At 72.2% G+C, this 57671-nt stretch carries 52 protein-coding genes (1 of these 52 running past the window's edge); 23 read left to right on the top strand and 29 right to left on the bottom strand.

Annotated elements, in window-relative coordinates:
• Both Pen02_RS10550 and Pen02_RS10545 read right to left on the bottom strand, forming a co-directional pair.
• Positions 1–341, bottom strand: partial view of a non-ribosomal peptide synthetase gene (locus Pen02_RS10550; RefSeq protein WP_203865762.1) — the beginning only. 17359 nt of this gene lie to the left of the window's left edge; only the first 341 of its 17700 coding nucleotides appear in the window; the start codon lies at positions 339–341; the stop codon falls past the left edge of the window.
• A gap of 70 nt (positions 342–411) precedes the next feature.
• Positions 412–1437, bottom strand: a complete 1026-nt coding sequence (locus tag Pen02_RS10545) for an iron-siderophore ABC transporter substrate-binding protein (protein ID WP_203865761.1) — start codon at positions 1435–1437, stop codon at positions 412–414.
• Positions 1438–1759: 322 nt separating this feature from the next.
• Between Pen02_RS10545 and Pen02_RS10540 the strand changes: the two genes are divergently transcribed.
• The 3 genes from Pen02_RS10540 to Pen02_RS10530 are packed head-to-tail and all read left to right on the top strand — an operon-like array spanning position 1760 to position 4786.
• Positions 1760–2830, top strand: a complete 1071-nt coding sequence (locus tag Pen02_RS10540) for a FecCD family ABC transporter permease (protein WP_239140425.1) — start codon at positions 1760–1762, stop codon at positions 2828–2830.
• 5 nt (positions 2831–2835) lie between these two features.
• A complete protein-coding gene (locus Pen02_RS10535) occupies positions 2836–3903 on the top strand; it encodes a FecCD family ABC transporter permease (protein ID WP_203865760.1) in 1068 nt (355 codons plus the stop codon).
• A 1-nt stretch (position 3904) separates the two neighbouring features.
• A complete protein-coding gene (locus Pen02_RS10530) occupies positions 3905–4786 on the top strand; it encodes an ABC transporter ATP-binding protein (RefSeq protein ID WP_203865759.1) in 882 nt (293 codons plus the stop codon).
• Positions 4787–4908: 122 nt separating this feature from the next.
• Here Pen02_RS10530 and Pen02_RS10525 read toward each other — a convergent pair whose 3' ends face one another.
• The 4 genes from Pen02_RS10525 to Pen02_RS10510 form a co-directional block, all read right to left on the bottom strand.
• On the bottom strand, positions 4909–7107 hold the full coding sequence (locus tag Pen02_RS10525; protein WP_203865758.1) for a hypothetical protein: 2199 nt from the start codon (positions 7105–7107) through the stop codon (positions 4909–4911).
• Positions 7104–8396 (bottom strand): ABC transporter substrate-binding protein, encoded by a 1293-nt coding sequence (locus tag Pen02_RS10520; RefSeq protein ID WP_203865757.1) that lies wholly within the window; start codon positions 8394–8396, stop codon positions 7104–7106. The genes Pen02_RS10525 and Pen02_RS10520 overlap by 4 nt, the downstream gene beginning before the upstream one ends.
• Before the next feature lie 155 nt (positions 8397–8551).
• Complete coding sequence (locus Pen02_RS10515) at positions 8552–9427, bottom strand: carbohydrate ABC transporter permease (protein ID WP_239140418.1); 876 nt, start codon at positions 9425–9427, stop codon at positions 8552–8554.
• 20 nt (positions 9428–9447) lie between these two features.
• Positions 9448–10362 carry a carbohydrate ABC transporter permease gene (locus Pen02_RS10510; protein WP_203865756.1) on the bottom strand — a complete coding sequence of 305 codons (915 nt, stop codon included), beginning with the start codon at positions 10360–10362 and terminating at the stop codon, positions 9448–9450.
• 340 nt (positions 10363–10702) lie between these two features.
• Here Pen02_RS10510 and Pen02_RS10505 point away from each other — a divergent pair, with 340 nt between their 5' ends.
• Entirely contained in the window at positions 10703–11818 is a 1116-nt protein-coding gene (locus tag Pen02_RS10505) for a LacI family DNA-binding transcriptional regulator (protein WP_203865755.1), read from the top strand.
• Between the two features lie 95 nt (positions 11819–11913).
• Here the strand turns inward: Pen02_RS10505 and Pen02_RS10500 are convergent, their stop codons facing one another.
• A complete protein-coding gene (locus Pen02_RS10500; RefSeq protein ID WP_203865754.1) occupies positions 11914–12882 on the bottom strand; it encodes an NADP-dependent oxidoreductase in 969 nt (322 codons plus the stop codon).
• A gap of 109 nt (positions 12883–12991) precedes the next feature.
• Between Pen02_RS10500 and Pen02_RS10495 the strand changes: the two genes are divergently transcribed.
• Positions 12992–13591: a TetR/AcrR family transcriptional regulator gene (locus Pen02_RS10495; protein ID WP_203865753.1), complete on the top strand. Its 600-nt coding sequence runs from the start codon at positions 12992–12994 to the stop codon at positions 13589–13591.
• 58 nt (positions 13592–13649) lie between these two features.
• Here Pen02_RS10495 and Pen02_RS10490 read toward each other — a convergent pair whose 3' ends face one another.
• The 3 genes from Pen02_RS10490 to Pen02_RS10480 form a co-directional block, all read right to left on the bottom strand.
• Complete coding sequence (locus tag Pen02_RS10490) at positions 13650–14495, bottom strand: alpha/beta hydrolase (protein WP_203865752.1); 846 nt, start codon at positions 14493–14495, stop codon at positions 13650–13652.
• 140 nt (positions 14496–14635) lie between these two features.
• Entirely contained in the window at positions 14636–15355 is a 720-nt protein-coding gene (locus Pen02_RS10485) for a restriction endonuclease (protein ID WP_203865751.1), read from the bottom strand.
• A 49-nt stretch (positions 15356–15404) separates the two neighbouring features.
• Positions 15405–15740, bottom strand: coding sequence for a DivIVA domain-containing protein (locus tag Pen02_RS10480; protein ID WP_203865750.1), 336 nt, complete (start codon positions 15738–15740; stop codon positions 15405–15407).
• 208 nt (positions 15741–15948) lie between these two features.
• Between Pen02_RS10480 and Pen02_RS10475 the strand changes: the two genes are divergently transcribed.
• A complete protein-coding gene (locus tag Pen02_RS10475; RefSeq protein ID WP_203865749.1) occupies positions 15949–16380 on the top strand; it encodes a CU044_2847 family protein in 432 nt (143 codons plus the stop codon).
• Positions 16381–16456: 76 nt separating this feature from the next.
• Here the strand turns inward: Pen02_RS10475 and Pen02_RS10470 are convergent, their stop codons facing one another.
• The 3 genes from Pen02_RS10470 to Pen02_RS10460 all read right to left on the bottom strand — a co-directional run bounded on the left by Pen02_RS10470 (position 16457) and on the right by Pen02_RS10460 (position 20182).
• Complete coding sequence (locus tag Pen02_RS10470; protein ID WP_239140417.1) at positions 16457–17140, bottom strand: CPBP family intramembrane glutamic endopeptidase; 684 nt, start codon at positions 17138–17140, stop codon at positions 16457–16459.
• A gap of 41 nt (positions 17141–17181) precedes the next feature.
• On the bottom strand, positions 17182–18720 hold the full coding sequence (gene mptB / locus Pen02_RS10465) for a polyprenol phosphomannose-dependent alpha 1,6 mannosyltransferase MptB (RefSeq protein ID WP_203865748.1): 1539 nt from the start codon (positions 18718–18720) through the stop codon (positions 17182–17184).
• Between the two features lie 94 nt (positions 18721–18814).
• Positions 18815–20182, bottom strand: a complete 1368-nt coding sequence (locus Pen02_RS10460; RefSeq protein ID WP_203865747.1) for a lysine N(6)-hydroxylase/L-ornithine N(5)-oxygenase family protein — start codon at positions 20180–20182, stop codon at positions 18815–18817.
• A gap of 225 nt (positions 20183–20407) precedes the next feature.
• Here Pen02_RS10460 and Pen02_RS10455 point away from each other — a divergent pair, with 225 nt between their 5' ends.
• A complete protein-coding gene (locus Pen02_RS10455) occupies positions 20408–21367 on the top strand; it encodes a methionyl-tRNA formyltransferase (RefSeq protein WP_203865746.1) in 960 nt (319 codons plus the stop codon).
• Between the two features lie 112 nt (positions 21368–21479).
• Here the strand turns inward: Pen02_RS10455 and Pen02_RS10450 are convergent, their stop codons facing one another.
• Entirely contained in the window at positions 21480–22559 is a 1080-nt protein-coding gene (locus Pen02_RS10450) for a S66 peptidase family protein (protein WP_239140416.1), read from the bottom strand.
• A gap of 133 nt (positions 22560–22692) precedes the next feature.
• Positions 22693–23136 carry a PPC domain-containing DNA-binding protein gene (locus tag Pen02_RS10445; RefSeq protein WP_203865745.1) on the bottom strand — a complete coding sequence of 148 codons (444 nt, stop codon included), beginning with the start codon at positions 23134–23136 and terminating at the stop codon, positions 22693–22695.
• A 405-nt stretch (positions 23137–23541) separates the two neighbouring features.
• On the opposite strand from Pen02_RS10445, the gene Pen02_RS10440 reads away from it, so the two are divergent.
• Together Pen02_RS10440 and Pen02_RS10435 are read left to right on the top strand one after the other, a co-directional pair.
• A complete protein-coding gene (locus tag Pen02_RS10440) occupies positions 23542–25704 on the top strand; it encodes an amylo-alpha-1,6-glucosidase (protein WP_203865744.1) in 2163 nt (720 codons plus the stop codon).
• Between the two features lie 112 nt (positions 25705–25816).
• A complete protein-coding gene (locus Pen02_RS10435) occupies positions 25817–26605 on the top strand; it encodes an SDR family NAD(P)-dependent oxidoreductase (protein ID WP_203865743.1) in 789 nt (262 codons plus the stop codon).
• A gap of 22 nt (positions 26606–26627) precedes the next feature.
• Here Pen02_RS10435 and Pen02_RS10430 read toward each other — a convergent pair whose 3' ends face one another.
• The gene (locus Pen02_RS10430) at positions 26628–27107 is read right to left on the bottom strand and encodes a hypothetical protein (protein ID WP_203865742.1); all 480 of its coding nucleotides are present in this window, start codon (positions 27105–27107) and stop codon (positions 26628–26630) included.
• Positions 27108–27414: 307 nt separating this feature from the next.
• On the opposite strand from Pen02_RS10430, the gene Pen02_RS10425 reads away from it, so the two are divergent.
• From Pen02_RS10425 to Pen02_RS10410, 4 genes are all read left to right on the top strand, one after another.
• Entirely contained in the window at positions 27415–29082 is a 1668-nt protein-coding gene (locus Pen02_RS10425; RefSeq protein ID WP_203865741.1) for a purple acid phosphatase family protein, read from the top strand.
• A gap of 74 nt (positions 29083–29156) precedes the next feature.
• Positions 29157–29831, top strand: coding sequence for a hypothetical protein (locus tag Pen02_RS10420; protein ID WP_203865740.1), 675 nt, complete (start codon positions 29157–29159; stop codon positions 29829–29831).
• On the top strand, positions 29828–30817 hold the full coding sequence (locus Pen02_RS10415; protein WP_203865739.1) for a nickel/cobalt transporter: 990 nt from the start codon (positions 29828–29830) through the stop codon (positions 30815–30817). The genes Pen02_RS10420 and Pen02_RS10415 overlap by 4 nt, the downstream gene beginning before the upstream one ends.
• A gap of 51 nt (positions 30818–30868) precedes the next feature.
• Positions 30869–31867 carry an NAD(P)-dependent oxidoreductase gene (locus Pen02_RS10410; protein WP_307837707.1) on the top strand — a complete coding sequence of 333 codons (999 nt, stop codon included), beginning with the start codon at positions 30869–30871 and terminating at the stop codon, positions 31865–31867.
• A gap of 81 nt (positions 31868–31948) precedes the next feature.
• Here Pen02_RS10410 and Pen02_RS10405 read toward each other — a convergent pair whose 3' ends face one another.
• The 4 genes from Pen02_RS10405 to Pen02_RS10390 all read right to left on the bottom strand — a co-directional run bounded on the left by Pen02_RS10405 (position 31949) and on the right by Pen02_RS10390 (position 34914).
• Entirely contained in the window at positions 31949–33085 is a 1137-nt protein-coding gene (locus Pen02_RS10405; protein ID WP_203865737.1) for a hypothetical protein, read from the bottom strand.
• Between the two features lie 30 nt (positions 33086–33115).
• The gene (locus Pen02_RS10400) at positions 33116–33388 is read right to left on the bottom strand and encodes a hypothetical protein (protein ID WP_203865736.1); all 273 of its coding nucleotides are present in this window, start codon (positions 33386–33388) and stop codon (positions 33116–33118) included.
• 3 nt (positions 33389–33391) lie between these two features.
• The gene (locus tag Pen02_RS10395; RefSeq protein WP_203865735.1) at positions 33392–33667 is read right to left on the bottom strand and encodes an SAV_915 family protein; all 276 of its coding nucleotides are present in this window, start codon (positions 33665–33667) and stop codon (positions 33392–33394) included.
• 401 nt (positions 33668–34068) lie between these two features.
• Positions 34069–34914 (bottom strand): patatin-like phospholipase family protein, encoded by an 846-nt coding sequence (locus tag Pen02_RS10390; protein WP_203865734.1) that lies wholly within the window; start codon positions 34912–34914, stop codon positions 34069–34071.
• Between the two features lies 1 nt (position 34915).
• Between Pen02_RS10390 and Pen02_RS10385 the strand changes: the two genes are divergently transcribed.
• The 4 genes from Pen02_RS10385 (at position 34916) to Pen02_RS10370 (ending at position 39177) form a co-directional block, all read left to right on the top strand.
• Entirely contained in the window at positions 34916–35530 is a 615-nt protein-coding gene (locus Pen02_RS10385) for a VanZ family protein (protein WP_239140415.1), read from the top strand.
• Positions 35531–35662: 132 nt separating this feature from the next.
• Positions 35663–36571, top strand: coding sequence for an ABC transporter permease (locus Pen02_RS10380; RefSeq protein ID WP_239140414.1), 909 nt, complete (start codon positions 35663–35665; stop codon positions 36569–36571).
• The gene (locus Pen02_RS10375; protein ID WP_203865732.1) at positions 36568–37464 is read left to right on the top strand and encodes a carbohydrate ABC transporter permease; all 897 of its coding nucleotides are present in this window, start codon (positions 36568–36570) and stop codon (positions 37462–37464) included. The genes Pen02_RS10380 and Pen02_RS10375 overlap by 4 nt, the downstream gene beginning before the upstream one ends.
• A gap of 51 nt (positions 37465–37515) precedes the next feature.
• On the top strand, positions 37516–39177 hold the full coding sequence (locus Pen02_RS10370) for an extracellular solute-binding protein (RefSeq protein ID WP_203865731.1): 1662 nt from the start codon (positions 37516–37518) through the stop codon (positions 39175–39177).
• Positions 39178–39207: 30 nt separating this feature from the next.
• On the opposite strand, the gene Pen02_RS10365 is transcribed toward Pen02_RS10370, so the two are convergent.
• Positions 39208–40452, bottom strand: a complete 1245-nt coding sequence (locus tag Pen02_RS10365; protein ID WP_203865730.1) for an MFS transporter — start codon at positions 40450–40452, stop codon at positions 39208–39210.
• A 136-nt stretch (positions 40453–40588) separates the two neighbouring features.
• Here Pen02_RS10365 and Pen02_RS10360 point away from each other — a divergent pair, with 136 nt between their 5' ends.
• The gene (locus Pen02_RS10360) at positions 40589–41356 is read left to right on the top strand and encodes an ArsR/SmtB family transcription factor (RefSeq protein WP_203865729.1); all 768 of its coding nucleotides are present in this window, start codon (positions 40589–40591) and stop codon (positions 41354–41356) included.
• Between the two features lie 212 nt (positions 41357–41568).
• Here the strand turns inward: Pen02_RS10360 and Pen02_RS10355 are convergent, their stop codons facing one another.
• Genes Pen02_RS10355 through Pen02_RS10345 form a run of 3 tightly spaced genes read right to left on the bottom strand, consistent with a single transcriptional unit; the run spans position 41569 to position 44973 of the window.
• Positions 41569–42351 carry an ABC transporter permease gene (locus tag Pen02_RS10355; protein WP_203865728.1) on the bottom strand — a complete coding sequence of 261 codons (783 nt, stop codon included), beginning with the start codon at positions 42349–42351 and terminating at the stop codon, positions 41569–41571.
• 23 nt (positions 42352–42374) lie between these two features.
• The gene (locus tag Pen02_RS10350) at positions 42375–43991 is read right to left on the bottom strand and encodes a DUF1349 domain-containing protein (protein ID WP_203865727.1); all 1617 of its coding nucleotides are present in this window, start codon (positions 43989–43991) and stop codon (positions 42375–42377) included.
• A gap of 1 nt (position 43992) precedes the next feature.
• On the bottom strand, positions 43993–44973 hold the full coding sequence (locus tag Pen02_RS10345) for an ABC transporter ATP-binding protein (RefSeq protein WP_203865726.1): 981 nt from the start codon (positions 44971–44973) through the stop codon (positions 43993–43995).
• Between the two features lie 168 nt (positions 44974–45141).
• Here Pen02_RS10345 and Pen02_RS10340 point away from each other — a divergent pair, with 168 nt between their 5' ends.
• The 5 genes from Pen02_RS10340 to Pen02_RS10320 all read left to right on the top strand — a co-directional run bounded on the left by Pen02_RS10340 (position 45142) and on the right by Pen02_RS10320 (position 51251).
• A complete protein-coding gene (locus tag Pen02_RS10340) occupies positions 45142–46389 on the top strand; it encodes a sensor histidine kinase (protein ID WP_239140413.1) in 1248 nt (415 codons plus the stop codon).
• A complete protein-coding gene (locus tag Pen02_RS10335) occupies positions 46386–47135 on the top strand; it encodes a response regulator (protein WP_239140411.1) in 750 nt (249 codons plus the stop codon). The genes Pen02_RS10340 and Pen02_RS10335 overlap by 4 nt, the downstream gene beginning before the upstream one ends.
• Positions 47136–47371: 236 nt before the next feature.
• Complete coding sequence (locus Pen02_RS10330) at positions 47372–48787, top strand: aminopeptidase P family protein (protein WP_203865724.1); 1416 nt, start codon at positions 47372–47374, stop codon at positions 48785–48787.
• A gap of 86 nt (positions 48788–48873) precedes the next feature.
• On the top strand, positions 48874–50094 hold the full coding sequence (locus Pen02_RS10325; protein WP_203865723.1) for a low temperature requirement protein A: 1221 nt from the start codon (positions 48874–48876) through the stop codon (positions 50092–50094).
• Between the two features lie 122 nt (positions 50095–50216).
• Positions 50217–51251 (top strand): DUF4331 family protein, encoded by a 1035-nt coding sequence (locus Pen02_RS10320; RefSeq protein WP_203865722.1) that lies wholly within the window; start codon positions 50217–50219, stop codon positions 51249–51251.
• Between the two features lie 95 nt (positions 51252–51346).
• On the opposite strand, the gene Pen02_RS10315 is transcribed toward Pen02_RS10320, so the two are convergent.
• The 5 genes from Pen02_RS10315 to Pen02_RS10295 all read right to left on the bottom strand — a co-directional run bounded on the left by Pen02_RS10315 (position 51347) and on the right by Pen02_RS10295 (position 57540).
• Entirely contained in the window at positions 51347–53545 is a 2199-nt protein-coding gene (locus tag Pen02_RS10315) for an AMP-binding protein (RefSeq protein WP_203865721.1), read from the bottom strand.
• Positions 53467–54603 carry a beta-ketoacyl synthase N-terminal-like domain-containing protein gene (locus Pen02_RS10310; RefSeq protein WP_203865720.1) on the bottom strand — a complete coding sequence of 379 codons (1137 nt, stop codon included), beginning with the start codon at positions 54601–54603 and terminating at the stop codon, positions 53467–53469. Before Pen02_RS10310 ends, Pen02_RS10315 begins: the two co-directional genes overlap by 79 nt.
• Before the next feature lie 38 nt (positions 54604–54641).
• On the bottom strand, positions 54642–55865 hold the full coding sequence (locus Pen02_RS10305; RefSeq protein WP_203865719.1) for a beta-ketoacyl synthase N-terminal-like domain-containing protein: 1224 nt from the start codon (positions 55863–55865) through the stop codon (positions 54642–54644).
• A complete protein-coding gene (locus Pen02_RS10300; protein ID WP_203865718.1) occupies positions 55855–56115 on the bottom strand; it encodes an acyl carrier protein in 261 nt (86 codons plus the stop codon). Before Pen02_RS10300 ends, Pen02_RS10305 begins: the two co-directional genes overlap by 11 nt.
• 318 nt (positions 56116–56433) lie before the next feature.
• The gene (locus tag Pen02_RS10295) at positions 56434–57540 is read right to left on the bottom strand and encodes an L-dopachrome tautomerase-related protein (protein WP_203865717.1); all 1107 of its coding nucleotides are present in this window, start codon (positions 57538–57540) and stop codon (positions 56434–56436) included.
• Positions 57541–57671 lie beyond the last annotated feature (131 nt).

The raw sequence follows: 57671 nt of genomic DNA, 5'->3' as shown, positions 1-57671 counted from the left end.
ACCGGCAGGTAGGCGCCGCCGGCCTTGAGCACCGCCACCTCGGCCACGATCATGTCCACCGAGCGGGGCAGGCAGAGCGCCACCACCCGCTCCGGCCCGACTCCCCGGGCCAGCAGCGCGTGAGCCAGCCGGTTCGCCCGGGCGTCGAGTTGCGCGTACGTCAGCTCGACGTCCTCGCAGACCACCGCCACCGCCCCCGGCGCACGGCGGACCTGCGCCGCGAAGAGGTCCGGCCAGGTCGCCGGGGGTGCGGGACGGACCGTTTCGTTCCACTCGACGAGGATCCGGTGCCGGTCCGTGGTCGGCCCGTGGCCGGCACGGTTCAGGTCACTTGTGGGCACGACGAAGTACCGCCTCTCGCCAGCGGGTGGAAACGTTGTGGGTTGCGGGTGCCGGGGCGCTGCCGGCGGGTCAGCCGTCGCCGAGCAGCGGCAGGATCTGGTCCAGCGCGTACGGGACGCTCAGCACGGTGCTGAACGAGAGCGCACCGCCCAGCGGCGGGTTCTCGTACGGCAGGAAGACCGCCCGGTTCTGCTTGGCCACCTCGAGGGTGGCGTAGACCTTGTCCGCCTTCACCCGGGGCTCGGCGCTGGCGTCGGAGGTGAGGAAGAGCAGCTTGTCGACGTCGACCAGGTCGAGCCGCTCGGAGCCGATCTCGGCGGCGTACTCCTTGCCGGCCGCCTGCACGATGGTCTGCGGCACCGTGAAGCCGAGCTGGGTCATGAAGACCACCTTCGGGTCGCTCGGCGCGAAGACCGCGTACTTGCCGGCCTCGTACGGGTCGACGACCGCGACGGTCCTGCCGGCGAAGCCGGGGTGTTCCTGCCGGGCCTTGGCGAACCGGGCGTCGACGTCGGCGATCAGCTTGTCGGCCTGCTCCGGCTTGCCCAGCGCGCGGCCGGCCGATCGGGTCATCTCCTGCCAGGGTGCGGCGTAGTCGGCGTAGCCCTTCGGCTGGGCGACGGTCGGGGCGAGCTGGGAGAGCTTCTGGTACTGCTCCTGCGTCATCCCGGAGTAGAGCCCGATGATCAGATCCGGACGCAGTGCGGCGATCTTTTCGAGGTTGTAGTCGTCCCGCTCACCGACGATCTCCGGCGGGGTGCTGCCCCACAGCGGCTGCGCCCACGGCCACTTGCCGTACGGCCGCTCCAGGAACCAGTCGATCGCGCCGACCGGTACGACACCGAGGGCGAGCACCGGGTCCTGGTCGCTGAGGCCGAGCGTGACGACCCGGGTCGGCGCCTTGGTGATCTCGGTGCTGCCGTACTTGTGCTCGACCGTCACCGGAAAGCTGCCGCCGCTGCTCGCGGACGGTGCCGGGTCGGCGCCGTCGTCGCCGCCACCGCAGCCGGCGAGGCCGAGGGCGAGGACGGCGAGGGCCGCCGTGAGTCGGGCGAGTCGCCCGGCGCGGATCGGGCGGGCAGGTGTCGTGGACATCGGCTCCTCTTCGGCTTCTCGGTCGTCCCGTCAGGTGGCGGGCGGAGGGAATCGGTCTCGGCAGGCCCCGGCGCGGCACGCCGGGGCGGAATGCGGTCGCGTGACGCCGGGCGACGGTTTCGCCGGGCGTCGGCACGGCAACCGGCGTCCGGTTCCGATGCGGGAATAGTAAGGTAATCCTTACCTAACCTCAACCGCTTCGCGGAACAGACCTCCCAACCATCGAAGCCTTGAACTAAGGTATACCTACCCTAAGAAGCGAAAACCCTGCACGTACGTCGGCAGAAGAGACGCCCAGCGACGAAGGAAACACGAGGAGCGCGTGACAACAGACCAGGCAGCACCGGTGAGCCCGACCGGGCCAACCCGGGCGACGGGCCACCGACCCACCCGTCCGGTCGGGCTCTTCCTGGTCGCCACGACCGTCCTGATCGTCCTGTCCCTGCTCTCCGTCGCGGTGGGCAGCCGGCAGATCCCGCTCGACCAGGTGGTGCAGACCCTGCTGGACCGGGCCGCAGCCCGGGCCGCCGACCCGCAGGTCGAAGCCATCGTCTGGGGCGTACGCCTGCCGCGTACCGTGCTCGGCCTGCTGGTCGGCATCGCGCTCGGACTCTCCGGCGCCCTGATGCAGGGGCTGACCCGCAACCCGCTCGCCGACCCGGGGCTGCTCGGGGTGAGCGCCGGTGCCGCACTCGGCATCGTCGTCGCGATCGCCTGGTTCGGCATCGCCACCCTCTACGGCTACATCTGGTTCGCCTTCGTCGGCGCGCTGCTCGCCAGCGTCGTCGTCTACCTGCTCGGCGGGCTCGGCCGGGGCGGCTCCACCCCGGTCAAGGTGGCGCTGGCCGGAGTGGCGATCACCTTCCTGCTCAACTCGCTGACCAGCGCCATCGTGCTGCGCGACCCGGACGCGTTGAACCGCTACCGGTTCTGGGCGGCCGGTTCGCTGTCCGGCCCGGACTTCGGCACCATCGGCCAACTTCTGCCGTTCCTGGCCGTCGGCACCGTACTGGCGCTGGCCGCCGCACCGGCGCTGAACAGTCTCGCCCTCGGCGACGACGTGGCGACCGCGCTGGGCCGCCGGGTCGGACTGGTACGCCTCCAGGGCACCCTGGCGGTGACGCTGCTCGCCGGGTCGGCGGTCGCGGTGGCCGGCCCGGTCGTCTTCGTCGGCCTGGTGGTGCCGCACCTGGCCCGGCTGATCACCGGCCCCAACCACCGCTGGCTGCTGCCGTTCACCATGGTGCTCGCGCCGAGCCTGCTGCTACTGGCCGACATCGTCGGTCGGGTCGTCGCCCGGCCGAGCGAGGTCGGCGTCGGCATCATCGCCGCGTTCATCGGCGGTCCGTTCTTCATCATGCTGGTCCGGCGCCGCCGGCTCGCGGAGCTCTGAGCCCGGTGACCCTGCTCGAACTGCGCCGCTCCGGCGGACGTACCGCGTTCCGGCTCGGCCGGCCGCCGGTCTCCGGCGTACTTCGCGGCCGGGTGCTGCTCTGCTGTCTCGGGCTCGCCGCGCTGACCTTCGTGGTCTTCTGCGTCGGAATCGCGACCGGCGACTACCCGGTCAGTCCACTGCGGGTGGTGCCCGCGCTCTGGGGTTCCGGCGACCCGGGCCAGGTCTTCATCGTCCGGGAACTGCGACTGCCCCGGGCGCTGACCGCCGTACTCGCCGGTGCCGCGTTCGCGGTCTCCGGGGCGATCTTCCAGACCGTCACCCGCAACCCGCTGGCCAGTCCCGACATGATCGGCATCAACGCCGGGGCCACCACCGCCGTGGTCGCCGGCATCGTGCTCGCCAGCGGCGCCGGACTGAGCCTGCCGGCGCTGGGCCTGGCCGGCGGGTTGGCCACCGCCGCACTGATCTACCTGCTGGCCTGGCGGGGCGGTGCCACCGGGTACCGGATCGTGCTGGTCGGCATCGCGGTCTCCTGGATGTGCGCCAGCGCCACCGACTACCTGCTGACCCGGGCCCAGTTGACCGAGGCACAGGCGGCGCTCGGCTGGTTGGTCGGCAACCTCAACGGGCGCGGCTGGGAGACGGTCGGACCGCTCTCCGCCGCCGTACTGGTGCTGCTGCCCGCCGGGATGCTGCTCGGGCGCTGGACCCGTACCCTGCACCTCGGCGACGAGGTGGCCCGTGGGCTCGGTACTCCGGTGCAACTGGCCCGGCTCTGCCTGGTGGTGGTCGGTGTGGCACTTGTCGCGTTCGCCACCGCCGCCACCGGCCCGGTGCTGTTCGTGGCCCTGGCGGCACCGCAGGTCGCCCAGCGGCTGGTCGGGCTCTCCGCGCCGCCGATGCTGGCGTCCGCGCTGACCGGGGCGCTGATGGTCTCGGCCAGCGACCTGGTGGCCCGCTGGCTCATCCCGGACGTCGACCTCCCGGTGGGTGTGGTCACCGGGGCGCTCGGCGCCGCGTTCCTGCTCTGGCTACTCGTCCGAGCCAACCGTGCCGGTTCTGGAGGTTGAGATGACAGTGGATCTGACCGTCGCCGACATCGTGGCCGACGCCCCGGCGCCGGCTACCGCCGGCCATCCCGAGCTGCGGGCCGACGGGCTGCGGCTGGCGTACGGCGACCGGGTCGTCGTGGACGGGCTCGACCTGGTGGTGCCGGCGGGCCGGATCAGTGTGATCGTCGGCGCCAACGCCTGCGGCAAGTCCACCCTGCTGCGGGCGCTGGCCCGGCTGCTCAACCCGACGGCCGGCAGTGTCCGGCTCGACGGGCGGGCGATCCACTCGCTGCCCACCCGACAGGTGGCCCGGCAGGTGGGCATCCTGCCGCAGGCTCCGGTGGCGCCGGAAGGGCTGACCGTGCTCGACCTGGTCAGCCGGGGCCGGTCGCCGCACCAGACGTGGTGGCGGCAGTGGTCGCCGGAGGACGAGCGGGCGGTGGCCGAGGCGCTCGCCGCGACCGGGGTCACCGAGCTGGCCGACCGCCCGGTGGACGAACTCTCCGGCGGTCAGCGACAGCGGGCCTGGATCGCCATGGCGGTGGCCCAGCAGACCCCGGTACTGCTGCTGGACGAGCCGACCACGTTCCTCGACCTGTCGCACCAGATCGACGTACTCGACCTGGTGGTGGACCTGAACCGGCGGGACCGCCGGACGGTGGTGATGGTGCTGCACGACCTCAACCAGGCGTGCCGGTACGCCGACCACGTGATCGCGATGAAGGGTGGCCGGATCGTCGCCCAGGGCGCACCGGCGAACGTCATCACCGCCGAGCTGGTCGGCGAGGTCTTCGACGTCCGGTGCGAGGTGAGCGTCGACCCGCTGACCGGTACCCCGATGGTGATCCCGACCAGCCGGCACCACCCCCGACCGCTGCTGCCGGTGGCCGCCCGCGCCTGACCGGTCGCCGGCACGTCCACCCGCCGGCACGCCGGGTCGTCGGCACGCCGGGTCGTCGGCACGCCGGGTCGTCGGCACGCCGGGTCGTCGGCACGCCGACCTCGGAGCGGCTGCCGATCCGGTCAGGGCATCGGGTGCAGTCCCTCGTGTCGGACGGTCCAGCTTCCGTCGTCAGGAAAGCCCGGTGTCGGGCGGCCGTGGTCCGCGTCCGCGCCCCGGGCCATCAGCGCGACGGCGGCCAGCAGCCCGCCGTTGCCGGGCAGGTAGACCGGCAGCGCGGCGGTCTGCCGGTTGTGCCCGTTCGGCAGGTAGCCGTTCTTCGGCACCGGCCGCAGCAGCGCGTCGACGGCGGTCTGCGGCTCGCCGAGCCGGGTCGCGGTCATCGCGATCGCCGGATAGTCCCAACCCCAGGTCGACGGCCAGTCCCAGTCGGCGAGCACGTGGTGCAGGGTGGCCCGCATGACCTCCGGGTCGACCAGGTCGGTGGGCGGGACGAGGCCGAGCGCGTACAGCATCGACGGATGGTCGTCGCGCAGCGTGTACGGCGGTACGTCGACGGCGGCGTACACCCCGTCCCGGACGTGTGGCCGGACCAGGTTCGTGGCGACCTTCTCCCAGGACGGCTCCGGGGCCAGGCCGAGCCGGGTACGCCAGTCCTGTGCGATCCGCAGCCCCCACGACCAGTACGCCAGCTCGAAGGTCGGGTTGGTGAGGGTCTCCCGGAGGTCGGCGTACGACTCCTGGGCCGGCACCAGCGGTGGGCCGAGTTGGTAGCCGTGTTCGCCCCGGACGGGGTAATCGGCCATGAACGCGGCCGATTCGAGGACGACGTCCGCGTAGCGCCGCAGTGCGGCGTCCGGGTCGGTGGTCCGGCGGACCAGCTCGGCGAGGAAGATCGGGTGCGGCTGCTGCCAGAGCAGGAACGGGCCGATCGGGCTGGGACTCTCCCGACCGTCCGGGCCGACCTGCTTCGGCCAGCGGGCACCGGCACAGCCCTGCCGGCGCGCGGTCTCCCGGGCCCGGGGCAGGATGCCGGCGTACCAGCCGAGGCTGCGTTCCAGCAGGTGGGGACGGCCCCAGAGCGGGAAGTGCGCGCCGTGCCACCAGTGCATCTCCAGGTGGAACCGGCCACGCCAACTGTTGCCGATCAGGCCGGTCTCCTGCGGCGGCAGCGAGCCGGCGCAGTGCACCGCGGTCAGGTACTGCGAGAGCACCACCCGCCGTTCCAGTTCGTCCGCCCGGTCGTCCCGGCTCTCGGCCAGCTCGACCGCGCCGCCGTCGGTCCAGAACGCCGGCCAGTGCCGGGCGGACGCGGCGGCCACCTCGGCGAAGGTCGGCAGCGCGGTGCCGGCCGCCGAGCCGGCACCGGGCGCGAACGCGACGACCAGCTCGACGGCGCCCAGCCCGGCGCCGACCAGGAACTCGTGCCGGCCGACGTGCAGGATCCGGGCGCCGTCCGGAAGTCCGATCCCGACCGTGTACGCCGTGTCGTCGAGTACCCGCCGCAGCAGCGCCCCGTCCGGCGTGGGGCGGAGCGTCGACGAGTGTGCCTGCGGGCGGGACCAGTCGGCGGCGTTGCTCCACGCCTCCGACCCGTACGGGAAGGCGAGCCGGATCGCCAGGCCCTCGGCGAGCAGCGCCGACTCGACGCGTACGGCGAGCACGTCGCGGTCCGGATGGCAGACGGTGTCGACGGCGACCGGGGTACCGCCGAGCCGGAATTGGCTGCTGATCGTGCCGGTCCACAGGTCGAGTCGCTGGTGCGGGTCGGTCAGCTCGGCGGGCTCGGGTGACCGGGGGGTGATCCCGGAGCCGGTGGAGCGGGCCGACCAGACCAGCCCGATCCGGCCCAGGTCGAGCCGGTGCGGATTGTTGCGCAGCCAGGACTCGGCCGGCGACTCCGGCGCCTCGGACGTGCCGGAGAGGTTGCCGCGCATGTCGACGTACTCGATCGGGCCGCGCGGCGTCGGATAGGCCCGGCGGGTCTGCGCCAGGTCGAACGGTTGCCCGCCCGGCACGCTGTGCCAGGCCCACTGCGCCTGGGTGCCGAGCAGCGTGCCGACCGGGCCGGTGCCGCCGGCATCGGGCACCGGGTAGTGCTCCGGGAAGGTCTGCAACCCGGTGACGTCGACGGTGTGGCAGAACTCGCCGTTGCCGACCGAGAGCGGGGACTCCGGCAGGATGCCGGTCACCTCGACCGCGTGCCGGTCGACCAGGGCCCGCCGGTCGATCCCCGGCCCGCCCCGGGCCGCGTGCGGTGCCGACCGGGCCGCGTGCGGTGCCGGAGTTCGGCCGTCGTCCCCGCTCCGGTCGGAGGTCACTTGCCGATCGCCGCCTCGACCTGCTTGACGAACTCGTCGGCGGCGTCGGCCGGGGACTTCCGGTCGAACAGCACCTCGGCGTTGAGCCGTTGCAGGATCAGCCGGGTGTCGGTGGAGCCGGTCGGCCCGATCACCAGCGGCGGCCCGACCTGCGGGGTGACCTTCTCGATGAACGTGGCCTGGGCGGACTGGTCCGGGTTGAGCGCCGGTACCACCGACGTCAGCACCTCGGAGTTCGCCGGGATGCCCCGGTCGGTCAGGATGATCTTGCCGGCCTCCGGGCTGTTGACCAGGAAGTCGACGAACGTCGCCGCCTCCTTGGGATGCTCCGTCCGGGCGTTGATGGTGTAGATCTGGGACGCCTGCAACCACATCCCGGGCTTCTGACCGCTCTCCCCCGGTGCCCGCAGCAGTTCGAGGGGCTGCCCGGACGCCTTGCGCAGCGCGCCGAGCTGGTTGCTCCAGTCGAACTGCATCCCGGCCAGGCCCCGGCCCATCAGCGTCTGCTCCGGGGCCGGCTGGCCCTCCAGTTCGGTGGTGACCGAGGCCGGCGGGGTGGCGCCGGAGTTCCGCAGCCCGACGGTCATCGTCCACCACTCGGTGATGGTGTTCCGGCTGATCGCGACCTTGCCGTCGGGCGTGTAGAGGCCCTCGCCGCGCTGCCGGGAGTACAGGTCGAACATGTCGGCGCTGCTCGGGTCGGCCACCCCGTAGGTGCCCTTCGGCGACTTCGCGGAGATGTCCCGGGCGATCCGGGCGAAGTCGTCCCAGGTCCACGTGCTGTCGTCGGGCAGCGGCACGCCGGCCTTGGCGAACACCGCCGGGTTGACCACCAGCGCGAAGGTGTTCACGCCGGTCGGCACGCCGTACTGCTTGTTCTCGAAGTTGCCGTTGCCGAGCGCGGCGGCGTCGATTTTGTCGGTCTTCAGTTCGTTCCTGACCCGGGCCAGGTCGAGCAGCGCGCCCCGGTCGCCGTACTCCCGGGGGTAGGCGCCGCCGAGGGTGATGACGTCCGGCGCGTCGCCGGCCGCGACCTCGGTGGCGAGCTTGTCGAAGTACGCGTTGAAGTCGGCCGACGAGCCGCTGACCTTGATGTCGGGGTGCTGCGCCTGGAAGGCGTCGATGACCTTCTGGGTGGCCTGGGCCCGGTCGTTATTCCCCCACCAGGAGAAACGCAACTCTACGGGCCCGCCGTCACCGCCGGAGTCGCCGCAGGCGGCGACCGAGAGCAGCAGGGTGGCGGAGACGGCGACGGTGGTCAGGCGGGTCCGGATGGATCTGACTCTCATCGGAACTCCTTCGCGGAACGGTGGGTGTGGCGCGACAGGTGCTTCGGTTGCCGGCGGAGGCGTCGGGGGCGGGTCGACGTCGGCGTCGGCGGGTCGGAGCGGGTTGGAACGGGGGTGGAGCGGGTTGGAACGGGGGTGGAGCGGGTTGGAACGGTTCACTTGAGGCCGGTCGTCGCCAGCCCCTGCGTCAGATAGCGCTGCCCGGCGAGGAAGAACCCGAAGATCGGTGCGAGTCCGACGATGGACATGGCGAAGAGCTGGCCCCAGGCGGTCTCGCCCTGACCGTCCATGAAGGACCGCAGCGCGACCGGAACGGTGTAGAGGTCGGGGTTGGTCAGGAAGATGAGCTGGCTGAAGAAGTCGTTCCAGGTCCAGATGAAGGTGAACAGCGCCGAGGTGGCCAGCGCCGGCACCGACAGCGGCATGATGATCCGCCAGTAGATGCGTACGTGTCCGCAGCCGTCCATCCGGGCGGCCTCGTCCAGTTCGCGCGGTAGGGACCGGATGAACTGGACCATCAGGAAGATGAAGAACGCGTCCGTGGCGAGGAACTTCGGCACGATCAGCGGCAGGCTGGTGTTGATCCAGTCGAGCTGCGAGAAGAGCACGTACTGCGGAACGATCAGCACGTGGATCGGCAGCATCATCGTGGCGAGCATCGCGGCGAACAGGATCCGCCGACCCCGGAACTCCAGCCGCGCGAAGGCGTACGCCGCCAGCGAGCAGGAGAGCAGGTTGCCGACGATCGACGCGATCGCGATCACCGCCGAGTTCCACAGGTAGTGCTGGAACGGGTGCTCCAGCGCGGTCCAGCCGGCGGTGTAGTTGCCCAGGTCGAACTGGCTGGGCCAGATCGACGGGTCCCGGAAGATGACCTCGGTCGGCTTCACCGAACTGGAGACCATCCAGAGCAGCGGATAGATCATCACCACGCCGAAGACGATCAGCAGGGTGTGTTTGGTGATCCGCCGGGCCGGCGGGTCGGCCCGGGTCGCCGGGCGCGCCGGGGCGCTGGTCGTCAGGTCAGTCACGGCGGAACACCGGTCGCAGGTCAGTCACCGTAGAACACCCATCGCTTGGCGAAGAGGAAGTTGACGCCGGTCAGCACGGCGATGATGACCAGCAGCGTCCAGGCCAGCGCGGACGCGTAGCCCATCTCGAACGAGCCGAAGCCGCGCTCGTAGAGGTAGAGCGTGTAGAGCAGGGTGGAGTCGGCCGGACCACCCGAGCCGCCGCTGACCACGAACGCCTGGGTGAAGCTCTGGAAGGCGCCGATCATCTGGAGGATCAGGTTGAAGAAGATGATCGGGGTGAGCAGCGGGATGGTGATCCGGAAGAACTGGGACACCGCTCCGGCGCCGTCGACCGAGGCCGCCTCGTAGTACATGCTCGGGATCTGGCGCAGGCCGGCGAGGAAGATGACCATCGGGGCGCCGAACGTCCAGGCGTTCAGCACGACCAGCGTGCCGAGCGCGAAGTCCGGGTGCGACACCCAACTCACGCCCTCGACGCCGACCTTGGCCAGCAACTGGTTGACCAGCCCCTCGCTGCCGAAGATCTGCCGCCAGAGGATCGCGATGGAGACGCTGCCGGCCAGCAGCGACGGCAGGTAGTAGACCGAGCGGTAGATGGGCAGCCCGCGTACACCCCGGTTGAGCAGCATGGCCAGGCCGAGGGCCAGGGCGAGCTGCACCGGTACGGAGACGAAGACGTACTGGAAGGTGACCAGCAGCGACTTGTGCAGCCGGGAGTCCGCCAGCATCCGCTGGTAGTTCTCCAGCCCTCGCCACTCGGGTGGGCTCAGCAGGGTGTAGTCGGTGAAGGAGAGGTAGAGCGAGGCCAGGATCGGTCCGATGGTGAAGACGACCATCCCGACGATCCACGGCGCCAGGAAGCCGTACGCCACCCGGCTTTCCCGGCGGCGCAACCCGGACCGGATGGTACGGCTGCCCGTGCGATCGCTCATCGGAGCACCCTTCGGGGGGAGATACGTCGCGGGTGGAGCCTCGCTGCGTGCCCGTCACGCCCGTCAATGCCCGCCATGCCCGCTGGGCCCACATCCGGGCTGAGTAACCAGTTTCTAACAAAGCCAACATCAACTGTCAACGCATCGAACGCCGGCTAACTAGCTGTGGAAACGTGCTGGCGCAGGTCGGCGACGAAGATCGAGGAAACCGGTTGCTTCCAAGATCGGGTAACCGGTATCTTCGGTGCCCACGAGGTGGCCACCAGGGCGTCGACGGACGACCACACCGCGCTGTCCACGCTGGACGGTCGGTGCGGCGGCCACACTTGGGAGATTCGAGATGAGCCTGACCGGAGACCGTCGCGCCGCCCAGCCGGCCGACGAGCCGACCGGCGGACCGCGTTCCGGCCGTCGTCGCAGATCCGGCCGGCCGGAGCAACCCGCCGCCACCATCGGCCGGGTCGCCGAGGCCGCCGGAGTCTCCCGGGCGACCGTCTCCCGGGTGATGAACGGCAGCCCGACCGTTGCCGCCGAACTCGCCGCCCGGGTACGCGCCGCCGCCGAGGCGCTGAACTACGAACCGAGCCTGGTCGCGCGCAGCCTCGCGCTGGGGCGTACCAGCACGGTGTCGCTGATCGTGCCGGACCTGTCCAACCCGATGTTCCAGGACGTGTTGCGCGGGCTCAGCCACGCCGCCGCCGGTCAGGGGTACCGGCTGCTGGTCGCCGAGTCCAACGAGAACGTCGCCGAGGAGGCGATCCTGGCGGTGGAGGCCCGGCGCCGCTCAGACGGGCTCGTCCTCGCCTCGCCCCGGGTACCGGAGGCCGAACTGCGCGCCATCAGCGACCGGCTCGCCCCGCTAGTACTGCTCAACCGGGACCTGCCGGGCAGCAGCGTCCCGTCGCTCTCGGTCGACTACGCGGCCGGGATCGCCGCGATCGTGGCGCACCTGCGGTCGCTCGGCCACCGCCGGATCGTCTACCTCGCCGGGCCGGCGGCCAGCACCTCGAACCGGGAGCGCCAGGCCGCGCTGCGCGCCAACTGCGCCGCCGAGCCGGTCTGCGTACTCACCGAACTGGCCTGCGGCGCCACCTTCGACGACGGGCACGCGGCAGCGAAGGCGATCCTGCGCAGCGGCGCCACTGCGGTGGTCGCGTTCAATGACATGGTGGCGTTCGGTGCGCTGAGCGGACTGCACGAGCTGGGCATCGGAGTGCCGAGGGACCTGTCGGTGGCCGGCTTCGACGACATCCCGTTCGCCCGCTACACCACCCCGCCGCTGACCACCGCCTCGATCCCGCGCAACGAACTCGGCCGGCAGGCCTGGGACCGGTTGTGGGCGCTGCTCGGCGGCGGGCCGGCCGGGCACGACGTGCACTTCCAACCCCGGCTGCTGGTCCGGGACAGCACCGGTCCGGTACCGGCCGGTCGAGCCGAGGCGGTGGGCGAACGATGACCGGAGCGAGCTGGATCAGCGTACGCCGGGAGTCGCTGGCCGAGACGCTGCGTGGGCATCCGGCCAGGGATGGCTGATCCGGCCGGACGGCGCTGTCACATCGTGACGACGAGCTTGCCGGTGGTGTGCCGGCGGACGAAGTCGACGCAGGCTCGCGGGCCCTCGTCCAGGATGTAGCGGCGGCCGATGGTGGCCGTCAGCCCGCCCCGGGCCGCGAGCTCGCCGACCTCGCGCATGCCGCCGAAGGTGCCTTCCATGTCCAGCACGAAGTGCAGGGCGACGTCGTCGCGGCCGAGCCACTCCTGACGGGGCACCGGGTAGGTGATGGTGAGCAGGCGCCCGCCGGGGCGTACGGTGCCGGCGACTCCGCTGAGCTGGTCGCTGGGCAGGGTCAGGTTGACCGCGACATCGACGTCGGCGGGGTAGGTGGACTCGGCGTACCCGATGATCTCGTCGGCGCCGAGCGTGCGCAGCAGGTCGGCGTCGGCGTCGGTCGCGGTGGCGACCACCCGCGCGCCCGCTCGGGCGAGCAGCGGGAGAACGGCGGTACCGACCCCGCCGGTGGCGCCGACGACCAGGACGGTTTCGCCGGGCTGCACCTGGGCGGTGGCCAGCAGGGCCCGTGCGGTCAGGCCGACGGTGGGCAGCGCGGCCGCCGCGTCGACGTCGAGGTCGGCGGGGCGGTGCGCCAGGAACGGGGTGTCGGCCTCGAAGACCGCGTACTCGGCGAGCGAGCCGGTGCTCAGGGACGGTCGGCCGGCACCGGCCATCGCCCGCAGCGCCCGGGGTACCGCCATGCCGAAGATATTGTCGCCGACCTGGTAGTCGGTCACCCCGGCACCGATCTCGCTGACCGTGCCGGCGAAGTCGTTTCCGGGTACGTGCGGGAACTCCAGCGGTACGGCGTCCCGGAAGTCGCCGCTGGGCAGTCGGACGTCCGCCGGGTTGATCGAGGCGGCGGCGATCCGGACCTGGATCTGCCCCGGCCCCGGCCGGGGAGCCGGCAATTCGGCCACCGTGTAGTCCTCGGGTGGTCCGTAGCCGGTCGCGACAACTGCCTTCATGCGTGTCCTCCACGAGTGAACCCGCCGGATAAACGGACCGGGCGGTCATGTTCTCGCGGCCAAGCTAGCAATAAGCGGACCGGGCGGTCAACTTGTTAGGGTGGGTGCCGTGACCACGACCCGCCCGCTGCGTGCCGACGCCGCCCGCAACCGACGGTCACTGTTGGCGGCGGCAGCGGACGAGTTCGCCGAGCGGGGTCTGGACGCCTCGGTCGCCGACATCGCCCGACGGGCCGGGGTCGGCAAGGGCACCGTGTTCCGGCACTTCGCCACCAAGGACGACCTGATCGCCGCGATCGTCCTCGACCGGATCGACGAACTCAACACGGCCGGGCAGCGGCTGCTCGAAGCGGCCGACGCCGGCACGGCGCTGCTGGAGTTCCTCACCGTCGCCGCGCACCAACGGCAGCAACGCGACCTGTCGTTCCTGCACGAGGCCGGCGGGGTGAACGCGGAGGTCGCCCGGGTCCGCGAGGAGATGTACCGGACCGTGCACCGGCTGGTCGACCGCGCCCGGGAACAGGACGCCGTACGGGCCGACATCACCGGGACGGACATCATCCTGCTGATGTGTGCACCGAACTACGTCGCGAGTTACGTACCCGACGCCCCGCCCGACCTGTGGCGGCGATACCTAGCCATCATCTTCGACGGACTACGCCCGGAGGGCGCCCACCCGCTGCCCCATCCGCCGCCGACGAGCGCGTGACCGGGTCGGCCCGCCGATCACGTGGGTCAGGGTGCTTCGCATCCAGTGGTAAGCACGATCATTCCTGGACCAGTGACGAGAGCAGGGCCGCCGCCTCGCCCGGGCGGACCAGTACGCCGGCGTGGCTGACGTCGAGCGACCGCACGTCGAACGGGTTGTCGGGGGTCAGCGCGTCAGCCTCGGCGATGAACCGGTCCTGGAGCGCGACCGGAATCGACCGGTCGGCGGTCAGCCGCACGTACGTGCGCGGAATGCGGCCCCAGGTCTCGGCGTCGACCCGCTCCTCGCCGGCGTCCAGACTCTCGTCGGGCTCCAGGGTGTTCAGATAGCCATGGAACTCGTCGTCGCTGCCGTCGGCCAGCATCGCCTCGCGGAGCCGGGCGAGGAGTTCGCGGTCGCCGGTACGCCAGTTGAAACGCAACGCGCCGAGTTCCGCCGGATTCGCGGCGACCAGACCACCGACGCCGGACAACGCGCTCGAAGCGTTCTCCGCCGAGGTCTGATATCCCGCCGGAGTGTCATCTACACAGCACCACGCCGAGATGTAGACCAACCGGTCCACCAGTTCCGGCGCGGCGTTGCCGACCCCGGTCAGGGTGAGCCCACCCCGGCTGTGACCGACCAGGATCACCGGCCCGTGCTCGCGTACCCGCTTCACCACGTCCAGGGCATGAGCCACGTTGTCGGCGTGCCTGACCCCGGCCATCGCGCTCGGCGCGGTCGCCAGGCCGGCCAGATCCTGCGGCGCCTGGTACGCCACCGGAAACGTCGCGCCGAACCCGTGCCCGGGCAGGTCGACGGCAAGCGAACGGTGTCCCCGTAGGGCCAACTCCCGCTGCATCGGTGCCCAGGTGAACGAGTTGCTGGCGGCGCCGTGGACGAGAACGAAGGTCGGAGCGGTCATCCGGGCATCATGCCACCGTGGCCACCCTGCCCCGCGCCGCAGGCGATCAAGTTCACAAAATGCGGACGGACCGCGCAGGGTGACTCTTGAACAGGCAAGCTTGCTCGCCCTGTTCTCCTCGTCCACAGAAGTTCCGTCCTTTACTGCCCCAGCGACGCGGGCGGCGTACCGGTGTACGCCCACTCCCCCAGTGCCGACCGGTCCACCAGGCCGATTCCCAGCTCACGGGCCAGCCGCAGCCCGTCACCGGCCGCGAAGAACCCGTTGGTGACGATCACGCAGATCTCGCCCCGGTGGATGCTCCGGCAGGTGCCGGCGAAGCGCTGGATCGCCGCACTGCCCACCCGGTTCGTCGTGCTGTGCCGCTTGCACTGCACGACCACCCGACGACCGTCCTGCGCGACGGCGGTGATGTCCGCGCCCCGGTCGGCCGCACCACCGCAGACCGTCACCCGGGAGTAGCCCGAGCGTTTCAGCAGGGCGGCGACCCAGTGCTCGAACTCCGCCCCCGTCATCGTGTCGGTCGCCTCGACGTGCCGGGCGCGTACCGCCGTCTCGGTCTCCTCGCGCAGCCGCGCCCGGACCAGCAGGGTCAGCACTCCGACCCCGGCCACGACCAGGCTCACCGCGATGACGACCGCCCAGACCGGGTGTCGCTGCACGAAGTCGACGACCAGCCAGACCAGCACCAGCGCGCCGACCACTCCGGCGAACCACCAGCCCGAACGGTCCGGCGTCGACCTGCCGCCGCGACCTCGGCGGGGGTACGAGCGGCGGGAGCGCGGGCGCCGCGTACGGGAGCGGTAGTGGCCCCTGACCCGGGTGCCGTCCCGGCGGGTGTACGAGTGCACTCGCGGCATCAGGACTCCTGGCGAGGGCTGGACGAGTGCCGATGCACCACTCGCGGGGTCAACTTCGGAACATCGGGTCGCCGAACGGCGACCTCGGGCCACCGCCCGAGACCGCAGCCTCGATCCGGGTGAGCCGGGCCTTGATCTCTTCGAGCTGGGCGAGGATCGCGACCTGTGGCTCGACCCCGACTCCGGCCGGGGCCACGACCGGCGCGACGGTGGCGGTCGATGCCGGTTGCCCACGCAGCGCCGTCAACTCCTCCGTCAGCGCGGAGATGGTGCTCTCGACCTCGTCCAGGAACTCGTCGACGTCCTGCTCGTCGTATCCACGCCGGCCGAACGCAGGCTTCCGGAAGGCGACGTTGCGGATATCCGACGGAGTGAGGTGGGGCATCGACCGGCCTCCCGTTGGCGAACTGACCACTGTCGAACTGGACCGCTGCCGAACTGGATCGTTCTGAACTGGACCTCCGAGGGTATCGACGTCGGACAAGTTGGCCGGGTCGGCGAGGTCTGACCGGGGGCGTCGCCGACGGTCCGGAATGGTGGTGATGCGCCACTAGACTGGGCCGGCCGCAGTTCGTCGACGGGTGAGGACGGCAATGACCTTCTACGTGGAGATCCCGGTCGACGACGACAGCACGGTGCTGGTCGAGGTGACCCATCAGGTCACCGGAGTCGCCCCGGCGGGTCGTCCCCGGGAGGTGGTCGCCCGGCTGTCGGAGACCTTCGGCGAGGCGTTCGACCGGTTCCACCGGCTGGCCCAGAGTGCCGCCGCCCGGGCCCACGACGCTGGCGGGGCCGACCGGGTGGCAATCGAATTCGGTCTCAAGGTCGCCGCGAAGGGTGGTTTCGTGGTCGCCGAGACCACCGGCGAGGCGCACATGAAGGTCATCTTCGAGTGGAACCGCCGCACCGAACCGACTCCCGGCCCGACCGAACCGGACCAGGGCACCCCGGAGGACCGGCCTGCGGACCCGGACCACGCACCGGAGACCTCGGCGGACACGGGTTCGCCCACCGCCGCCGGCTGACCGGCGCGGCCTGGCGGGACGACCCACGCCGCGCCGGAGCAGAAGCCGAGTGCGGCAGAGCGGTGGCAGAAGGCGGCTACGCCGCGCCGTGGTAGAAGAAGTCGCCGAGCCCGACGGTGAAGACCAGCAACCCGTACAGGGCGTGTTCGACGGAGGCGACCAGCAGTGAACCGCGGCGCTGATACCGGCGGGCGAAGAGCCAGCCGCCGGCCAGGGTGAGCACGACCGACAGCAGATTGCCGAAGATCAGGTGTACGAAGCCGAACGCCAGCGCGCTGGCCGCCACCAGCCAGTGACCGGAGCCGAAGACCGGGGCGTACCGGTGCATCAGGAAGGCTCGGAAGATCACTTCCTGGGGGTAGACGGAGAAGAGCGGGTAGAAGACCACGATCGCGGCCCAGAGCAGCGGCGCCTGTCGGGGCAGTTCGAAGAGCCGATCCGGCGCGAGTACGGCCAGCGCCGCCACCGCCACCCCGGCGGCGACCGCCCACAGCCGGAGCATCGGTAGCCACTCCCGGCGCAGTGCCGCCCGCCCCCACCAGCTTCGCCGGTCGAAGTCGACGCGTCGCCGCAGGTAGATCGTGGCGAGCCCGGCCAGCAGCAGCAACGGCGGGATCGGACTACCCGGACTGCCGACCAGTACGTAGCCGAGCACCGCGCCGAAGAACAGCAACGCGTACTCGACGGCGAGGTAGCCGCGCCGGCCCACGCTCGGCGGTGCGGCGGGCGGAGCAGCCGCGGATGTCGCGTCGGCGATCACCCGACGAGGGTGCCCGGTCGAGGTGAACGGCAGGCGACCGACTACACCGGGGAGCGTCGCTGCCGGACGACGGCACGGTAGCGGCGCCGTCGCCACGCGTCGGCCCGACCGAGCAGCACCCGCGTACGCCCGACGAGCCGCCGTGACCGGCCGACCAGCCCGAGCGAGCGGCCGACGAGCAGCCGTGGACGGCCGGTCTGCCCCAACGGCCCGCGCCCCGCCCGGCGGGTCAGCAGCCAACCCACCAGCGCCACGTCGAGCAGGGCACCCGGGACCTTGGTCTTGGTCACCAGGCCGAGGCTGTCCGGCAGGGTGAGGAAGACCAGCCCGGCGGAGCCGGCGTCGAGCACGGTGGTCAGCCGGCCCCGGGGTGCGGTGGCGGCCAGCACGGCGACTCCGGCGAGGGCGTACCAGGCGTAGAAGACCGGGCCGAGCAGCGCGGTGGCGAGCAGCGCCACCCCGGCGGCCGAGACGGCGGTGCCGGTGCCGCCGCGCAGCGCCCGGCGCCAGGCGACCAGCAGGACGACGCCGAGCGCCACCAGCCCGGCCAGCCGGGCCAACTCGACCGCGCTGCCGAACGCCTCGGGCCGGCCCACCGCCCGTAACCCGTAGCCGACCGCCATGCCGACGCCGGTCGGGATGGACGACCACTGGACGTTGCCGGCGGTCGCCGGCCAGCTCCGGACGAAGCCGAAACCGTGTCCGGTGACACCGGCCAGCAGCAGGATGGTGCCGAGGGTCGCGCCGGCCAGCACCGCGCCGGCAGCGATCCGGCGGCGGCCGGTCCGCGCCCAGGGCACGACCGCGAGCGCGAAGGGTACGACCACCAGCGCGGTGGCCTTGACCGAGGCGGCGGCCCCGAACGCGACGCCGGCCACGGCCAGCCGGCCGAGCACGGTACGCAGCTCGACCGCAGCCAGCAGCCCGAGGACGACCAGCCCGGCGAGCAGCGCGTCGTTGTGCGCCCCGGAGACGACGTGTACCAGCGGCAGCGGGCCGATCGCGCCGAGCCAGACCACCCGGGCCGGGTTCCCGCCGCAGTGCCGGGCCAGCCGGGCACCGGCGGCGGTGGCCAGCAGCGTGCCGGCGATCGCCACCAGCCGCAGCACCGTCACCGCGAGCGGCAGACTGCCCAGCGACACAACCGCCGCGAACTGCTCGACGACCAGCCAGAGCGCCCCGTACGGTGCGGGTGTCTCCCGCCAGCTCGGTGCGACCGACTCCAGCCACCGGCAGGGCAGCGCGTCCGGCCCGACGGCGTACGGGTCGAGCCCGGCGCCGACAATCTCCCCCTGGCAGGCGTACGCGTAGACGTCCGAACTGCCCAGCGGCGGCGCCAGCAGCAGCGGCAGCGCCCAGAGTGCCCCGGTGGACAGCAGCCAACCCGGTGCGGCGACGTCCCGCAGTCGCCACCAGACGGCGGCTAGCCCGCCGGCACCGACCAGCCACAGCCCGACCCCGAGCAGCCAGCCCGGCCCCCGGTCGGTGGCCGAGCCGGCGAGGTGGGCGCTGGCGGCCATCAGCGCACTGCCGAGCAGGCCCAGCCAGCGCAGTCGGCCCGGTGAGAGGCGGTCCCGCATCCGCGCAGGTTGACCGGGGCAGGTGAATGGCCGCCCCGTTCCCGGCTACCTGGCGGCGAACATCGGTCGACCGTCCGCATCCGTCGGTCGGTCGCTAGGCGGTGCCGGGCGCTCCCGCGTACTCGGGCTGGCGGTCGGCGGCCGGGTCGGCGGCGTCGACGGTGTCAGCGGAGCGGGCGCAGATCGAGTCGAGGATCTCGGCGGCCCGGACGGCGGTGTTGGAGAGCAGCGAGGAGGAGATGCCGTGGGTGTGTTCGGTGCCGCCTTGGAGGTAGATGCCGGCCCGCACCTCCGGTCGGGTACGCAGTCGGTAGTCGCGGTCGACCAGCGCCCGACCGGCGTCGTCCCGCAGGCACCCCTCGGCCGCCTCGCCGAGCAGCTCGAACGGGTCGACCGGCCGATACCCGGTGGCGAAGACCACCACGTCGGCGTCGAGCACCGTCTTCTCGTTGCTGACCAGCGACTCGACCACCATCCGCACGCCCTCCGGGGTACGGACGGTCTCCACCAGCCGGGACAGGTTGAGCATCCGGAGCCGTTCGACCCCGCGTACCTTCTCCTGGTAGACGCGGCGGTACAGCTCGTCGATGAGGTCCTGGTCGACCACGGAGTAGTTGGTGTTGCCGTGGTAGGCGATCATCATGTCCTTCACCTCGGCCGGTGCCGTGAAGTATTCCTGCACGGCCGCCGGGTCGAAGATCCGGTTGGCGAAGGAACTGTCGTCGGCCGGGCTGTAGCCGTACCGGGAGAAGACCGCGCAGACCTCGGCGGCGGGGAACTCGCGGTGCAGGTGGTCGACGGCCTCGGCGGCGCTCTGTCCGGCGCCGACCACGACGAACCGGGTCGGCGCCGACGGCACCAGGTCGCGCAGGTTGGGCAGCAGGTCCCGGCTGTGCCAGACCCGGGTGTCGGCGGTGATGCCGTCCGGCAGGTACGGCCGCAGCCCCACGCCGAGCACCAGGTTGCGGGCCCGGTAGCTGACCGGGGCGGCCGAGCAGGGCCCGGCCTGGGCCAGCACCTCGTAGTGGTCGAGTTCGCCGTCCCGCCACACCGGGCGTACGTCGACCACGTCGTGGCCGTACCGGACCAGGTCGTCGACCTGCGCCGCCGCCCACTCCAGGTAGTCGTGGAACTCGACCCGGGACGGGAACAGGTTCTTGTGGTTGATGAAGTCGATCAACCGCCCGCGACTCTGGAGGTAGCAGAGGAAGCTGAACTCGCTGGCCGGGTTGCGCAGCGTCACCAGGTCCTTCAGGAACGACACCTGCATGGTGGCGTCGTCGAGCAGCATGCCCCGGTGCCAGCCGAATCGGGGCTGCCGCTCCAGGAAGACCGCGCTGTCGACCCGGCCGGGGGCGGCGGCCTCGCGGATGGCGATGGCCAGGGCGAGGTTCGACGGACCGAAGCCGATGCCGAGGAGATCGTGGACCTGGGGATCGTCGCTGCGATTGCTTCGTGACATACCTGTCCCATCAGTCTGCCGGCCGGTCGGGCGGCTTGGTGGAGGACTGGATCCGTACGGACCCGGTGCGGCTGGGGCGCGCGGACGGTCGACCATCCGTGGCATTTAGGTTAGGCTAACCTACACCAAGGTCAAGGACAATATGGACCGCTTGACCAGTGCGATCACACCGAGAACCCGACCGGTTCCGGTCCGACACCTGGACGACTGAAGAGGAGACCGTCGATGCGGGTTGTGATGTTCGGCTACCAGACCTGGGGGCACCGCACCCTTGCGGCGCTGCTGGACTCCGAACACGAGGTGACCCTGGTCGTCACGCATCCGCGCAGCGAGCACGCGTACGAGAAGATCTGGGACGACTCGGTGGCCGAACTGGCGGAGAAGCACGACGTACCGGTGCTGCTGCGCAAGCGTCCCGACGATCCCGAGTTGATGGAGCGGCTCCGGGAGGCCGCGCCCGACGTGATCGTCGCGACCAACTGGCGTACCTGGATCCCGCCGGAGATCTTCGACCTGCCGCCGTACGGGACGCTGAACGTGCACGACTCGCTACTGCCCGCGTACGCCGGGTTCAGCCCGCTGATCTGGGCACTGCTCAACGACGAGCGCGAGGTCGGGGTCACCGCGCACCTGATGGACGAGACCCTCGACGCGGGCGACATCGTGCTGCAACGGGCGGTTCCGGTCGGCCCGACCGACACCGCCACCGACCTGTTCCACCGCACGCTGGAACTCTTCGGCCCGATCACCGTGGACGGGCTGGCCCTGATCGCCTCCGGCCGCACCGACTGGACCCCGCAGGACCGCAGCAAGGCGAGTTTCTTCCACAAGCGATCGACCGAGGACATCCGGATCGACTGGAACTGGCCGGCCGACGAGATCGAACGACTGGTCCGGGCGCAGTCCGACCCGTACCCGAACGCCTTCACCCACCACGACGGCGCGCGACTGCGGATCCTCGCCGCCCGGGTCTCCGAGGGCCGCTACGGTGGCACGCCCGGCCGGATCTTCTACCGGGAGGGCGACGGCGTGGTGATCGTGGCCGGCGCCGACGCGCGGCGCGGGCACCGGCACGGCCTGGCCATCACGCGGGTACGCACCGACGACGACCAGGACCTCCCGGCCACCGACTACTTCCGGACCATGGGCGGCTACCTGACCCGCTATCCGGACGGCCGGCTCTAGCCGACGACCGGTTCTGGCCGACGACCGACCCGGCCCCACCGCACCGCCGGCGGCGGTCGTCCTCGGGCACCTCCGCGCTTCCCGAGAACGACCACCGCCGGCCGCGGACCGGCTAGCGGACTCCGGCCTCCACGGTCAACGTCCCGGCCGCGGCGTCGATGGTGGCCCGCCCGCCGAGCGGAATGGTGAGCTGCCCGTTGCCGTGGCCGAGGCGGAGCCCGCCCAGCACCGGCACGCCGAGGTCGTAGAGGCGGTCCTTCAGTACCGCCGCCGCGTCCCACTCGCCCGGCTCGCCGACACTGTTGGTGATCTGGCCGATCACCACCCCGGCGACCCGACCCAGCACGCCGACCCGACGCAACTCGGTCAACATCATGTCGTAGCTGTACGGCGCCTCGTCCACGTCCTCGAAGAACAGGATGGCGTCGTCGAGGTCCGGGGAGTCCTTCGCCCCGAGCGAGGTGGAGAGCAGCGTCAGGCACCCACCGAGCAGCCGGCCGGTGGCCCGCCCCGGCACCATGACCGAGGCGGCGGTCTCGGCCGGATCCCGGGTGATGGTGACCGGTGCGGTGGTCATCACCGCCCGACGCAGCGCCTCGGCCGACTCCGGACCGGTGCGGCTCTCGGTCCAGTTGACCATCGGGCCGTAGAAGCTGAGCAGACCCGCCTCCCGCCACAACCGGCCGTGGATGCTGGTGATGTCGCTGAACCCGACCACCACCTTCGGGTCGCGGCGCAGGCCGGAGACGTCGATCCGGTCCACGATCCGCTGGGTGCCGTACCCGCCTCGGGCGGCGAAGACGGCCCGGACACCCGGGTCGGTCAGCGCGTCGTTCACGTCGGCCAGCCGCTGCGCGTCGGTGCCGGCGAGGTAGCCGTACTGGGCGTAGACGTGCTGGCCGAGCTCCACCTCCAGGCCCCAGCCGCGCAGGATCTCGATGCCCCGGGCCATCAGGGTCGGGTTCGGGGTGCTGCCGGGCGACACCACCCGGACCCGGTCGCCGGGCACCAGCGCCCGAGCCTTGACCGGCGTGAGCGTCCTGCGCTGTGCTGCCTGTGCCGTCTGGCCGGCGGTACCGACCAGCACCGTGCCGCCGGCCGCGACCGCTCCGGCCCGGAGCATGTTCCGCCGGGACAGGACGGCACCGCCCTGCCTCGGAATGCTCGCGGCGTCGATCTCGGAATCTCGCATCGGTGTCCTCTCGTCAGGACGGTGCCGGCGTTCGGTTGCCGGCAGCCGTCGGATGACACCGATGGTATTGATCGTCTACAAGAGATAGTTTCGCTCACGCGCGTTCGGAACAGTTCGGATCCGTTCGGAACCGTCAGCCCTGCGCCGTACCGGTCAGCAGCGCCACCCCGGTCTCCGGGTCGACCCGCTTGGCCAGCCCCGCCGCGACCTCGGTGACCACCACCTCCAGGGTGGGCCACACCTCGCCGCGCAGCAGGTGCCCGCCGACCGTGCTGCCGTCCCGGCGGCCGAGCACCGCGTGTACGTGCAGCGCCGGTTCGCCCTCCACCTCGGCGATGTCCCCGACCAGGGAGAGCACCTCGACCTGCTCGGCCACCGGTATCCGCAGGTAGTCCCGGGTCGGCCGGTCGAAGTAGCCGACCTCGGCGTCGGCGAATCCGCCCACCGCGGTGACCTGCGCAGCGTGGATCTGCCGCCGCCGGGCCACCTCGTTGACGGCGGCGACCGCCTCCTCGCCCTGCTCGACCGCGATCACCACCACCCGCCGGCCCTCGCCGGCCAGTTCGACGTCCCGCATCTCCCGCCTCCTCGTCTCTCGGCTCCACCACCGTCCTGTCCACCGGGACGGCTCTCGACTCCATCACCGTCCTGCCCGCCGGGACGGCTCTCGACTCCACCACCGTCCTGCCCGCCGGGACGGGTCGACATGCCACCAGAGGCGGTCGACATGCCGGCCGGAACGGTCTCGACGCCGGACGAGAGCGGCGGCCGCCGCCCGCCCGGGTCGGCGTCCGCCACGAGCAGTCGCTCGACGGGCCCGCCCGGCGGTACGCCCCGGGCCGAAGTCCCCCGTCCGGTACCGGACCGGACAGTCCGGCCGGTCCCGGACCCGTTCCCGCGTTCCACACCGGCGCCGGCCCCGGGCTGATTAGGCTGGCGGAGGACAGGATGGCCACGCTTCGCGTCCGGTGAGGGGGCTGCCGTGACAAACGTTGTCCGGCGTCCCACGCCGGCCGACCCGACACCGGGACTGGTGACGGGCGGCGGCGACATCCCGAGTTCGGTGGTCCGCACCCAGCCGCCCGAACTGGGCCCGGACTCGGTGGCGGTGGTGGAGGGCCGGTCGTTCATGGTGACCAACGCCGCCGGAGACGTTCCGGTCGGCACGATCGGCGGCCTGGTGCACGACGACACCCGACTGCTCAGCCAGTGGGAGCTGACCCTCGGCGGGGCGCCACTGCTGATCCTCAGCTCCGGGCTCATCGACGACGACTCGGCGGCCTTCTTCCTCACCAACTCGGACCTGCCGCACGTACCCACGAACAGCGTCGGGGTCCGCCGACAGCGGTTCATCAGCGACGCCATGCAGGAGCGGATCGAGCTGGAGTGCTTCGCCAACGCGGTGCAGTCGGTGCAGCTCCGGCTGCGGGTGGGTACCGACTTCGCGGACCTGTTCGAGATCAAGCAGCGGGTACGGGACCGCACCGCGAACATCACCCGGGACCACTCGACCGACGGCTCCCGGCTCTGCTTCACCTACCGCAACGCCGACTTCGTCGCGGTCACCGACATCCACGTCTCGCCACCGGCGGACCGGGTGGAGGAGAACGACCTGATCTGGGACCTGCGCCTCGAACCGGGTCTGAAGTGGCAGGCCGAGCTGACCGTGGCGCTGCCCCGCCGGCCGTCCGAGCTGCCCTCGCTGCACCGGCGGTTCGGTCACGGTTTCGACCTGGTCGGCGAGGATCCCACCAAGGACTGGCGGGAGAACTGCCCGATCCAGGAGTTCGACTCCGAGCTGCTGAACCGGGTGCTACAGAAGTCCAAGATGGACCTGGTGGCGCTGCGGATCGAGCAGACGCTCGGGAACGAGACGATCGCGCTGCCCGCCGCCGGCCTGCCCTGGTTCCTCACCATCTTCGGCCGCGACTCGCTGGTCACGGCGTACCAGACGGTCGCGTTCGGGCCACGGCTGGCCCGGGGCACCCTCCGGTCGCTGGCCAACTACCAAGGCGACAAGCTGGACGACTTCCGGGACGAGGAACCGGGGAAGATCCTGCACGAGGTACGCAGCGGCGAGCTGACCCGGACCGGCGAGAAGCCGCACAACCCCTACTACGGCACCTCCGACGCCACCCAGCTCTGGCTGATCGTGCTCTCCGAGTACTGGCGGTGGACGCTGGACGACGAGTTCGTCCGGGAGTTCCGGGACAACGTGTACGCCGCGCTGCGCTGGATCGACCACCACGGCGACCTGGACCAGGACGGGTACGTCGAGTACGCCACCCGCTCTCCGCAGGGACTGGGCAACCACTGCTGGCGGGACTCGGCCGACGGCATCGCCAACGCCGACGGCAGTATCCCGGTGCTGCCGATCGCCACCTGCGAGATCCAGGGCTACACCTACGACGCGAAGCTCCGGGTCGCCGAACTGGCCGACGGCCCGCTCGGCGACCCCGCCCTGGCCGAGCGGTTGCGCGCCGAGGCGCAGACGCTGCGGGAACGCTTCAACCGGGACTTCTGGCTGGAGGAGCGGGGCGGCTACTACGCGGTCGGGCTCGACGGCGACAAGCGCCCGATCGACTCGATGACCTCCAACATGGGGCAACTGCTCTGGAGCGGCATCGTGCCGCCGGAGCGGGCCGGGGTGGTCGCCGGGCAGCTCCTCTCCACGCACATGTTCTCCGGCTGGGGCGTCCGGACCACCTCCACCCTCAACCAGTGCTACAACCCGATCGGCTACCACAGCGGCACGGTCTGGCCGCACGACAACTCGCTGATCGCGCACGGTCTGGCCCGGTACGGGTTCCGGGACGAGGCGACCCGGATCATCGTGGCGATGCTGGAGGCGGCCGACTTCTCCGAGCACCGGCTGCCCGAGGCGTTCGCCGGCTACGACCGCTCGTACGGGCGCAAGCCGGTGCCGTACCCGACCGCCTGTACGCCGCAGGCGTGGGCCAGCGCGGCGCCGATGCTGTTCGTGCGCAGCCTGCTCGGGCTGGACGCCCTGAACGGCCGGGTGCGGATCGACCCGTGCCTGCCGCCGGACTTCGGCAGGATCCGGCTGAGCCGGTTGCACGCCTTCGGCAAGCGCTGGGACCTGGAGGCTACCGGCGGCCAGGGCCACGTACGGCTGACCGAGTGAGCCGGCGCGGCCCGAGCCGTGCATACCCGGACCCGTTCGGACCGGGACCCCGGAGCCAGGTAGATACGGAGCGCACCTGCGGATCACCGTTCAGTGATGAGAGAGTGACCTGATGACCGGAACGAACGCCCCGGGCAACGGAACCGGCCTGCTCGGCGACAAGGTCGCGTTCATCATGGGCGCGGGTCGTGGCATCGGCGCGACCGCGGCCCGGCTCTTCGCCCGCGAGGGTGCCGCCGTCGTGCTGGCCGCCCGAACCGAGTCCGAACTCGCCGAGGTGGCCGGAAAGATCCGCGACGCGGGCGGTACCGCCGACTACGTGGTCGCCGACCTGACCGACGGGGCCAGCATCCAGTCCGCCGTCGAGACGGTGGTCCGGCTGCACAACCGGCTCGACGTGGCGTTCAACAACGGCGGCGTCTCCATCCCGCACACCCCGATGGTGAACGCCAACGAGGAGAACTTCGACCTGGTCACCACGGTCAACTACCGGGGACTGTTCCTGTCGATGACCGCCGAGATCCGGGCCATCCGGGCGACCGCCGGCTCCGGGGCGATCGTGAACGTCAGCAGCGTGGGCAGTCTGCGCGGCGCACCGGGGCTGGGCCCGTACGCGGCGACGAAGCGGGCCGTCAACAGCCTCACCGAGACCGCCGCCGCGGAGTACGGGCCGGAGGGCATCCGGGTGAACGCCATCGCGCCGGGCGCCACGATGACCGGGGTGATCCGGCAGTGGGCCGACGACGAGCCCGCCGCCGTCGACCGGCTCAACTCGCTCACCCCGCTGCGCCGGGCCGCCGAGCCGGACGAGATCGCCGAGGCCGCCGCCTGGCTGCTCAGCGACCGCGCCTCCTTCGTCACCGGAGTCTGCCTGCCGGTCGACGGCGGCCTACGCGCCTGACCCCACTCCGGCGCCCCACCGCTCAGCGCAGCGGTAGCACCGAGTCGGTGAGCCGGCCGCGCGGCCGGTAGACGACGCACATCACCGTACGGTCGCCGTCCGCCCAGGTCTGCTCGGTCGGCAGGATCGGATAGAAGTCGAGGGTGCCGCCGTTGCGGTCCGGCCAGCGCCGGTCGAAGTAGCCCCGGCAGCCCTGCCAGGCGAAGTCGGCCAACGCGGGGCGGTCCCACGCCCCGTCGGCGGCCCGCAGGAAGCCGTACGACTGGTTGTCGGCGCCGGACTCGCACGGCTCGTACCGGACGACCACCTCGGCGGCCTCCCGGGAGTACACCGGGTCGGAGAAGCACTCGCCGCCCTCGATGTTCAGCATCCCGCCGGTCTGCGCGGTGATGAACGCGTCGCCCTTGGCGGGCGGCGGGCCGACCGTCGGCTCGATCGCGGCGACCGCGGCCAGGGTGCCGACGGTGGCGACCACCGCCCAGCGGCGGGACGGCAGTTTCATCGCACTCCGTACGGTCGGATCGGCTCGGGTCGGGGTCGCCGCGCGGCGGGGCGTTCGCGCGCCGCCGGAATGGTAGGTGGGCCGGGTTTAACCGGCGGTGCCCGGCGGATGGCCGGGCGGCCTCCCGTGGGTGAAGCCCGGGGCCGGACGGTACATGTTGATCATGAATTAACCCCCTGGCCAGGCCCGTTCACCCGGCGGCCAGTCGACGGCCGACCGCCGGTCGCCCGCCTCTGGATGAATGCGCTTGGCCACCGGCTGCGGGCCGGCGGCGGAAACCACTTTCACCCGAAAGGTGATCCCTGTAGTGAGTGACGTCAAGAGACCCTGGATTCCGGGCTCCCGGCGGGCCAGGCTTACCGCCATCGGTGCCGCCGCCATGCTCGTCGGCGGTTTCGCAGTCAGCCCGGTGGCGTTCGGCGACGCCGCCCCCGGCAAGTACCCGGCGGCCGAGATCCACCGGCCGTCCCCGATGCCCGACCGCATCATCCTCACCCCCACCACCACGCCGGCCAGCTCGCAGCGGGTGACCTGGCGGGCCGAGGCCACCCCGGAGTGGGCGCAGGCCGAGATCCTGGAGGCGCCCGCCGCGCTCGGCCAGGTGGTACCGGCCGCCGGCACCGTCTCGGTGGTCAAGGCGACGTCGACCAAGTCGGTCAACACCTCCCTCGGGTACGCCTCGACCTACCACACCGTGGAGTTCGTCGGCCTCAAGCCGGGCACCCGGTACACCTACCGGGTCGGCGACGGCACCAACTGGAGCGCCTGGACCGACTTCACCACGGCCACCGCCGACGCCCAGCCGTTCTCGTTCATCTACTACGGCGACGCGCAGAACTACCTCGACACCGCGCTGCCCCGGGTGTTCCGGCAGGCGTTCGCCGACCGGCCGCAGGCCAAGGTGATCGTCAACGCCGGTGACCTCATCGACTCCGCGAACAGCGAGGAGCAGTGGGGTCAGTGGTACCAGGCCGGCGGCTTCATCGACAGCCAGATCAACAACATCTCGATCCCCGGTAACCACGAGTACAGCGGCAGCGCGCTGTCGCAGTTCTGGACGCCGCAGTTCCCGTACCCGGACAACGGGCCGGCGGGCTGGCCGGCGGAGCTGGCGAAGACGGCCTACACGGTCGACTACCAGGGTGTCCGGTTCATCGGCCTGAACACCAACGTGCAGGGCATCCCGGACGTGATGGCCGCGCAGACCGCGTGGCTGGAGGGGCTGCTCAAGAACAACCCGAACAAGTGGACCGTGGTCACCTTCCACCACCCGGTCTACTCGACCGCCGAGGGCCGGGACAACCCGGTGATCCGGGCGCAGTGGGGCCCGCTCTTCGAGAAGTACGGCGTCGACCTGGTGCTCCAGGGCCACGACCACACGTACGGCCGGGGCAGCGTCACCTCGTCGCGCCAGTCGGTGACCGTGCACGACAGCACCGTCTACGCGGTCTCGGTCTCCGGCGGCAAGATGTACGACGTCGACGGCTCGGTCTGGACCGACAACGCCGCCGACATCATGAGCAAGGCCGAGGACAAGCAGCTCTACCAGCTCATCGACGTCACCGGTGACAGCATCCGGTACGAGGCCCGCTACGCCAACGGCCAGCACCACGACGGCGTCGTCATCCGGAAGAACGCGGCCGGCGAGCGCACCGTCAACGAGCTGCGTACCCCGGAGAACACCGTCGGCGAGCAGGTCAAGGTCAACAAGACCATCGTCGAGGCCAAGGGCAAGGTGAAGGTCGACGCCTTCGGCTACGACCCGGGCGAGGAGGTCACCGTCTACCTGCGCAACTCCAAGGACGGCGCGGGCAAGAAGGGTGTCTTCATCGGCTACCGGAAGGCCGACGAACTGGGCCGGATCGAGTACAGCTTCGCGCTGCCGCCGTCGGCGAAGAAGAACACCACCCACGTGGTCTACCTGGACAGCGAGAACCAGCAGATCACCTCGCCGGTCATCACGGTGACCAAGTAGTTTCCCCGCCGGCCCGGACCGCCGTCGTCGTGGCGGCGGTCCGGGCCCGCTCCGTACGTCAGGAGATCCCGCCCTTGATCGCCCGCATCCCGTCGCCGGTCGCCGCGCTCGGCCTGGCCGGTCTCGCCGTGCTGGCCACGCTCGCCACTCCGGCGCCACCGGCCGCCGCACACCCGTTCGGCCCACCGTCCACCGCGCGGATCAGCGTGCACGGCTCCCGGGTCGACATCGCCTGGCTCGCCGCCGAGGACGACTGGGTGGCCCTCGGCCAGTCCCTCGGCGCCTTCGAGGACCCGGCCGTCGGCGCGGTGGCGACCGATCTCACCGGGGAGCAGAAACTCCAGCGGTCGGCCAGGGTGCAGGACTACCTGCTGGACCGGATCACGGTGCGGCAGGACGGCGCCACCTGCCCGGGCCGGCTCGACACCCTGGACCGGCTGCTCCGCGAGGGCGCCCGGCTCCGCTTCGACTGCCCGGCCGACGTGGTGGACCTCGACGTCACCGTCGGCGCGCTGACCGACCTCAACGAGGCGTACCGGACGATGCTCACCAGCCAGACCCCGGCCACCCCGGAGCGGACCCTGTTCACCGCCGCCGAGCAGACCCATCGGATACGCTTCGCGCCCGGCGCGGGCGGCCTGCCCGACAGTACGGTCCGTACCCTGGTCGGGACCGGCGCGGCACTGCTCGTCGCGGTCGCCGCCCTGGTCGCGGTACGGCTGCGTCGCCGGACCCGGGGCCGGTCGTGACCGGCTTCGAGAGCCGGCTGGTCGCCCTCTTCGACGGCCGGGGCGTCTTCTGGCTCGCCCTGGTGGTGGCGCTCGGGGTCGGGGCCGCGCACGCGGTCGCCCCCGGCCACGGCAAGAGCGTGACGGCGGCGTACCTGCTCGGCACCCGGGGACGTTACCGGGACGCGATCCGGCTCGGTGTGATCGTGGCGGCGATGCACACCGTCTCCGTCCTGGTGCTGGCGCTCGCCTGGGTCGGGCTCAGTGGCGCCGCGAGTCTCGGCACCAAGACGGTGACGGCGTGGATGCAGGTGGCGGCGGGGCTGCTGGTGATCGGTGTCGGCGGACACCTGACCTGGCGGCACCTGCGCGGCCGGGGCTCCCACCAGCACGGTCACGACCACAGTCACAGCCACGGGCACGGGCATGCCCACAGCCACAGTCACGTGCTGGTTGGACAGGGCCATGGTCACGGCCACCGTCACGTACCGGTCGAGCAGGGCCGTGGGCACGACCACGGCGTCGGGCCCGGACACGGCCCCGGGCCGGACGGAACCCCCGAGCACCGCCACCGGAACCACCACACCCACGACCACGAGAGCGCCCACGACCACGAGCCCGTTCACGACCACGAGGGCGCGCACGGGCATCGGCACGAGGCGCCGGCGCCGACCGATCCGTGGTCCCGGCGCGGGCTGACCGTGCTGGCCCTCTCCGGCGGCCTGCTGCCCTCCCCGTCCGCGTTCCTGGTGCTGGTCAGCGGCCTGCTGACCGGGCGGGCCCTGGACGCGCTGGTACTGGTGCTCGCCTTCGGCATCGGCATGGCCGGCACCCTGACCGGGGTCGGTGTGATCACCATCCGCGGCTTCGCGTTGCTGGCCGGGACCGGCCGGCGCTGGCCGTTGGCCGCCACCGCGAGCGCCTGGACTCCGCTGGTCGCCGGAATCGCGGTGAGCATCGGCGGCTGCCTCTACCTGGTCGCCGCGATCTCGGTGCTGGTCGGCTGACCCGCCGTCCAGCCGGGCGCCGATCCCTGGCGGACCACCCCCAACGACTGCCTGTCGGTCGGCGCCCTGCCGGGCAGGCAGCCGGTCACCGGCCAGGCGACCGGGTCGGATTTCCGGCCGGCGACACCACCTACTCACCTACGCTGCGAGTGGGGGCAGCGCCGACGAGGGGAAGCGCCGATGGCGGAGAAACCGCGGGTCGCCATGCTCGGGCTGGGCGGCATGGGACAGCCGATGGCGACCAACCTCGTCCGCGCCGGCCTGCCGACCGCCGTCTGGAACCGCCGGCCAGGTCCGGCCCGGAAACTCGCCGAGCGGGGCGCCGAGGTCGCCGACAGCCCGGCCGACGCGGTACGCCGGGCCGACGTGGTGATCACGATGGTCACCAACGCGGACGCGGTCCGGTCCATCGCGATCGACCAGGGCATGCTGGCCGCGATGGCCGAGGGCGCGATCTGGGCGCAGATGAGCACGATCGGGGTCTCCGAGACCGAACGGATCGCCGGGCTGGTCCGCGAGCAGCGGCCGGACGTGGTACTGCTCGACGCCCCGGTGGCCGGCAGCCGGGGCCCGGCGGAGCAACGCCGGCTGGTCGTCCTCGCCTCCGGTCCGGAGCAGGTCCGGGACCGGATCGCCCCGGTCTTCGACGCGCTCGCGCAACGGACGGTCTGGGGCGGTCCGGCCGGTACCGGTTCGCGGCTCAAACTGGTCAACAACATGCTGCTCGCCTTCCTGGCGGAGGGCATCGCCGAGGCGATGGCGCTCGGTCACTCCCTCGGCCTGGACCGGACGGCGGTACTCGGCGCGTTGCAGGGCAGCCCGCTGGTCTCGCACTGGGCGGCGGAGAAGCTGGAGCGGATCGGCCGCGACGAGTACGCGGCGCAGTATCCGCTGTCCCTCGGGCTCAAGGACGTCAACCTGGCGCTGTACGAGGTCGACATCGACCGGTTCCCGGTGGCGAACAGTCTGGCCGCGCAGTGGCAGCGGGCCGTCGAGCACGGGCTCGGCGAGGACGACGTCACCGTACTGGCCCGGGCGCTGCAACACTGAGGTCAGCAGCGCCCGGCTCCCGCCCGTTCGGCGAGGTCACGGAATCCCCGCTCGACCGGCAGCACCGAACCCGTGATGCCGTCAGCCCGGCCAGACGGCGTCACCGAGCTTTCGTAACTTGCCGTCCATCGCATCTTGGGTCTCCTTCGGCATCCACTTCTCCCACGCCGCGTCGACGGCCGGACCCGAGAAGAGGCCGACCACGAACCCCGCGCCGCCGCCGGCAACCGCACCCGGCACACTGCCCCAGGCACCACCCGCGGCCGCGCCCACGACGATCGCCGCCGCCGTACCGGCGCCGGTACTCAGGAACCCGGAAACGATCGCCTGACTGGGTGACTTGCCGTCCTTGATGTCGTAGACGACGGTGCCGATGGCGATCGGGGTGCCGATCAGCGGGACCTTCGCGCCGACCGCCGAGGCGAGCCGGAGGTAGCGTGCCGCCTTGACCCCCTGCCTGCCCAGCGACCGGTTGGTTCGGTCGAACCGGTCGGCGTCACCCCCCGTTCCCCGGCGAGACTCCGGATACGGGTTGGTCCGGTTGTGTGCCCGGGTCTGGCCTCCGATCGACCTGCCGCGCTCGGCCCACTTCCTCGCCTGGTGTGCGGCGACTCCGGCCACGATGGTCGCGTCGGCGAACACGGCGGCGTGGAACGGCCACTTCTTCGCGAGATCGTCGACGAGGTTCTTGATATAGAGCTGCTTGACGCTGTAGTCCTTGCGGATCGCCTGGATGTCCCGCTCGGCCCGCCGGTACGCGGCAACCTTCTTCTGATGCTCCTGATGGGCCGCGTACGCGGCGGAGTACGCCTGTTCCTGTGGCTGGGGTGCGCGCGGCGGCAGTTCCGCCGGAGCGCCCGGCCCGGCGCCCGGGTCGACGATTCCCTTGGCCGTCAGGGTCAGTCCGGCGGCTTCCGCCCGGTCCCGCACCGCGTCCATCCGACGTTTGTGCACTTCGTATTCGTCAACCCACTTCTCGCCGATGGAGAACGCCGTCTCACCGTCCTTGGTCACCTCGTCGGCCTTCTTGCCACCGGTGGTCATCCGGTCGCGGAACTGCTCCCCGGCCGGTCCCTCCCAGTCGGTCTGGGTGTTGGACCTGGCTCGGTAGGCCTGGGTGACCGAGGCGTCCACCTCCGCCGACAAGGTGCCCTTGAACCACCGGGACAGGGCGTCCACGCTGCCCGGGTCGCCTTTGATCGTCGTGTCGAGAGCCATCAGTTGCTCCTCGTGGCGGAATCGGAGCGGTCAGTTCTTGAACCGCTGTCGGGCCTTCTCGTCCTGCGCGAGGTAGTCGGCGCGGGCCTTGGCAACCGTTTCGCCGGCCGCGACAAGGCCGATGGACACCTGCCCGGCATCCCGGGTGAGCTTGTCGGTGAGCCGTTGGAAGGCGGCGGTCAACTCGCCGGCGTCGAGACCGCTCGGCGCGGCTGCGGTGCCCGCCAACTCGTCACCCGCCTTACGCAGTGCGGTCGCCGTCTCGTCGAGCGTGTCCGGGTCGACCCGGAACTCGTGCCCCACTGCTCATCCCGCCCTTCTGCGGTGCACCTCGGGGATCTCCGCGTCGACCAGTACGACGTCGAACGGCGCGTACGCCTCGATGGCGTCGAACGCCGAGGTGCTGACGACGACCCAGGGCTGCTCCGGCCCGCAGCACTCGATCAGGCGGTCGAGGGCGGTGTAGACGAGGACGGCCACCTGCTCGTCACCGGTGGCGTGCAGATCGGGTCTGAACGATTCACTGCTCGCCTCCTCGCAGGCCAGGTACACGACCGGCGGGATCACTGGTGCGGGCGCCATGGGACTCCTCCTCGTACGCGTCGTCGACCCCACCGACAACGGCGGTGGAGGTGGATTCCGGCAGGTCCGGCGGTGATCGGCGGGTTCGGCTGCCGGGCCGAGGATCTCTTTGGGCGGACGCCCGGTCCGGCGTCGTCCGACGACGAGACCTGGGACGAGATCCGGACCGCTGGCACTGGTTCGTGACCCGGTCACTGTCTCCGGTCGGCCTTCCGGCGCACTGACGTATCCCTGACGCCGGGCGTCAGCGTCGCAAGCCGTGGCAGTCCGCAGGCCGGCATCACCCGCCGAGCCAGGCGATCATGGACTTCCGGGTTTCCGCCTGACCTGCGGGACGGCGGCGAAGGTGGGTGGCCCGGCGGCGGTGACCGGGGACTGGTTTCGGCACCGTTTCGTCGCGATCAGGCCCAGAACCGGGCGACCTCGGCGGCGTGCGCCCGACCGACCGCCCGGCCGGCCTGCGCGGCGGGACCCCGGGTCGCCGGGGAGAGCGGATTGGCGCCGAACGCGGCCACGGAGGCGTCGTCGGCGTACACGACCAGCACCTCGGCCGGGCGCAGCCGCTCGATCTCGTCGGCGAGGCCCTCCAGCGGTGCGGGCGCGTCGGGCAGCGACGGCGTGATCACGAGTACCCGGTCGCTGCCCTGGGCGAGATCGGCGTTCGTGCCGGACCGGACCCCGCCGTCGACGTACCGTCGGCCGCCGATGGTGGCCGGTGGCCAGACCCCGGGTACGGCGCAGCTCGCGGTGACCGCGTCGACCAGGTCCACGCCGGAGTCGGGGGTGAAGACCACCAGCTCGCCGGTCTCGGCGTCGACCACCGGCACCAGCAGGTTCCGGTCCGGCCAGACCCGGGACGGCAGCCGTCCGGCCACCGCTGTACGCCGGACCGCCTCCTCGACCGTCGGCGCCGCCAGTGCGAACGCCGCGATGCGCCGGCGGACCTCCTGCGGCGAGGTCGCCCCGGCCGCCGTGGCGGCAAGCCGGTTCCACAGGTCCTCGAGGTCGAGATCGACCTCCAGCTCGCTGGAGTTCGGGTCGAGCTGCCGGTCGAAGAGGTGCGCCAGGTCGGTACCGCTGGTGATCTGCGCCGCGACGGCCGAGCCGGCCGAGGTGCCGACGACGACGTCGGCCGCGACCAACGCCGGTCGCAGCTCCGGGGCCTTGTCCCGGATCCCCAGCAGCACGCCCAACTCCCAGGCGATTCCCGCCACCCCACCACCGGCGAGCACGAGTGCCCTGTTCACGATGCGCTCCGATCCTGTCGATCTTGTCGACCAGGTCAATCTAACCGGGGCCACCGGGCGCGCGGCGGCGAATGCGATGATCACCGCCGTGCAGCGGGTCTGGACGGACTGGGGCGGCGTGCTCACCGCCACGCTCCTCGCCGTGCCGGCAACGGTGCTGCTGGGCGTACTGCTGGTGCGGTGGCGCCGGGCCGCCGGGGTGACTGCCGGTCGGGCCCGCCGGTGCACCGTCGCCGAACTGGGGATGCTGCTCGGCACCCTGCCGTGGCTGTGGATGATCATGACTCCGCGCGGGGATGGTCGGGCGCTCTCCCTCGTGCCGCTGCGGGAACTGGTCGACCAACTCCACGGCGAACCGACCACCGCCGTGGTGCAGATCGGCGGCAACCTGCTGGTCTTCGCCGCGTTCGGCGCACTCGCACCGGTCCGCTGGCGGATCGGCGCGGGTACCGTGGTCGCGGTCGCCGCCGTCGCCTCGGCCACCGTCGAAACCCTTCAGTACGCCGCCGGCATCGGCCGGGTGACCAGCCTCGACGACGTACTGCTGAACGCCGGTGGGGCGGGGCTGGCCGCGCTCGCCAGCATCGGATTCCGGCGGCATCGATCCACGTCTTGACGGTCATCAGGGGCGACCCTAGGTTTACCCGGATGTAACAGCCGACTTCCGGAACTGTCGCGATCCATCGTGTTCACGCGATCCGTCGTGTCCACGCGTCGCATCCGGCGGAATGAGATGAGGTGGGCCGGCTTGTCGTGGTGGGACCGGGTACGACGGGACCGGATTCTGCTGCTCGCCACACTGCCCGGGGTCGGACTCCTGCTGACGTTCCACTATCTTCCGTGGCTCGGCAACGTCATCGCGTTCAAGGACTACCAGCCGTACGTCGGAATCCTGGACAGCCCGTGGACCGGGTTGGCGAACTTCCGGATCATCGTCAGCGGAGATCCCGCGTTCCTCAACGCCCTGACCAACACCCTGGTCATCACCCTGCTCCAGGTGCTGATCGTCTTTCCCGCACCGATCGCCCTGGCGCTGCTGCTGGACAGCCTGATGTCCGAACGCCTCAAGCGGGCCGTGCAGAGCATCCTCTACCTGCCGCACTTCCTGTCCTGGGTGATCGTGGTGGCGATCTTCATGCAGTTGCTCGGCGACGGCGGCCTGCTCAACACCTTCCTCCGGGACCACGACCTGGGCACCGTCAGCATCGTCAACAACCCGGACGCCTTCTTCGCACTGGTCACCGGCCAGGTGCTGTGGAAGGACGCCGGCTGGGCGACGATCCTCTTCCTGGCCGCACTGTCCCGGATCGACAGCACGCTCTACGAGGCGTCCGCGGTGGACGGCGCCACCCGCTGGCGGCAACTGTGGCACATCACCCTGCCCGCGCTGCGCAGCCTGATCGTGCTGCTGCTGATCCTGCGGCTCGGCGACGCGCTGACGGTCGGCTTCGAGCAGATCGTGCTCCAGCAGGCGGCGGTCGGGGCGGACGCCAGCGAAGTGCTCGACACGTACGTCTACAACAACGGCATCCTCGCCGGTGACTGGGGAGTCAGTGCCGCCGTCGGGCTGGTCAAGGGCGTGGTCGGGCTGCTCCTCGTGCTCGGCGCCAACCGGCTCGCGCACCGCTTCGGAGAGCAGGGGGTCTACCAGCGATGACCGACCGGGTCACCGTCGGCGGCGTCACCGTGGCGTCGAAGCCGGTACGCGCGCTGAAGGGTGTGGTGCTGGCGCTCTGCTGCGCCGCCGTGATCGTACCGTTCGCCGGCATCGTCTCCACCAGCCTCGCCACCCGGGAGCAGCTCACCCGGGACGGCGGCTTCGTGCTCTGGCCCGACCAGGTCAGCTTCGCCGCGTACGCCGCGATCCTCTCCGGTGGCGTGGTGACCCGGGCGACCCTGGTCAGCCTCTTCGTCACCGCCGCCGGTACGGCGTTGAGCATGGCCGCCACCATCCTGCTGGCGTACGGGCTGAGCCGCCCCCGCTCGGTGGCGCACCGGCCGCTGCTGATGGTGGTGCTGTTCGCCCTGCTCTTCACCCCCGGGATCATTCCGAGTTACCTGGTGGTGAAGAGTCTCGGGCTGCTCGACTCCTACTGGGCGTTGATCCTGCCGGTCGCGGTCAACGCGTTCAACGTGATCGTCCTGCGGGCGTTCTTCCTGGACCTGCCCCGGGAGGTGATCGACGGCGCCCGGATCGACGGCGCCGGTGACCTCGCCATCCTGTTCCGGATCGTGCTGCCGCTGAGCCGGGCCGTACTCGCGGTCATCGGCCTGTTCTACGCGGTGGCGTACTGGAACGCGTTCTTCAGCGCACTGCTCTACCTGAACGACACCGCGAAGTGGCCGTTGCAGCTCGTGCTGCGGACGTACGTGGTCAACCAGACGCAGCTCGGCGTCGACCAACTCGGTGCGGCCGGCACGGCGCTGCCGCCCCAGGAGGCGATCCAGATGGCCATCCTGGTGCTCTCCATCGTCCCCGTCCTCGTCGTCTACCCCTTCGTGCAACGGCACTTCACGAAGGGCGTACTGCTCGGCGCGGTCAAGGGCTGAACCCGCTCCTCCTCCCCCGATCCCCCGCAGGCGTCACGCCAAGGAGCAGAGATGACCAGTTCTCCGTCGATCGGTCGGCGGCAACTCCTTACCGGTGCGCTCGGCACCGCCGCCGCTCTCGCCACCCCGGGCCTGCTCGCCGGCTGCGGCGACGGCGGCTCCACCGGCAACAGCGACCAGAACCGGGCCAGCGGTTCGGCCAGGCTGCCGAACTACCTGCCGTACACCGGGGTCCGGCCGGACCTGCGGGGCAACCGGCAGGGGCTGCTGGACGCGTTCCTGAAATATCCGGAGCCGCCGGTACGGGCCACCGATGGCCCGCCCGGCGACGGCGGCGAACTCTCCGCCTTCGTCCTCACCAACTCGCCGGTGCCGCCCGCCGTCGGGCAGAACCCGTTCTGGCAGGAGATGAACCGGCGGCTCGGCGTCGACCTGCGGCTGACCATCGTGCCCAATCCCGACATGCCGGCCAAGTTCGCCACCCTGGTCGCCGGGGACGACCTGCCGGACGTGATCGTGCCGGCGCTGTTCACCCCCAACGGCCTGCCCGCCGGTACGGCGAACCTGCCGGCCTGGCTCGCCGCAAAGTGCCAGGACCTCTCCCCGTACCTGTCCGGCGACGCGGTGCACGAGTACCCGTTCCTGGCCAACCTGCCCACCGACGCGTGGCGGGACTGCCGCTACAACGGCGGCATCTACGGCCTGCCGGTGCCCCGGGGCATCGGCGGCACCCTGATGATGCGCCGGGACGACCTGTTCAAGTCTCTCGGCGCCGACCCCCAGCCGGAGAGCTTCGCCGAGTTCCGGGCGGTCTGCCGGAAACTCACCGACGCCCGGGCCAACCGCTGGGCGCTGGCCCAGGCTCCGCTCGACTTCGTCCGCCAGATGCTCGGCAACCCGTGGCGGTGGAAGATGGAGGGCGGCCGGCTGGTCAGCGCGTACGAGAGCGAGGAGTTCCGGCAGGCGCTCTCGGACACCGCCCGGCTGGTCAAGGACGGCGTGGTGCATCCGGACAGTTTCAGCAACAACGCGCCGACGAAGAAGTGGTTCAACGCGGGCAGCGCGACGATGATCACCGACCGGTACACCGCCTGGCCGCAGTTCTACGCCGAGAACATCGCCGGCCCCGACTTCGACATCGGTGGCATGCGCCCGCCGAGGCACGAGGGCGGCGGGTTCGCGGCCACCTGGCAGGCCCAGGCGACAAACAACTTCACCGCGTTCAAGAAGGCCGACGAGGGCCGGGTCCGGGCGCTGCTGAAGGTCTGCAACTGGCTGGCGGCACCGTTCGGCACCGAGGAGTGGCTGCTCCGCCGGTACGGCCTCGCCGGAGTGCACTACCGGATGTCCGACGGCGGGCCGGAGTTGACCCAGGCCGGGGTCAGCCAGACGGTACTCGGGATCCGCTACATCGTGGACGCCCCCGACGTCATCTTCGTACCCGGCGAGGCCGAGGCGACCCGGAAGTCGTACGAGTACCAGGCGTCGATCATCCCGACGGCGGTCAAGGACCCGACCCTCGGACTCTTCTCCGACACCTGGTCCCGCCGGTCCGGCCAGCTCGGCACGATCGTCAACGACGCCCAGATGGACGTCCTCAGCGGTCGCAAGCCGGTCTCGGCCTGGGACGAGGTCCTCAAGCAGTGGCGCAGCACCGGCGGCGACAAGGTCCGTACCGAGTTCGAGGAGGCCATCGCGAACAGCAGCGACTAGCGGTCGCGGGGCGCTGGCCGGGCGGTGTGCTCAGACGTCGGCCGGGCGGTTGCGCAGGGCCCGCCGGACCAGGGTCGGCAGCAGCGACGCGGCGAGCAGGAAGATCGCGGCGACGACCAGCCAGCCGACGGTGCCGTGGCCGCCGACGGCGAGGGTGAACAGGGCGGGTCCGAAGATCTGCACCGTCGCGGTGGCCGCCTCGGCCAAGCCCTGGTACGCGCCGAGTGCCTGCTCCCGGGCCAGGCCGAGCGACAGTGCCCAGCTCGACGCGACGTACCCGAGTTCGCCGGCGAGGTGCGCCAGCGCCGCGACCACCACGACGGTGACCGCGACCGGGCCGGCCCCGCCGCTCGTGCTGGCCAGCAGCAGGCAGCTCACCGCCAGTGCGACGCCCGAGCAGACGGCCGTCCGGGTGGCCGCCGCCGGGGTGCGGGCGAGCCGGGTCGCCGGCACCTGTCCGGCGGCGATGCCGACGGAACTGATCACGACCACGATGCCGCTGAGCACGAGCGGTAGCCGGGTCGACTGTGAGATCCACAGTGGCAGGCCGGTGGAGAGCATCGCCCAGCAGAGCGAGAGGAGCGCGACGGCGGCGGTGACGCCGACGTACGGCAGGTCGCCGACGGCGGCCCGGACGTTCGCCCGGACCGGCCTGGTCGGGCCGTGGACCCGGCGGCCGGGAACGGTGGCGGTGACGACCGCGAAGACCGCGAAGGTGACCGCGTTGGCGGCGATGGCGACCGTGTAGCCGACGGGCCGGTCCACGGCGAGTACGGCGGCGCCGAGGCCCGCACCGGCGGCGTAGCCGACGTGCTGGGCGACCCGCTGCCGGGCCAGTTCGCGGACGCGTGCCCGGTTGTCGCGGACCAGTGCCGCCACCAGGGCGGTGCGGACCGCGCTGCCGCCGTTGGCCAGGGCGACGAAGGCGACGGTGACGACCAGGAAGCTCCAGACGCCGTCCACCAGCAGGTAGCCGGCCATGGCGGCGGTCCGGACCACGGCGATCACGACCAGCACCCGGCGCGGGTCGTGCCGGTCGGCGAGGGCGCCGAGCGGCACGGCCGCCGCGAGCCCGAAGGCGGCGGCGACCGCCATGCCGATCCCGACGGTACCGGCGGAGATGCCGACGATCCCGGTGAGGTAGAGCGCCCAGATGGTGAACCACATGCCGTCGCCGAGCGCCGAGACGCCCCGGCCCCAGAGCAGCCGGCGCAGTGCGCCGGCCGTCGTCCCCGTTGCCGGGCCGGTCCCGACCACCGCTGCGGATACGTCCACCGACGCCGACAACGTCCACCACCCTTCAGCAAATCCTGAAAGGTGAAGGTAGCGAGGAGCCCGTCGGGCCGCAACCGGAGTTCAGGAAATCGTGAATGATGCTAGGCTGCGGTTCGTACCGGAGGAGGGAGACGGCGTGACCGGCTGGGTGGATCCCGACGACCCTGCGCTGGCCGCCGCCACCTCGCTGGCCCGCGAACTCGCCGACCCGATCCGGCTGACCGCCCTGCAACTGCTGGCCGTCGAAGGTCCGCACACCATGACCCAGCTCGCCGACGCGCTACGGGTCAGCGCGCCACGGCTGGGCAACCACCTGGCCCGGCTGCGTGCCCGGGAACTGGTCACCGTCGAGCAGCGTGGACGGCACGTGGTCTACCGGCTGGCCAGCCCGGACACCGTCGACGTGCTCACCGCGCTGGCCCGGCACGGCCGCCCGGCCGCCCCGGGCCCGCGATCCGCCCGGCCGCCGTCGCCGGCCGAGGTCGCCCGCACCTGCTACGACCACTGCGCCGGCCGGCTGGGCGTCGCGGTCTTCGCCACCCTGGTCGAGCGGGGCGCCCTGCTGGCACCGGACGGGCAGCACGACGAGTTGCGACTCGGCCCGGACCCGAGCGCCCTCGCCGACCTCGGTGTCGACCTCGACGCCGTACGACCCGGACGCCGTAAACTCGCCACCGCGTGCCTCGATCGCAACCACCGGCTGCCGCACCTCGGCGGGGTGCTCGGCGCCGCCGTGCTCGATGCGCTCCTCGCCGACGGGCTGGTACGCCGCGCGGACGGCGAACGCGCCCTGACCCTCACCGACAGCGGCGCCCGGAACCTTCCCGTCCTGCTGCCGGACTTCCCCGCCCCACCCGCCGACCCGGCCCCGGATCCGACCACCACCACCGCCGCAGAGCGGTAACGACACCGATCGGTGCGCGGCGGCGGCCCCACACGGGGCATCGCGGCACACTCGACCGCCACCGTGTCCGGGACCGCCGGCACCCACTGGATCCGCCCGCCGGCACCCACCGGATCTGCCCGGGACCGGCCAGCGGTGCCGGGTGGACCGAGGGTCCGGACACCCCCCGTGTGGTGTCCGGACCCCGCCGCCCCGTCGGGACAGGCCCGGTCTCAGGCGTCCCGGTACCGGAACAGCAGCGCACCGGCGAGCAGCGCGGCGCCGGCCCAGATCGCCAGCACGCCGAGCCCGGCCCACGGACCGATCGGCTGCCGCTCCAGCGCGGTGGTGGCCTGTACGGCCAGCCCGGACGTCATCGGCGCCGCCTTCTCCAGCCGGTGCTGCCACTTCGGGTCGCCGACGAGTTGCACCAGCACCGGAGCGCTGTACAGCAGGACGAGCACGGCGACCATCGCCCCGGCGGTGTCCCGCAGGGCGGTACCGACGCCGATCGCGAGCAGGGCGACCAGGCCGAGGTAGAGCACGGTGCCGGTCACGGCACGCAACGTCGGCTCGTCGAGCAGTGAGGGCGGCGGATAGCCGTTGGCCGCACTGAAGCCGTTGCCCGGCAGGATGATCCGACTGACGAGCAGCGAGCCGAGCACCCCCGGCACGGCGGCGACCAGCACCGCCGCGGTGACCACGCCCGCCTTGGCCGCCAGCACCGTACCCCGACGCGGGTTCGCGGCCAGCGTCGTGGCGATCAGGCCGTTGGCGTACTCGTTCGTCACCGCGAGTACGGCGAGCACCACCACCGCGAGCTGGGCCACCCGGACCCCCCACAGGCTGACCCTGGTGGTGTCCTCGAAACACTCGGTCGGCGCCGGGCACCGGGCGATGTCGACCGCCGACACGGACAGCGCGCTGAACACCACCGTGGCGACCACGAGCGCCAGCAGCAACCAACCGTTGCCCGGCAGGCTACGCAGCTTCGTCCACTCCGCCCGGACCGCCATGCCCCCTCCACCGCCCCGCCCGGTCACGCGTCCCGCCGCCGGACCAGCCAACAGGCGGCGGCCACCGCCACGGCGACGTACCCGGTCAGCACGGCCAGGCCCAGCCATGGGCTGTCCGGCACGCAGCCCGCCTCCGGCAGGCACACCGAGGCCACGTGCTCGTACCGGGGATTCGTCTGCTGGATCGAGAAGCCGGCGGACGGCAGTAGTCGCATCATCCAGCGCGCGGCGGTCAGCGGCAGCGCACCGGCGACCATCTGCGGCAGCACCATCAGCAGGACGACCACGGTGATCGCCCCGGCGCTGCGCCGCAGTACCGTGCCGAGCGCCAGGCTGAGGACCGCGACCAGGGCCAGTACCAGCGCGGTGCCGACCACCGCCCGGAGCACCGGCCAGTCGGTCAGCGACCGGTCGGGGAAGAGCGGCGCGACGAACCCGCTCTCCCGCTGGCCGGGCTGGCTGACCAGGAATGCGGTGGCGCAGGTGACGAGGCCGACGACGAAGGTCACGCCGGCCAGCACCACCGCCTTGGCCAGCACCACCCGGCCGCGCCGGGGGCTCGCCGCGAACGTGGTCCGGATCATGCCCCGGCGGTACTCGGCGGTGATGAACAGGGCCCCGAGCGCGACGATCGGCAGCAGTCCGATCAGTGCCCCACTCAGGCTCATCCGGGTCAGGTCCTCGTCGACCGCGCGCGGCGCGACGTCACCGCTGCCGGTCACCGTACTGGCACCGGTGGCGTCCGGAGCGCCGCTGACCAGGGCGACCGGCGGAACGTCCGGGCCGTCGAGCCCGTCCGGCGCGCCGGGGGCGGCCGGGGCGGCCGGACCGGCACCGGGTGCGGTCGGCTTGGCCAGGCCGGTCATCCCGATCGCCTCGTCGGTCCAGTTCGCCGCCGGCTGTCCCGTCGCGGGTCGGACGGCGACGTCGTCGAACCGGGCCGTGCTCCAGGTCGAGGAGGACGTCACCGACGTAGCGTTGAACTGCCGCTCCACCCGGTCCGCGCGCGGCGAGGCGACGAAGAGCCCCACCTCGGCGGTTGCCGGCAGTCCGGCCAGCTCGACGCTGCCGACCCTGCGCCAGGTGGTGCCGTCGGTCGACTCGTACCCGGTGACGGTGGCGCCCGCACGGGTCAGCCGGAGCCAGGGTTCGCCCCTGGCGATGGTGCCGGCCCGGTCGACGACGAAGTTGGTCTGCCAGCGGACTCCGTGACCGGGGGTGTAGAGCATCGCCGCGTACCGGGCGCCGGGGGCGGTGCCGTCCTTGACCATGAGGCCGGCCTTGGCCCACGGCTGGTCCGGGCCCTCGACGGCGACCAGTTCGCGTACCCGGGCGGTGATGGTGCCGTCGCCGGTCAGCGGCTGGTGCACGAACCGGAAGGCGTCCTCCACCTGCCCGCCGTGCGGGCCGACCGGCGGAGGCGCGACCGAGTCCCGCTGGAACGAGCTGCCCGCCGCGCTCAGCAACGAGACCAGGATCGTCAGGCCGACCGCGGCCAGCATGATCAGCCCCCAGCGGGGTACCGAGCGCAGCTTGGTCCATTCGGCCCGGACCAGCCGGCCGAAGCCGACGCGGGAGGTGCCGAGGCCGCTGCCGGCCGGGCCGAGGTCGGTTCCGTGCGGTGTCGTCGTGGTGGTCATCTCACGCCTCCCGGCCGGCCGTGGCGTCGACTTCCGCCGGGTCGGCGGCGGCGCCGAACTCGGCCGGGCCGGTCACGGCGGTGAACTCGGCGGCGTTGCCGGTGAGTTCGAGGTACGCCTCCTCCAGCGAGGCGCGGTGCGCGACGACCTCGGAGAAGGGCAGCGCCCGCGCGGTGAGCAGGGTGACGACCGACTCGGCGGTCAGCCCGGAGACGGTGAGCGTCTCGGCGTCGATCGCCGCGACGGTGGCTCCGGCGTTGGCGAGCAACTCCATCGCCTCCGCCCGCCGGGTCGTACGCAGCGCCACCCGGTCGCCGGACGCGGTGGCCAGCAGCGCCGCCACGCTGGTGTCGGCGATCAGGCGCCCACGGCCGATCACCAACAGATGGTCGGCGCTGCCCTCCAGTTCGCTCATCAGGTGACTGGAGACGAGTACGGCCCGCCCCTGCGCGGCCAGCGACCTCAGCAGGCCACGGATCCACCGGATGCCCTCCGGGTCGAGCCCGTTCACCGGCTCGTCGAGGAGCAGCACCGGCGGATCGCCGAGCAACGCCGCCGCGATACCCAGCCGCTGTCGCATGCCGAGCGAGAAGCCGCCGGTCCGGCGCCGGGCGGCGGCACCCAGGCCGACCTGCTCGACGACCTCGTCGACCCGGCGGGTGGGCAGGCCGTTGGAGTGCGCCATCCAGAGCAGATGGTCCCGGGCCCGGCGCCCGGGGTGCACCGCGCCCGCGTCCAGCAGCGCGCCCACCGCGCGCAGCGGCGTACGCAGCGACCGGTAGGGCCGCCCGCCGACGAGCGCGGTACCGCCGTCGGGCGCGTCCAGCCCGAGGATCATCCGCATCGTGGTGGACTTGCCGGCGCCGTTGGGCCCGACGAAGCCGGTGACCCGGCCGGCGGGGACGGTGAACGACAGGTCGTGTACGGCGACCGTGCCGCCGTACCGCTTGCGCAGGCCCCGGGCCTCGATGGTTGCTTCCATGCCGGCGAGGCTACGGAGCCGAACCGCTCCCGGTCGTCACGCGGCGGAGCAGTCTTCGCCGCTCCCGGTGCGGGTGACCGGCCGGCTCCGGGTCCCTCCTGCGGGGGACGCGGCGACCGCCGGACGGGCTGACGCGGGCCTGGGCCGGCCCGGGCCACAATGACCTCTGTGGACCAGCCGAAAGTGGTGATCGAACGGGCGGTCGCCGCCGGCCGGCGGGTGACCGGGGCACCGGAGTGGCCGACCGCCGCCGGCCTGCTGCTCGGGCTGCTGGCGATGGTCGAGGTGGCGCTGCGCCCGGCCACCTCCGGGCCGACCGTCTCGGTGGCGCTGCTGCTCGGGCTCTGCGGCACGGTGCCGCTGGCGCTGGTGCGTACCCAGCTCGTGGTCGCGGCCGTGACCACGACCGCGGCCACCTCGCTGATCCTGGCCGGCATCGGACGGCCGACCGGCGCCAACCTGGTCGTCCAGCTCGCGATCCTGTACCTGGTCGGTCGGCGCCGGTCCCGGTGGATCGCCGTACCGATGGCGCTGCCCTTCGTCGGCCACCCGCTGATCGGTCCACTGTGGTCGATCGGTGGCGGGGCCGGGGCCGGCCGGCTCGCCGACGTGCTGCTGGCCGCCGCCGCCACGGTGGCGGTCGCCGCCGGCATCGCCCGCCGGTTGCGCCGGGAGGCGGCCGAGCGGGCCGTCTCGCGGCGGGTCATCGAGGACACTTTGCTGGAGCACGTGGCCCGGGGCGAGCGGGCCCGGATCGCCAGGGAACTGCACGACGTGGTGGCGCACCACATCTCGATGATCGCGGTGCAGGCGGAGACCGCCCGGCTGACCACGCCCGGCCTGCCGCCCGAGGGGGCGAGGCGGCTGGTCGGAATCGCGGAGACGGCCCGGGCGGCGCTGACCGAAATGCGCCGGCTGCTCGGCGTGCTCCGGTCGGACGCCGAGGGGGCGCCCACCCGCCGTCCCCAGCCCGGGCTGCACCAGCTCAACGACCTGTTGGACGAGGCCCGGGCGTCGACCGGTGCCGCCGCCCGGCTGGTCGTGCACGGCCGGGTGGTCCCGCTGGACCCGGGAATCGAACTGACCGCGTACCGGATCACGCAGGAGGCGCTGACCAACGCCCGCCGGCATGCCCCGGGTGCCGCCGTCGACGTCGTCCTGCACTACGCCGACGACGCGCTGCGGCTCAGTGTCCGGGACAACGGTCCGGGGCCGGCCGACCGCGCGCCGAGCGGGCACGGCCTGGTCGGGATGCGGGAGCGGGCGGCGATGGTCGGTGGCACCCTGACCGTCGGCCCGGCACCGGTCAGCGGATTTCTGGTACGCGCCACCCTCCCGTTCCCGGATCCGCCGACGGAACTTCCGGCCACCTCCCGGTCGGACGCGCTCGCGCCGGCACCACGGGATCCGGCGTGACCGGCCCGGGTGGCGGACCGGCGGTGGCCGGCACGATCCGGGTACTGGTGGTGGACGACCAGGAGGTGGTCCGGGCCGGCTTCGGCGCACTGCTCGGTACGCAGCCGGACTTCACCGTGGTGGGCAGCGCGGCGGACGGTGCCGAGGCGGTCCGGCTCTGCCGGCAGGCCCGACCCGACGTGGTGCTGATGGACGTCCGGATGCCGGTGATGGACGGCATCGAGGCGACCCGGCTGATCACCGACGCCACTCCCCCGGCCGCCGGGTCGCACCCGACCGGCGGCGGTACGACGTCGGCCGGCGGGCCGCCCCGGATCATCATGCTCACCACCTTCGACCTCGACGAGTACGTCTACGACGCGCTCTGTGCCGGCGCCAGCGGCTTCCTGCTGAAGGAGGTGACCGCCGAGCGGCTCTTCGACGCGGTCCGGGTGGTGGCGGCCGGGGACGCGCTACTCGCGCCGGCCGTGACCCGGCGACTCATCGGCGAGTTCGCCCGGCTGCGCCCCCGGCCGCCGCAGCGGGCCACCCTGCTCGACGCGCTGACCCCACGGGAGACCGCCGTGCTCCGGTTGGTCGCCGAGGGGCTCTCCAACACGGAGATCGCCGATCGGCTGGTGATCAGCGAGGAGACGGTGAAGACGCACGTCAGTCGGGTGCTCGGCAAGCTCCGGCTGCGGGACCGCACCCAGGCGGTGGTCACCGCGTACGAGTCGGGGCTGGTGGTGCCGCGCGGCACCCGGTGAGCCGGTCAGCCCGATGAACGAGCTACGGAGGTCCGGTCGGCCGCGTCGATTCCACGCGTGACCGCGCGGCCCGTGGCGACCTCGCCGTGACGCTGTCATCGGACATCTGCCGGAACCCCGCGCGACCCCGGCGGTACGTCCGTAGGACTTTGCCGCGCGGCCTTGCGGGCGGGCCGAGCGGCGGTGAAAAGTGAGATCGGTACCGAACTGCCGGCCCTCTCGGTGAAAGGCCACGGATGTCCGAGCGTGTCCCCGCCACCAGTAGTCACGACCTGCCGGTGCCCCCGGCACTCGCGGAGTTCATGCTCGGCGGCTGGGGGCCCACGGAGGCGCCGGTCCGGACGGATCCCGGGGTGGCCGGCTGGGCGGCGAAACGCCGGGCCCGGCTGTCCGGGATGTTCCCCGGCGAGCACCTGGTGATCCCGGCCGGCGGACCGCCGGTACGCAGCAACGACCAGTTCTTCCGGTTCCGGCCGGGCTCCGACTACACCTGGTTGACCGGTGACGGGGACCGGGGCGGGGTGCTGGTGCTGAACCCGGCGGGCGAGGCGACGCTCTACACCGACGAGCCGCCCCGGCCCGGTACCGCCGCCTACTGGACCGACCGCAACGCCGGCATCGTCTGGAACGGGCCCCGGGCCGACCTGGCCACCCTGGGCGAGGCGCTGGAGATCCGGTGCCGGCCGATGGGCGAGCTGGCCACGACGCTCGGCGCCGCCGGCCGGACCCGGCTGCTGCGTACGGTCGATCCGGTGGTGGACGCCCTGGTGCCGGTGACCGATCCGGTCGCCGACGGCGACCTGGTGGTGGCGCTCGCCGACCTGCGGCTGATCAAGGACGAGTGGGAGGTCGGGCAGCTCCAGCACGCCGTCGACGTCACCGTACGCGGCTTCGAGGACGTGGTCCGGGCGCTGCCGGCGGCGCTGGCCGGCGGTGGCGAGCGGTGGTTGGAGGGCACCTTCGCCCGGCGGGCCCGCACCGACGGCGAGGAGGTCGGCTACCAGCCGATCGTCGCGGCCGGCGGGCACGCGGCGGTGCTGCACTGGAACCGCAACACCGGTCCGGTACGCCCCGGCCAGTTGCTGCTGCTGGACGCCGGGGTCGAGGTGGGCAGCCGCTACACCGCGGACATCACCCGGGTACTGCCGGTCGACGGCCGGTTCAGTCCGCTCCAGCGGGACGTCTACGAGCTGGTCCGCCGGGCCAACGACGCGGCGATCGGGCAGCTCCGGCCCGGGGCGATGTTCCGGGACTACCACTGGGCGGCGATGGCGGTCTTCGCCGCCGGTCTGGTCGACCTCGGTCTGCTGCGCTGTTCGGTGGAGGAGGCGCTGGATCCGGAGCGTCAGCTCTACCGCCGCTGGACGCTCTGCGGCTCCGGGCACATGCTGGGGCTGGACGTGCACGACTGCGGGCGGGCCACCACGGCCCGCTACGTCGAGGGCGAGTTGCAGGCCGGCATGGTGTTGACCGTCGAGCCGGGGCTCTATTTCCAGCCCAACGACGAGCTGGTGCCGGCCGAGCTGCGTGGGCTGGGGATGCGGATCGAGGAGGATCTGCTGGTCACCGAGGAGGGCAGCCAGAACCTGTCGGCGGCGCTGCCGCGTACGGCTGACGACGTCGAGAGCTGGATGTCGGGGCTGGCCGGCTGAGCGGGGACGTCGACTGGTCGTCGGCGGTACGGCCAGGATCGGAACAAGTCCGGCAGAGCGGCCAATTGTGATCGTATGTTGGGGCCGTGCGACGGGACAAGGGGGTGACCTGGGAGGAACTCTTCTTCGATCTTGCCTTCGTCTTCGCGGTGATCCAGCTCTCCGCGCTGCTGCGCCGCAACCACGACTGGCTGGGCACCACGCAGGTACTCATCCTGTTCGTCTCGATCTACTGGACCTGGGTCGGCACCACCGTCTACGCCAACCAGCGCGACATCGGCAACGCCCGGGACCGGGTGGGGATCTTCGCGCTCGGGCTCGGCAACCTGGTCCTGGCGCTGGCCATCCCCGGCGCGTACGGCGACCGTGGGCTGCTCTTCGGTTGCGCGTACCTCACGATCCGGTTTCTGCTGGCCGGGCTGGCGCTACAGAACCTGCACCAGTGGCGGGCCTTCTTCCTCGGCCCGTTCGGGGTGGGCTCGATCGTGGCCGGGCCGCTGCTGCTGGCCGGCGGGCTGACCTCCGGAACCACCCGGACCGTCCTCTGGGCGATCGCCTCGCTGCTCGACGTCTCCAGCCCGTGGATTCTGCGCCGGCACCTGGGCCGGGTACGCCTGCTGCCACTGCACTACACCCACCGGTACGGGCTGCTGCTGATCCTGGTGCTCGGCGAGTCCGTCCTCGAGGTGGGCGCGGTGGCGTCGACCGAGCGACTGACCGCCGCCCGACTCTTCGCGATCGGCGCGTCGTACGCGTTCGCCTGCGCGCTCTGGTGGGCGTACTTCGTCTACGGGATGTGGGCGTTCCGCCGGGCGATCGCCCGCGCCGAGAACCAGGGCGACGTACGCCGGTCCATCCTGCTCTACGGCCACCTGCTGTTCAGCTCCGGCGTGATCGCCGCGGCGGTCGGGCTGGCCGAGGTGGTGTCGGCCCCGGACCAACCGTTGCTGCCCAGCGACGCCGCCCTGCTCTGCGGCGGTGCCGCGCTCTTCCTCATCACGTTCGCCTACACGCACTGGCGGATCCACCGGCAGGTGGCCTGGCGCCGGCTCGGCGCGGGGCTGCTCTGCCTGCTGATGCTTCCGCTCGCCATGCTGACGCCGGGCCTGGCCGCGCTGATCGTCCTGACCCTGGTGATCATCGCGGTCAGCCTGGTCGAACAGCTCATCCTGCGCCGGCAGGGCAGGGGTGAGTTCTCCGGGGTCGGCCCGGACGAACAGCTCGAGACCGGAGGTGGCCGGCTCGGCGAGGCCGACCGGCGCGGCGAGGGCGACGAGTGGGACACCGGCCCGGTGGTCAGCGACTAGGGGCCGAGCCGGTGAACGGCGCGGCGGCCGGTGTCGCAGCGCCTGGTTCGCCCATAACTCCACGAACTGGGCAGGTCACCTTGTAGACAGGAGTCCTACCGTCGCCCAGGCCAGGAGTACCCGTGTCGCACCACCTCGACTCGCCGCTCGCCCTCCAGGACACCCGGCTCGACCTGACCGACCAGTACGTCTTCCCGGGCGAGAACGGGACCGTCCTGGTCATGAACCTGAACAGCTCGGCCGCCGGCAAGGACGCCAAGCCGGGCTTCCATCCCGAGGCCCGGTACGAGTTCAAGGTGCATCTCGACGGCGCGACGGTGGAGAACCTCACCTACCGGGTCAGCTTCGACGAGCCCGACCGGGCCGGTGGCGAGCAGGACGTCCGGCTGCACCTGCTGACCGGGGCGGAGGCGCCCGACGACACGGCGACCGGCGAGTTGATCGCGCAGGGGCGTACCGGGAACGTGATCTCGGGGCCGAACGGGCTGCGGCTGTGGGCCGGCCGGGCGGTCGACCCGTTCTACATCGACCTGACGCTGCTCGCCGCGATCGGCTCGGCGGTGAAGGACGGCGCCCGGCTGGACCTGACCGGCTGGCGGTCGGACGCCGCCAAGAACAGCTTCGCCGACACCACCATCCAGTCCATCGTGCTGGAGATCGGCGACGACGACCCGGGGATCGGCGCCAACCGCGACATCTGCACCTGGATCACCAGCAAGCTGGCCACCGACGCGGGCGGCTGGCGCCAGGTCAACCGCTTCGGCCACCCGATGGTCTGGCCGATCCTGCGCCAGCCCGTCGACACCGACTGGTCCGGCAGCGCCAACCTCGGGCACCCAGAGACCGACGCCAGCGCCGACGGCGACCGGATCGCCCGCCTCGTCGCCGGAGTGGTGGCCGCGAACGGCACCTCGCTCGACCCGCCCGGGTACGGCCGGCAGGTCGCCGAGCGGCTGTTGCCGGACCTGCTGCCGTACCGGACCGGCACCCCGGCGAACTACGGCTTCAACGGCTTCAACGGCCGTACCCTGGCCTGCAACGCGCCGGAGACGATGTTCTCGCTGATCCTGAACCGGGCCACCACCGCCGGGCTGACCGCCCAGCAGAACGCCAGCGCCCGCAGCGACCGTTTCCCGTACGTCGTCGCGGCTCGCTGACGCCGGCCGGGGCAGTATCACGCCCGGCCGGCACCGTTCCGGACCGTCGCCGTCCACGACAGCCTCGTCGGACGACTCCTCGACGTCGGCCGCGCTCAGTCCTGGAACATCCCGGCGAGCACCTCGGCGGTCCGGGCCGGGTTGGTGGCGACGAAGTAGTGGTCGCCGGGCACCATGTGCAGGCTGGCGATCCGGTCGACGGGAATCCGGGCGGTGACCGCGTCCCGGGTGCAGAGCCCGTCGTCGGTGCCGAGCAGCACGTGCACCGCCCGGGACCGTACGCCCTGGAAGCCGTCCGGGGCGAGCGCGATGTCCCGGCGGAACCGGGGCAGCAGCAGTCGGATGATCTCCTCGGAGGTGAGTTGACTGGTCGGCAGCAGCCCGGTGTCGCGCAGCCCGGCGAGCAGCGTCTCGTCGTCCTCGGAGACCAGCGCCGGTCGCTGCGTGCCGGGCAGCATCGGCGGGGCGGAGAGGACCACCTGGGTACCGCCGAGTCCGTCTCCGGCGGCGTCGGCCATCGCGGCGGCGAGCACCGCACCGAGGCTGTGCCCGAACAGCACCGCACCGTCCGAGAGGTAGGGCGTGCCCGCCTGCCACCAGGCCCGGGCCGCGTCGGCGATGGTGGCGCCGTCCCGGTAGGTGGCCTCGCCGGCCACCACCCGCCAGGAGCCGGGCAGGTGCCGGGCCAGCCGGGTGAACGCGCCGGAGGAGCCGCCCGCGTACGGGATGCAGAGCAGCGTGCGCCCGGGACCGTCGCGCAGTACCCGCATCCGGACCGTCGCGGGCCCGTCGGCCCGGTTGCGCAACTGGAACCGGGCGAGCTTGCCGGTCGAGGTGGTCGGCAACGCGTCGACCACCTCGACGACGGCGGGACGCTTGTGCGCCGGCAGCCCGGCCCGGAACGCCGCCCGGGCCGCCCGGCGCAGCGTGCCCGGGTCGACTCCGGCGGCCGGTACCAGGTAGGCGACCGCCTGCTCCAACCCGGCCTGGTCCCGGGCGCCGACCACCGCGCACTGGGCGAGCCCGTCGAGATCCCGGACCGCCGCCTCGACGTCGAGCGGCGAGACCTTGTAGCCGCCGATGTTGATCAGGTCGTCGTGCCGGCACAGGTAGCGCAGGTCCCCGTCCGGATCCTGCCGGACGATGTCGCCGGTGTAGGCCCCGCCGTCGGCGAAGGTCCGCGCCGCCGAGTCGGGACGGTCCAGGTAGCCGACCGCCACCGACGGACCCGACACGTGCAGCCGGCCCTCGGTGCCGTCCGGCACGACCCGGCCGCCGTCGTCCCGGACACTCACCGTCGTCCCGGGTACCGGTGTTCCGGTCGAGCCGGGCTGGCTGCCCCGGGTGGCCAGCACGATGTGCAGCACCTCGGTCGCGCCGAGCCCGTTGACCAGCGGTACCCCGAAGGTGGCGGTGAAGTCGGCGCAGAGGGCCGCCGGCAGGTGCTCCCCGGCCGAGACGGCGAGGCGTACCGAGCCGAGGTCGGGAACGCCGGTCTGGTCGGTCGGGTCGCCCTGCCCGGCCCGGTCGAGCAGGGCGGCGTAGACCCGGGGCACCGAGCAGAGCACGGTCGGGCGGTGCCGGGCGATCGTCGTGGCCAGCCGGTACACGTCGGGTGGACCCTGGTTGAGCAGTACCCCGGCACCGGCGGCGAGCGGGAAGAGCAGCGAGTTGCCGAAGCCGTACCCGAAGGAGAGCTTCGCGGTGGAGAGCACCAGGTCGTCGGGGCGGAGGTCGAGAATCCGACCGAACCCGTCGAGTACGCCCGCCACGCCGGCCGCGCTGTGCAGCACCCCCTTCGGCTTGCCGGTGCTGCCCGAGGTGTACTGGATCAGCAGTACCCGGGAAGGCGGCTGGCTGACCGGCGGCGGTGCCGGCGGCGCACCGAGGTCCAGCCAGTCCGCGCCGCCCCGGGGCAGCCCGGCCAGCCCGGCCTGGTCGGCCCGCGCGGCACCCCGTTCGTCGGCGTGCAGGAAGCCGGCGCGGCAGTCCTCGGCGATGAACGCGAGTTCCGCCTCGGTCAGCATCGGACTCACCGGTACGGCGACGGCGCCGCACCACCACAGTCCCAGGATCGCCACCGCGGTCGGCAGGTCGTCGTCGGCCACCACCAGTCCCCGGGTGCCGGGACCGATCCCGGCCTCGGTCAGCCGGGCGGCGTAACCCCGCACCGCGCGGTACAGCTCCGCGTAGCCGAGCCGCCCGCCCGCGCCGGTCAGGTAGGCGACCCGCTCACCCCGACCGAACGCGAGTTGTCGCCCCACCAGCCGCTCGACGAGGTTGGTGCTCCCCATGATGAGACCTCCAGGATGGCTGCGTTGCCGGACGGTTCGATCGCCAGCGCGAGAACGCTCGTCGGCGCCGGAGCGCTGGCGCAGTACGCGACGGCGCAGGCCGCCGCCAGCAGGCCACCGGCCGCGCCGAAGTCGCCGAGCGCCCGTTCCAGGTGCCAGACCGGCCGGACCCGGTCGTCGGCGAGTGTCCTGACCAGTTCGGTGTCGAGGGTGGAGACGACCGCCGCGACCGGACCGCCGGCCGGCCCACAGACCGTGCGGAGCAGGTCACGGCACCCGGCCGCCAGGTCGGAGCGGTCGAGGGTGGTCCGGTGGAACCGTCCGAGCCGGATACCCGGTTCGCCGTCCCGGCCCGGTGACACCGCCAGACAGCCGGCGCCCTCGCCTGCGACGAACCCGTCGGCGAGTCCGGCCACGCTCCACCGGCTGACCGTCGCCGAGCCGCCGACCAGGGCCCGCGCCGCGTCGCCGTACGACACCAGCCGGGCCGCCTCGACCAGCGCGGCCAGCCCGGCGGTCGTACCGCCGGTGAGTGTCTCGTTCGGGCCGTCGATGCCGAGTCGGATGGAGACGGTCGCCGCCGGCCCGTTGAACGCCGAGGCGGGGCCGATGATCGGGCTGCTCAGGCCGGGGTCGAGAGTGGAGGCTTCCACGCAGATGGTGGCGTACTCGGTCAGCCCCGCGCTCGAACTGGCCCAGAGTACCGCCGCCGGGCCGGCGTCCGCCGGGTCGAGCACCGACGGCGCGAGCCACCGGTCGGGCGGGCCGCCGGCCGCAGCCGTACCGGCGTCGGCCGCAGCCGCCAGCGCGAGCAGCGACTCGGGCGGCAGGGCCCGCAGTCCCCGCCCGGCGACGGCGGCCGGGATCCGGGGCTCGACCGGGGCCTGCGTCCGGCGGTCGACCGGCCCGAGGTCGGTGTCCGGGGCCTCGAAGCGGCGCAGCGGCACCGGCGGCAGCGGCCCTCCGGCGACCAGCCGGGCCAGGTCCGCCGCGTCGGCCACGCCGGGCAGCCGCAGTCCCAGGCCGCGTACGGCCAGACAGTCGTCAACGGGTGGCACGGTCGCCCCTTCCGAGCAGTACGGCGGCCGGACAGTCGTCAACCGGTGGCACGGTCGCCCCTTCCGAGCAGTACGGTCGAGACGCCGCCGCCGAAGCCGAACGCCTGGCTCAGCACCACCCCGAGCGGGGCGCGCCGGCCGGCCGGCTCGACCAGGTCGATGCCGCCGCAGGCCGGGTCGGGCTCGACCAGGGTGACGTTGCCCGGCACCAGTCCGTCGGCCAGGGCCCGCACCGCGACGATCGCCTCCAGTGCGGCGGCGGCTCCCTCGGCGTGCCCGAACTGGCCCTTGATCGAGCTGACCACCGGCCGACGTCGGCCGGCCAGTGCCTTGGCCACCGCCCGGGCCTCGATCCCGTCGCTGGCCTGGGTGCCGGTGCCGTGTGCACAGACCCAGTCCACGTCGTCGCTGGTCAGCCGGGCGCGGTCGAGACAGCCGTGGATTGTCGAGACCAGTCCGTTGCCGTCCGGGTGCGGCTGGGTGGGATTGTGCGCGTCGGCCGCGGCGGCGCAGGCGAGGATCCGGGCCAGCGGCCGGCCGCCCCGGGCCACGAGCCGGTCGACCCGTTCCAGGACCAGCACTCCGGCGCCCTCCCCGGGGATGGTGCCGCGCCGGTTGACGTCGAACGGCCGGACGGTGTCCACCGCGAGGGCGCGCAGCGAGGTGAACATGGCGAGGATCTCCAGCGAGAGTTCGGAGACGCCGCCGCAGACCGCGACGTCGACCTCGCCGGCCGCGACCGCGCGGGCGCCGGCCGCGACCGCACTGTTCCCGGCCGCGCAGCCGGGTGCGAACAGCACCGTCGGCCCGGTGACCGTGACCACCTCGCGGAGTGTCGCCAGCAGCGCGTCCGGGTCGGCCCAGGTCCGTCCGGGCACGTCGAGCCGGCCGGACCCGATGCCCCGGTCCAGCACCGGTCGGGTGGCCATCACGGTGCCGACGAAGACGCCGAGTAGGCGCCCGCGCCCCTGCTCCGGAATCCCGGCGTGCCGGAGCGCCTCCAGAGCGCCCGCGGCGAGGAACCGGGCGGCCAGCGACTCGTGGCCGGGGACCATCGCGTCGAGGTCGGCCACGGCGCCGGCCGGTACCTCGGCGCCGCACCGGGCCGGGTAGCGGGACATGTCGAAGCGGGTGACCGGGCCGGTCAGCACCCGCCGTTCGGTCACCGCCGTCCAGAGCGCGTCCGCGCCGAGGCCGGCGGCGGAGACCGCGCCGACGCCGGAGACCGCCACGGCCGGGCGGCCGGTACGGTCACGGTCCAACGGAGATGCCCCGATCCCGGAGTACGGCGAGCGTGTCGCCGAAGTCCTGTAGCCCGGCCGCCTCCTCGTCGGTCAGCCGTACGCCGAGCTGCCGCTCGATGCGTACGACGAACTCGACCTTCTGCACGGAGTCGATCCCGAGGTCCTCGTAGAAGGCCGCACCCTCGGTTATCTCGTCCGGATTGACCTCGAAGATCTCCGCCGCCAGGTCCCGTAGGACCGCGGCCGACACCACGCCTCGCTGTGCCAAGTCCGGCTCCCTTCCCGATCACCGCTCGCCACATTACGTGGAACTTGCGGGTGGGCTCACAGTGAAGTTTTCCAGGAAGGAAACGACGCGGGAATCGTTGCGGATGCGACCGAAGAGCTTGTTCGCGCCGCCCGAATAGCTCGTTACCGCAACCCGATCGGGTCGGCCCGGAACGGAAAACTTCGTACCGCCACCGGCGGATCCTCGATGTCGGAGGATGGTCGGTTCCACCCTCGACATTGTCGTTGATCACTACCGCGTGATCAAGTGAACTCTGATCAGGGCAACCGTGCCGACGTCAGGGCAATCGCGCCGACGTCAGGGCACCAGTGTCACCGGGCCGGCGTCTATGCCGACCCGGAACAGGGCGTACGGCCGGCGGCGCCGGTCCACCCCGCCGGAGTAGTCGGGCTGCCGGTGGTACTGGTTGGCGGTGACGTAGAGGTAACCGTCCACACTGATCGACATGGTGTCCGGCCAGAGCAGTCGCGGGTCGCGTACCAGGGTGTCGAACCGGCCGTCGGGGTGCCGGCGCAGGATGGCGTTCTGCTCGTACGCGCCGAGGTAGAGCCGGCCCGCGTCGTCGGCCTCCAGGCCGTCGGAGCCGGACCCCTTGTCGCCCTCGTCGCGGATCGTCCCGGCCACCTCGGCGTCGTCCAGCGACCGGTCGACCAGGGCGTCCACCGAGACGCTGTAGAACCGGCGGGAGGCGAGCGGGCAGTAGTAGAGGCGGCTGCCGTCGGCCGAGAGCGCGATCCCGTCGGAGCCGATCGCGACCGGGCTGGGCGGGCCGTCGGGCGGGCAGACCACGAACGGCCGCCCCTCGACCAGCGGCCGGAACGTGGCCGGCGGTTCGGCCTTGGTGGACGGATGGTCGTGCAGCCGACGCCAGGCGCTTCCGCTGGCCAGGTCCACCACGACGATCCCGTTCGGACCGGAGTTGGACGAGTCGGTGAGGAAGGCGACCCCGGCCGATCGGCGGCGCAGGTCGAACCGGACGTCGTTGAGGTACGACGTCGGCAGGGCCACGTCCTCGGGAAACAGGATGGTCTGGGTGACCAGGTCGGTGTCGAGGTCGACGCAGACCAGCTTGGGGCCGCCGGGGCGGGCCGGTCGGAACATCGGTCGGCCGGTGTCGAGCACCCAGAGCCGGTCGGTCGGGTCGACGACCACGCTCTGCACCGAGACGAACGAGCCGGCGTCGTCGTCGCCGGCCGGGTTGTTCCAGTCCTGGTCCGGATAGGGCCGGCAGGTCCCGTCCCGTACCTCGGCGACGGTGGCCTCGACCTGGTCGCCCCAGTGCGGGAAGTTGACGAAGATCCGCCCCTGCCGGGAGACGCTGACCCCGGTCGGCATCGCGTCGGGGAAGATGTGCACCGTCTCCAGCCGGCCGTACGGCTCGTCAGTGGTCAGTTGGTCGCTCATCCGGCCCCCCGTGGCGCACCCCGTACCGAGCCGCCGGTCCGGCGGCCGGCTCCGCCACCCCGTCACTCTAAACCGAACAACTCCCCCGAATATCGCAATGGCCACATTTACCCGGATACTCCGCTTACCGC

It is taken from the genome of Plantactinospora endophytica, from assembly GCF_016862915.1.
Lineage (GTDB): Bacteria > Actinomycetota > Actinomycetes > Mycobacteriales > Micromonosporaceae > Plantactinospora > Plantactinospora endophytica.
This window is presented reverse-complemented; position numbering and strand designations above follow the sequence as displayed.

Bases quoted from the DNA above. Each gene is read 5' to 3' on its own strand.
- Pen02_RS10370 (WP_203865731.1), top strand. From the start codon at position 37,516: ATGACCAGTTCTCCGTCGATCGGTCGGCGGCAACTCCTTACCGGTGCG.
- Pen02_RS10490 (WP_203865752.1), bottom strand. From the start codon at position 14,495: ATGACCGCTCCGACCTTCGTTCTCGTCCACGGCGCCGCCAGCAACTCG.
- Pen02_RS10505 (WP_203865755.1), top strand. From the start codon at position 10,703: ATGAGCCTGACCGGAGACCGTCGCGCCGCCCAGCCGGCCGACGAGCCG.
- Pen02_RS10455 (WP_203865746.1), top strand. From the start codon at position 20,408: ATGCGGGTTGTGATGTTCGGCTACCAGACCTGGGGGCACCGCACCCTT.
- Pen02_RS10520 (WP_203865757.1), bottom strand. From the start codon at position 8,396: ATGAGAGTCAGATCCATCCGGACCCGCCTGACCACCGTCGCCGTCTCC.
- Pen02_RS10510 (WP_203865756.1), bottom strand. From the start codon at position 10,362: ATGAGCGATCGCACGGGCAGCCGTACCATCCGGTCCGGGTTGCGCCGC.
- Pen02_RS10485 (WP_203865751.1), bottom strand. From the start codon at position 15,355: ATGCCGCGAGTGCACTCGTACACCCGCCGGGACGGCACCCGGGTCAGG.
- mptB (WP_203865748.1), bottom strand. From the start codon at position 18,720: ATGCGGGACCGCCTCTCACCGGGCCGACTGCGCTGGCTGGGCCTGCTC.
- Pen02_RS10545 (WP_203865761.1), bottom strand. From the start codon at position 1,437: ATGTCCACGACACCTGCCCGCCCGATCCGCGCCGGGCGACTCGCCCGA.
- Pen02_RS10385 (WP_239140415.1), top strand. From the start codon at position 34,916: ATGCGCTCCGATCCTGTCGATCTTGTCGACCAGGTCAATCTAACCGGG.
- Pen02_RS10435 (WP_203865743.1), top strand. From the start codon at position 25,817: ATGACCGGAACGAACGCCCCGGGCAACGGAACCGGCCTGCTCGGCGAC.
- Pen02_RS10395 (WP_203865735.1), bottom strand. From the start codon at position 33,667: ATGGCGCCCGCACCAGTGATCCCGCCGGTCGTGTACCTGGCCTGCGAG.
- Pen02_RS10460 (WP_203865747.1), bottom strand. From the start codon at position 20,182: ATGTCACGAAGCAATCGCAGCGACGATCCCCAGGTCCACGATCTCCTC.
- Pen02_RS10355 (WP_203865728.1), bottom strand. From the start codon at position 42,351: ATGGCGGTCCGGGCGGAGTGGACGAAGCTGCGTAGCCTGCCGGGCAAC.
- Pen02_RS10445 (WP_203865745.1), bottom strand. From the start codon at position 23,136: ATGCGGGACGTCGAACTGGCCGGCGAGGGCCGGCGGGTGGTGGTGATC.
- Pen02_RS10345 (WP_203865726.1), bottom strand. From the start codon at position 44,973: ATGGAAGCAACCATCGAGGCCCGGGGCCTGCGCAAGCGGTACGGCGGC.
- Pen02_RS10475 (WP_203865749.1), top strand. From the start codon at position 15,949: ATGACCTTCTACGTGGAGATCCCGGTCGACGACGACAGCACGGTGCTG.
- Pen02_RS10405 (WP_203865737.1), bottom strand. From the start codon at position 33,085: ATGGCTCTCGACACGACGATCAAAGGCGACCCGGGCAGCGTGGACGCC.
- Pen02_RS10430 (WP_203865742.1), bottom strand. From the start codon at position 27,107: ATGAAACTGCCGTCCCGCCGCTGGGCGGTGGTCGCCACCGTCGGCACC.
- Pen02_RS10330 (WP_203865724.1), top strand. From the start codon at position 47,372: ATGTCCGAGCGTGTCCCCGCCACCAGTAGTCACGACCTGCCGGTGCCC.
- Pen02_RS10315 (WP_203865721.1), bottom strand. From the start codon at position 53,545: ATGGGGAGCACCAACCTCGTCGAGCGGCTGGTGGGGCGACAACTCGCG.
- Pen02_RS10480 (WP_203865750.1), bottom strand. From the start codon at position 15,740: ATGCCCCACCTCACTCCGTCGGATATCCGCAACGTCGCCTTCCGGAAG.
- Pen02_RS10295 (WP_203865717.1), bottom strand. From the start codon at position 57,540: ATGAGCGACCAACTGACCACTGACGAGCCGTACGGCCGGCTGGAGACG.
- Pen02_RS10375 (WP_203865732.1), top strand. From the start codon at position 36,568: ATGACCGACCGGGTCACCGTCGGCGGCGTCACCGTGGCGTCGAAGCCG.
- Pen02_RS10350 (WP_203865727.1), bottom strand. From the start codon at position 43,991: ATGACCACCACGACGACACCGCACGGAACCGACCTCGGCCCGGCCGGC.
- Pen02_RS10500 (WP_203865754.1), bottom strand. From the start codon at position 12,882: ATGAAGGCAGTTGTCGCGACCGGCTACGGACCACCCGAGGACTACACG.
- Pen02_RS10450 (WP_239140416.1), bottom strand. From the start codon at position 22,559: ATGCGAGATTCCGAGATCGACGCCGCGAGCATTCCGAGGCAGGGCGGT.
- Pen02_RS10530 (WP_203865759.1), top strand. From the start codon at position 3,905: ATGACAGTGGATCTGACCGTCGCCGACATCGTGGCCGACGCCCCGGCG.